Annotated in this window: 53 protein-coding genes and 2 pseudogenes (2 of these 55 only partly in view); 26 read left to right on the top strand and 29 right to left on the bottom strand. The window is 58.9% G+C overall.

The window, feature by feature from the left end; translation table 11 throughout:
- Nucleotides 1-888: the 3' portion of a LysR family transcriptional regulator gene (locus tag J0I79_RS04190; RefSeq protein ID WP_137935224.1), read on the top strand. The gene continues 57 nt to the left of window position 1, outside the view; 888 of the gene's 945 nt are visible here — the last part of the coding sequence; the start codon falls outside the window, past its left edge; the stop codon is at nt 886-888.
- 30 nt (nt 889-918) lie between these two features.
- Here the strand turns inward: J0I79_RS04190 and J0I79_RS04185 are convergent.
- A pseudogene (locus tag J0I79_RS04185) lies at nt 919-1,269 on the bottom strand (aldehyde dehydrogenase family protein); the annotation flags it as partial.
- A gap of 93 nt (nt 1,270-1,362) precedes the next feature.
- Here J0I79_RS04185 and J0I79_RS04180 point away from each other — a divergent pair.
- The 3 genes from J0I79_RS04180 to J0I79_RS04170 all read left to right on the top strand — a co-directional run bounded on the left by J0I79_RS04180 (nt 1,363) and on the right by J0I79_RS04170 (nt 3,577).
- The gene (locus J0I79_RS04180; RefSeq protein ID WP_137935546.1) at nt 1,363-1,761 is read left to right on the top strand and encodes a transposase; all 399 of its coding nucleotides are present in this window, start codon (nt 1,363-1,365) and stop codon (nt 1,759-1,761) included.
- Nucleotides 1,758-2,105 (top strand): IS66 family insertion sequence element accessory protein TnpB, encoded by a 348-nt coding sequence (gene tnpB / locus J0I79_RS04175; protein ID WP_137935547.1) that lies wholly within the window; start codon nt 1,758-1,760, stop codon nt 2,103-2,105. The genes J0I79_RS04180 and tnpB overlap by 4 nt, the downstream gene beginning before the upstream one ends.
- 65 nt (nt 2,106-2,170) lie before the next feature.
- Nucleotides 2,171-3,577 (top strand): IS66 family transposase, encoded by a 1,407-nt coding sequence (locus tag J0I79_RS04170; protein WP_292855363.1) that lies wholly within the window; start codon nt 2,171-2,173, stop codon nt 3,575-3,577.
- Here the strand turns inward: J0I79_RS04170 and J0I79_RS04165 are convergent.
- Nucleotides 3,520-4,707 carry an IS110 family transposase gene (locus J0I79_RS04165; protein ID WP_292855365.1) on the bottom strand — a complete coding sequence of 396 codons (1,188 nt, stop codon included), beginning with the start codon at nt 4,705-4,707 and terminating at the stop codon, nt 3,520-3,522. The genes J0I79_RS04170 and J0I79_RS04165 overlap by 58 nt on opposite strands.
- 241 nt (nt 4,708-4,948) lie before the next feature.
- Between J0I79_RS04165 and J0I79_RS04160 the strand changes: the two are divergent.
- The 3 genes and pseudogenes from J0I79_RS04160 to J0I79_RS04150 form a co-directional block, all read left to right on the top strand.
- Nucleotides 4,949-5,248 (top strand): annotated as a pseudogene (locus J0I79_RS04160) (transposase domain-containing protein); the annotation flags it as partial.
- A gap of 81 nt (nt 5,249-5,329) precedes the next feature.
- The gene (locus tag J0I79_RS04155) at nt 5,330-5,782 is read left to right on the top strand and encodes a hypothetical protein (protein ID WP_137935549.1); all 453 of its coding nucleotides are present in this window, start codon (nt 5,330-5,332) and stop codon (nt 5,780-5,782) included.
- A 24-nt stretch (nt 5,783-5,806) separates the two neighbouring features.
- Nucleotides 5,807-6,040 carry a hypothetical protein gene (locus tag J0I79_RS04150; protein ID WP_137935550.1) on the top strand — a complete coding sequence of 78 codons (234 nt, stop codon included), beginning with the start codon at nt 5,807-5,809 and terminating at the stop codon, nt 6,038-6,040.
- 16 nt (nt 6,041-6,056) lie between these two features.
- Here the strand turns inward: J0I79_RS04150 and J0I79_RS04145 are convergent, their stop codons facing one another.
- From J0I79_RS04145 to J0I79_RS04110, 8 genes are all read right to left on the bottom strand, one after another.
- Complete coding sequence (locus J0I79_RS04145; protein ID WP_137935361.1) at nt 6,057-7,160, bottom strand: aldehyde dehydrogenase family protein; 1,104 nt, start codon at nt 7,158-7,160, stop codon at nt 6,057-6,059.
- A gap of 15 nt (nt 7,161-7,175) precedes the next feature.
- Entirely contained in the window at nt 7,176-7,868 is a 693-nt protein-coding gene (locus J0I79_RS04140) for an amino acid ABC transporter permease (protein ID WP_137935360.1), read from the bottom strand.
- A complete protein-coding gene (locus J0I79_RS04135) occupies nt 7,865-8,539 on the bottom strand; it encodes an amino acid ABC transporter permease (RefSeq protein ID WP_137935359.1) in 675 nt (224 codons plus the stop codon). The genes J0I79_RS04140 and J0I79_RS04135 overlap by 4 nt, the downstream gene beginning before the upstream one ends.
- Before the next feature lie 55 nt (nt 8,540-8,594).
- Complete coding sequence (locus tag J0I79_RS04130) at nt 8,595-9,497, bottom strand: transporter substrate-binding domain-containing protein (protein ID WP_137935358.1); 903 nt, start codon at nt 9,495-9,497, stop codon at nt 8,595-8,597.
- Between the two features lie 365 nt (nt 9,498-9,862).
- Complete coding sequence (locus J0I79_RS04125) at nt 9,863-11,215, bottom strand: FAD-dependent oxidoreductase (protein WP_171026548.1); 1,353 nt, start codon at nt 11,213-11,215, stop codon at nt 9,863-9,865.
- Nucleotides 11,208-11,474 carry a 2Fe-2S iron-sulfur cluster-binding protein gene (locus J0I79_RS04120; protein WP_137935356.1) on the bottom strand — a complete coding sequence of 89 codons (267 nt, stop codon included), beginning with the start codon at nt 11,472-11,474 and terminating at the stop codon, nt 11,208-11,210. The genes J0I79_RS04125 and J0I79_RS04120 overlap by 8 nt, the downstream gene beginning before the upstream one ends.
- Nucleotides 11,471-12,643, bottom strand: a complete 1,173-nt coding sequence (locus tag J0I79_RS04115) for an FAD-binding oxidoreductase (protein ID WP_171026547.1) — start codon at nt 12,641-12,643, stop codon at nt 11,471-11,473. Before J0I79_RS04115 ends, J0I79_RS04120 begins: the two co-directional genes overlap by 4 nt.
- A gap of 298 nt (nt 12,644-12,941) precedes the next feature.
- A complete protein-coding gene (locus J0I79_RS04110; RefSeq protein WP_067941717.1) occupies nt 12,942-13,559 on the bottom strand; it encodes a TetR/AcrR family transcriptional regulator in 618 nt (205 codons plus the stop codon).
- A gap of 332 nt (nt 13,560-13,891) precedes the next feature.
- Here J0I79_RS04110 and J0I79_RS04105 point away from each other — a divergent pair, with 332 nt between their 5' ends.
- The 4 genes from J0I79_RS04105 (at nt 13,892) to J0I79_RS04090 (ending at nt 18,287) form a co-directional block, all read left to right on the top strand.
- Nucleotides 13,892-14,641 carry an electron transfer flavoprotein subunit beta/FixA family protein gene (locus J0I79_RS04105; protein WP_067941716.1) on the top strand — a complete coding sequence of 250 codons (750 nt, stop codon included), beginning with the start codon at nt 13,892-13,894 and terminating at the stop codon, nt 14,639-14,641.
- A gap of 27 nt (nt 14,642-14,668) precedes the next feature.
- On the top strand, nt 14,669-15,604 hold the full coding sequence (locus tag J0I79_RS04100) for an electron transfer flavoprotein subunit alpha/FixB family protein (RefSeq protein ID WP_067941714.1): 936 nt from the start codon (nt 14,669-14,671) through the stop codon (nt 15,602-15,604).
- Between the two features lie 49 nt (nt 15,605-15,653).
- Entirely contained in the window at nt 15,654-16,529 is an 876-nt protein-coding gene (locus J0I79_RS04095; protein ID WP_067941712.1) for an aminotransferase class IV, read from the top strand.
- An 87-nt stretch (nt 16,530-16,616) separates the two neighbouring features.
- Nucleotides 16,617-18,287, top strand: a complete 1,671-nt coding sequence (locus J0I79_RS04090; protein ID WP_067941710.1) for an FMN-binding glutamate synthase family protein — start codon at nt 16,617-16,619, stop codon at nt 18,285-18,287.
- Between the two features lie 146 nt (nt 18,288-18,433).
- Here the strand turns inward: J0I79_RS04090 and pcaF are convergent, their stop codons facing one another.
- The 7 genes from pcaF to J0I79_RS04055 all read right to left on the bottom strand — a co-directional run bounded on the left by pcaF (nt 18,434) and on the right by J0I79_RS04055 (nt 27,130).
- Nucleotides 18,434-19,636, bottom strand: a complete 1,203-nt coding sequence (pcaF, locus tag J0I79_RS04085; protein ID WP_033967481.1) for a 3-oxoadipyl-CoA thiolase — start codon at nt 19,634-19,636, stop codon at nt 18,434-18,436.
- Nucleotides 19,637-19,664: 28 nt separating this feature from the next.
- Nucleotides 19,665-21,689 carry a 3-hydroxyacyl-CoA dehydrogenase NAD-binding domain-containing protein gene (locus tag J0I79_RS04080; protein WP_093744152.1) on the bottom strand — a complete coding sequence of 675 codons (2,025 nt, stop codon included), beginning with the start codon at nt 21,687-21,689 and terminating at the stop codon, nt 19,665-19,667.
- Nucleotides 21,690-21,787: 98 nt separating this feature from the next.
- Complete coding sequence (locus J0I79_RS04075; protein ID WP_033967480.1) at nt 21,788-22,939, bottom strand: acyl-CoA dehydrogenase family protein; 1,152 nt, start codon at nt 22,937-22,939, stop codon at nt 21,788-21,790.
- Between the two features lie 218 nt (nt 22,940-23,157).
- Nucleotides 23,158-24,528, bottom strand: a complete 1,371-nt coding sequence (locus tag J0I79_RS04070; protein ID WP_033967567.1) for an aspartate aminotransferase family protein — start codon at nt 24,526-24,528, stop codon at nt 23,158-23,160.
- Nucleotides 24,529-24,596: 68 nt separating this feature from the next.
- Nucleotides 24,597-25,394: a cystine ABC transporter substrate-binding protein gene (gene tcyJ, locus J0I79_RS04065; protein ID WP_137935353.1), complete on the bottom strand. Its 798-nt coding sequence runs from the start codon at nt 25,392-25,394 to the stop codon at nt 24,597-24,599.
- Between the two features lie 87 nt (nt 25,395-25,481).
- Nucleotides 25,482-26,327: a transporter substrate-binding domain-containing protein gene (locus tag J0I79_RS04060; protein WP_137935352.1), complete on the bottom strand. Its 846-nt coding sequence runs from the start codon at nt 26,325-26,327 to the stop codon at nt 25,482-25,484.
- 152 nt (nt 26,328-26,479) lie between these two features.
- Nucleotides 26,480-27,130: a TetR/AcrR family transcriptional regulator gene (locus J0I79_RS04055; protein WP_151652876.1), complete on the bottom strand. Its 651-nt coding sequence runs from the start codon at nt 27,128-27,130 to the stop codon at nt 26,480-26,482.
- A gap of 386 nt (nt 27,131-27,516) precedes the next feature.
- On the opposite strand from J0I79_RS04055, the gene J0I79_RS04050 reads away from it, so the two are divergent.
- The 15 genes from J0I79_RS04050 (at nt 27,517) to J0I79_RS03980 (ending at nt 45,150) form a co-directional block, all read left to right on the top strand.
- The gene (locus J0I79_RS04050; RefSeq protein WP_137935350.1) at nt 27,517-28,224 is read left to right on the top strand and encodes an ABC transporter permease subunit; all 708 of its coding nucleotides are present in this window, start codon (nt 27,517-27,519) and stop codon (nt 28,222-28,224) included.
- A gap of 6 nt (nt 28,225-28,230) precedes the next feature.
- Nucleotides 28,231-28,950, top strand: a complete 720-nt coding sequence (locus J0I79_RS04045) for an ABC transporter permease (protein ID WP_093744157.1) — start codon at nt 28,231-28,233, stop codon at nt 28,948-28,950.
- On the top strand, nt 28,947-29,741 hold the full coding sequence (locus J0I79_RS04040; RefSeq protein ID WP_093744154.1) for an ATP-binding cassette domain-containing protein: 795 nt from the start codon (nt 28,947-28,949) through the stop codon (nt 29,739-29,741). Before J0I79_RS04045 ends, J0I79_RS04040 begins: the two co-directional genes overlap by 4 nt.
- Before the next feature lie 263 nt (nt 29,742-30,004).
- The gene (locus tag J0I79_RS04035; protein ID WP_067938298.1) at nt 30,005-31,222 is read left to right on the top strand and encodes a CaiB/BaiF CoA-transferase family protein; all 1,218 of its coding nucleotides are present in this window, start codon (nt 30,005-30,007) and stop codon (nt 31,220-31,222) included.
- A 5-nt stretch (nt 31,223-31,227) separates the two neighbouring features.
- The gene (locus J0I79_RS04030; RefSeq protein WP_081988879.1) at nt 31,228-31,983 is read left to right on the top strand and encodes a TetR/AcrR family transcriptional regulator; all 756 of its coding nucleotides are present in this window, start codon (nt 31,228-31,230) and stop codon (nt 31,981-31,983) included.
- Between the two features lie 2 nt (nt 31,984-31,985).
- A complete protein-coding gene (locus J0I79_RS04025) occupies nt 31,986-33,221 on the top strand; it encodes an aminotransferase class I/II-fold pyridoxal phosphate-dependent enzyme (RefSeq protein WP_292855362.1) in 1,236 nt (411 codons plus the stop codon).
- Nucleotides 33,222-33,238: 17 nt separating this feature from the next.
- Complete coding sequence (locus J0I79_RS04020) at nt 33,239-34,807, top strand: acetolactate synthase large subunit (RefSeq protein WP_292855361.1); 1,569 nt, start codon at nt 33,239-33,241, stop codon at nt 34,805-34,807.
- A 62-nt stretch (nt 34,808-34,869) separates the two neighbouring features.
- Nucleotides 34,870-36,318 carry an aldehyde dehydrogenase family protein gene (locus tag J0I79_RS04015; RefSeq protein WP_137934791.1) on the top strand — a complete coding sequence of 483 codons (1,449 nt, stop codon included), beginning with the start codon at nt 34,870-34,872 and terminating at the stop codon, nt 36,316-36,318.
- Between the two features lie 73 nt (nt 36,319-36,391).
- Nucleotides 36,392-37,642 (top strand): sarcosine oxidase subunit beta family protein, encoded by a 1,251-nt coding sequence (locus J0I79_RS04010; protein ID WP_137934800.1) that lies wholly within the window; start codon nt 36,392-36,394, stop codon nt 37,640-37,642.
- Between the two features lie 24 nt (nt 37,643-37,666).
- Nucleotides 37,667-37,939: a sarcosine oxidase subunit delta gene (locus tag J0I79_RS04005; RefSeq protein WP_137934790.1), complete on the top strand. Its 273-nt coding sequence runs from the start codon at nt 37,667-37,669 to the stop codon at nt 37,937-37,939.
- A complete protein-coding gene (locus tag J0I79_RS04000; protein ID WP_151652874.1) occupies nt 37,936-40,896 on the top strand; it encodes a sarcosine oxidase subunit alpha family protein in 2,961 nt (986 codons plus the stop codon). The genes J0I79_RS04005 and J0I79_RS04000 overlap by 4 nt, the downstream gene beginning before the upstream one ends.
- A complete protein-coding gene (locus J0I79_RS03995; RefSeq protein WP_137934788.1) occupies nt 40,889-41,422 on the top strand; it encodes a sarcosine oxidase subunit gamma family protein in 534 nt (177 codons plus the stop codon). Before J0I79_RS04000 ends, J0I79_RS03995 begins: the two co-directional genes overlap by 8 nt.
- 29 nt (nt 41,423-41,451) lie before the next feature.
- Nucleotides 41,452-42,612, top strand: a complete 1,161-nt coding sequence (metC, locus tag J0I79_RS03990) for a cystathionine beta-lyase (RefSeq protein ID WP_137934787.1) — start codon at nt 41,452-41,454, stop codon at nt 42,610-42,612.
- Entirely contained in the window at nt 42,609-44,273 is a 1,665-nt protein-coding gene (locus J0I79_RS03985) for an electron transfer flavoprotein-ubiquinone oxidoreductase (RefSeq protein WP_137934786.1), read from the top strand. Before metC ends, J0I79_RS03985 begins: the two co-directional genes overlap by 4 nt.
- A 112-nt stretch (nt 44,274-44,385) precedes the next feature.
- A complete protein-coding gene (locus tag J0I79_RS03980; protein WP_137934785.1) occupies nt 44,386-45,150 on the top strand; it encodes an SDR family oxidoreductase in 765 nt (254 codons plus the stop codon).
- Between the two features lie 85 nt (nt 45,151-45,235).
- On the opposite strand, the gene J0I79_RS03975 is transcribed toward J0I79_RS03980, so the two are convergent.
- From J0I79_RS03975 to J0I79_RS03920, 12 genes are all read right to left on the bottom strand, one after another.
- Nucleotides 45,236-47,359 carry a type IV secretory system conjugative DNA transfer family protein gene (locus tag J0I79_RS03975; protein ID WP_137934784.1) on the bottom strand — a complete coding sequence of 708 codons (2,124 nt, stop codon included), beginning with the start codon at nt 47,357-47,359 and terminating at the stop codon, nt 45,236-45,238.
- Complete coding sequence (virB11, locus tag J0I79_RS03970) at nt 47,356-48,354, bottom strand: P-type DNA transfer ATPase VirB11 (protein ID WP_137934783.1); 999 nt, start codon at nt 48,352-48,354, stop codon at nt 47,356-47,358. Before virB11 ends, J0I79_RS03975 begins: the two co-directional genes overlap by 4 nt.
- Nucleotides 48,351-49,769, bottom strand: a complete 1,419-nt coding sequence (gene virB10 / locus J0I79_RS03965) for a type IV secretion system protein VirB10 (RefSeq protein ID WP_137934782.1) — start codon at nt 49,767-49,769, stop codon at nt 48,351-48,353. The genes virB11 and virB10 overlap by 4 nt, the downstream gene beginning before the upstream one ends.
- Entirely contained in the window at nt 49,766-50,548 is a 783-nt protein-coding gene (locus J0I79_RS03960; protein WP_171026493.1) for a TrbG/VirB9 family P-type conjugative transfer protein, read from the bottom strand. The genes virB10 and J0I79_RS03960 overlap by 4 nt, the downstream gene beginning before the upstream one ends.
- The gene (locus J0I79_RS03955; RefSeq protein ID WP_137934780.1) at nt 50,548-51,282 is read right to left on the bottom strand and encodes a VirB8/TrbF family protein; all 735 of its coding nucleotides are present in this window, start codon (nt 51,280-51,282) and stop codon (nt 50,548-50,550) included. Before J0I79_RS03955 ends, J0I79_RS03960 begins: the two co-directional genes overlap by 1 nt.
- A gap of 154 nt (nt 51,283-51,436) precedes the next feature.
- Nucleotides 51,437-51,808, bottom strand: coding sequence for a hypothetical protein (locus J0I79_RS03950; RefSeq protein ID WP_137934779.1), 372 nt, complete (start codon nt 51,806-51,808; stop codon nt 51,437-51,439).
- 16 nt (nt 51,809-51,824) lie between these two features.
- A complete protein-coding gene (locus J0I79_RS03945) occupies nt 51,825-52,058 on the bottom strand; it encodes a hypothetical protein (protein WP_137934778.1) in 234 nt (77 codons plus the stop codon).
- 54 nt (nt 52,059-52,112) lie between these two features.
- The gene (locus tag J0I79_RS03940) at nt 52,113-53,132 is read right to left on the bottom strand and encodes a type IV secretion system protein (protein WP_137934777.1); all 1,020 of its coding nucleotides are present in this window, start codon (nt 53,130-53,132) and stop codon (nt 52,113-52,115) included.
- 4 nt (nt 53,133-53,136) lie between these two features.
- Nucleotides 53,137-53,310: a hypothetical protein gene (locus J0I79_RS03935; protein WP_163602861.1), complete on the bottom strand. Its 174-nt coding sequence runs from the start codon at nt 53,308-53,310 to the stop codon at nt 53,137-53,139.
- 6 nt (nt 53,311-53,316) lie between these two features.
- On the bottom strand, nt 53,317-54,033 hold the full coding sequence (locus J0I79_RS03930; RefSeq protein WP_137934776.1) for a type IV secretion system protein: 717 nt from the start codon (nt 54,031-54,033) through the stop codon (nt 53,317-53,319).
- A gap of 11 nt (nt 54,034-54,044) precedes the next feature.
- Nucleotides 54,045-55,208, bottom strand: a complete 1,164-nt coding sequence (locus J0I79_RS03925; RefSeq protein ID WP_171026492.1) for a transglycosylase SLT domain-containing protein — start codon at nt 55,206-55,208, stop codon at nt 54,045-54,047.
- On the bottom strand, nt 55,201-57,177 hold the 3' portion of the coding sequence (locus J0I79_RS03920; protein ID WP_137934774.1) for a VirB4 family type IV secretion/conjugal transfer ATPase. Its footprint extends 435 nt past the window's final position; the window shows 1,977 of its 2,412 coding nt (coding positions 436-2,412); the start codon falls outside the window, past its right edge; its stop codon occupies nt 55,201-55,203. Before J0I79_RS03920 ends, J0I79_RS03925 begins: the two co-directional genes overlap by 8 nt.

Raw genomic sequence — 57,177 nt, 5'->3', positions numbered from 1 at the left:
TCTTACTCTGCCGCCGCTCGAAAATTAAATATTTCCTATCAGTCTGTAGCTAATCATATTCGTCGTTTCGAACAGATACTCGGCGAGAGATTGGTCGTGTCGGAGCAAGGCGCAAAGACAACGGTTCTGACCGCACGCGGTCGCACGCTTTACAATCTGCTTGTACCAGAGCTGGACGCGATGTTGAGCCGTCTTAACGAGCTCATCGATAAGGAGCGTCCCGTCATTCGTTTCGGCATGCCGCAGGCGATCTTCTACTATCTTTTCCAACCCATCATTGGCGAATTCAGTTCCACATATCCGGAAGTTCAGATCGTTTGCTATGAACGCGACGTAGCATTGGTGGAACTGGTGAAGACCGGACAGGTTGATGCCTTTATAACGGAGCGGCCGTTCATTGGTGATGAAGTGGTGCAGCACGCGCTCGGCAGTTACAAACTCGCCTTGATCTACCCGATGGACTGGCAATCGCCAGACGAGTTTGCGTCAGTTGCGGACTGGGCTGATGGGAAGCCCTACGTTACGTTTGAGCCCGGTCATATGTTGCGGAACATGGCATTGGACCTCATGCGCAGAGACGGGAAATCGCCGAGAGTTGCGATTTCGACATCGTCGAGCTCCAACGTTAAACGCTGCGTGGAGACAGGGCTCGGCTTTACAATACTGCCTACCTGGACGCTTGAAAGCGCGCGCTCGCACCTTGCGGTTAGAGTTTTAGAAGAGGTGCAGGATATCCCGGTCTATTTTGGGGAATCGAAATATCTCTCCCAAAACCCCTACATCTTGTTGCTCAAAAATCTCTGTCAGCAGAAATTCCCACAGCTCTTTGAGATCAATCACGACTACGGTGACATGCCAATATCCTCGGAAACTGCCGGAAAGCCATAGAACCGTCGTCTATTCCGGCACAGACGTTCCTCAAGCGTCGAGGCCGACCTGCGTAGCGAACTTCACGGACAGATAAGCATCAAGGCCTTCCGTGCCTCCCTCGGAGCCAAAGCCGCTATCCTTAACGCCTCCAAACGGATGCTCCGGCAGACCCAATCCATGATGATTGATCGATATCATGCCCGCCTCGATTCGGTTCGTAAGCGCGGCCGCTGTTTTCGCCGAAGAAGTGTAAGCGTAGGACGCAAGACCATAGGGAAGGCGGTTCGCTTCCATCAAGGCGTCATCGAAGTCGTCGAACGAGTTTATAAGGGCCACCGGGCCAAAGGGCTCGACGTTGCGAGCCTTGGCGTTGATCGGTGCGTTGACAAGGATCGACGGTAAGCGTCCGGTGAATCTGCCTTTGAGATTTCCCGCGAACACCTGAAGTTACGTCACTAATTCCGTCATTAGAGACGTCATCAGGGATGAACTATGGGCCGCATGGAGATTTTGACGGGCGTCGAGCGTCGACGCGACTGGTCCGACGACGAGAAGCTTTCGATACTGCAGGAGGCTGCCGAGCCGAATGCCAGCATTGCCGACGTCGCGCGGCGGCACGATGTCAAACCCCAGCAGATTTATGCCTGGCGGCGCAAGTTCGCGGCCGAACAGTCGGAGCCGGTGGTCTCCTTTCTGCCGGTCGCATTGATTGCCACGGAGACGAGCAACGAAGCGGAGCGACCCGCCTCCGTCGACAAGCCTGCGGCAAAGCGGTCGGCACGCCCCATGCGGATCGAGATCGGTTGCAAGGGCGGCCGCGTCTTGAAGGTCGAGGCCAACATTGCGGCTGACGTCCTGAAAGCACTGATCCGCTCGGTTGAAGACGCATGATCGCGCCCGGCGCAAATGTACGCGTCTATCTCGCCTGCGGTGTGACGGACATGCGCAAGGGGATCGATGGCCTGATGGCGCTGGTGCAGTCGTCACTTCGCCAGAGGCCCGCGTCGGGTTCGGTCTTCGCGTTCCGAGGCCGTCGTGGTGATCGTATCAAGCTACTGTTCTGGGATGGTCAGGGTTTCTGCCTCTATTACAAGGTCCTGGAGAAGGGCCGCTTTCCCTGGCCGTCCGCGACCGATGGCACGGCCCGGCTGACGGCGGCGCAGTTGTCGATGCTGTGGGAAGGTATAGACTGGCGGCGTCCTTCCTGGACCTCTGCGCCGACACGGGTCGCGTAAGACAGATGCGAATCTTTACAGATAGATAAGTGGCAATCTGACGCCAAATCAGCTACAGTTTTGGCATGGAAACGAGCCCTTCGATCCTGCCGGATGACGTCGATGCGTTGCGAGCCATTATCGCTGCGCAGGCCGATCAACTGGCAGAACAGGCTCGAAAGCTTCAATCCCGCGACACCCTGATCGACAAACTGAAGGCGCAGCTTGCGGTTCTCAAGCGGGCACGGTTCGGCTCGTCCTCCGAAAAGATGGACCGCGCCATCGAACAGCTCGAACTGGCGTTGGAAGATATCGAGGCGGCCGAGGCGGAAGCCATGGCCCCAGCATTGTCGTCGACTGCCGGTCCGGCAAAGGCCAAGCCGAGCCGCCAGCCATTGCCCGATCATCTGCCACGCCATGACGTGACGCACCAGGCAACTTGCGCATGCCCGGTCTGTGGCGGCTCCGACTTCATCCGTGCAGGCGAAAGCGTCAGCGAAGTTCTCGACTATGTCCCGGCCTCATTCCGTGTCGTGCGCCATGTCCAGCCCCGCTTCACCTGCAAGGGCTGCGATACGCAGATTAAGGCCGACATGCCGTCGTTGCCCATTGAACGCGGCAAGCCGGGACCGGGGCTGGTTGCCCATGTGCTGATCGCCAAATATTGCGATCACCTGCCTCTTTATCGCCAATCCGAGATTTATGCGCGGGAAGGCGTCGATCTGTCCCGCTCGACCATGGCCGACTGGATCGGCAAGGCTAGCACATTGCTGGAGCCGTTGCTGGCGAAGCTTCGAGACCATGTGTTCGCTGGCCATCGACTTCACGGTGACGACACGCCCGTTCCAGTTCTGGAGCCAGGCAAGGGCAAGACTAGGACCGGGCGGTTGTGGACCTATGTTCGCGACGGTCGTCCCTATGGTGACACGATCCCACCTGCAGTCTGCTACTTCTTCAGCCCGGATCGTAGAGGACTGCATCCCCGGCAGCATCTCGCTACCTTCTCCGGCGTGCTGCATGCCGACGGTTATGCTGGCTTCCGTGATCTCTACGAGCCACACAAGCCAGGCGGCCCACCGACCATCCTGGAAGCCGCCTGCTGGGCGCATGCAAGACGCAAGTTCTTCGATCTGACGACTTCAGGAAAAGCGCCGATTGCGGAGGAAGCGCTCCGTCGGATTGGCGAACTCTACGAGATCGAGAAGACTATTCGTGGGGAGCCGCCAAACGTGCGGAAAGCTGTGCGGCAGGAAAGAGCCAAGTCTAAGGTCGAAGCCCTGCGATTATGGCTGGACGACAACCTCAAGCGCCTGCCGCAAAAATCCGGGACGGCGGAAGCGAGCCGATATGCGCTTTCCCGTTGGAAATCGCTCTGCCGTTTCCTCGATGACGGCAGTATCGAGATCGACACGGATGTTGTTGAACAGCCCCTTTCTCAGCTTTTTTGTGGTTTAGGTGGCCTATCTCTCCAGGCTTCGACCATGGCCGCGTAAGCTGCCTCCGCCTGTGCAACGAGCTCCATCTCTCGATGGCGGATTTCCTTGATCCAGTAATCGCGGGCGGGACCAGCGGGCCCATGTGCTTTGGGAGCGCCGGCACGAAGTTCAAGCTTGCGCATCTTCATGGCGACAAAGGCGGGCCGAGCCCATCTGTAGGGAGCCTCCTTGGTCAGCAACTGCCAGATCAGATTTGCGATCTTGCGCGCCGTGGCGACCGCCGCGACGTTGAGGCCTTTGCGGTCCTTGATCCGGAGAAAGAAGGCACGCAGCGGCCCAGGGACCGAGGCGGCCGACCAGGCAGCTTCAATCAGCATCGTTCTGGCAGTCGCATTTCCCTGTTTCGAGATGCGGCCATGGATTGCGCCGCGATCGCCGGACTGGCGCACCCGCGGGGTCAAGCCGAAGTAGCTCGCAAGCCGGTCGGGCGTCGGGAACCGGGAGATGTCGCCAATGGCGGCTATTACCGCCGTGGCAACCACAGAATTTATCCCGGCGATCGTCATCAGCTTGCGCGTGCGAGTGTCGTCAAGCGCAATTCGTGCCATGGCACCATCCAGCTTTTCAAGCTTGCCCTTCAGCCAGTCCAGTTCATCAAGATGGCGGGCGAGGAGGTCGCGCTCTGCCTTGGGCAACGGGGCCGTCAAAAGCCAGTCTCTGCCATCTTTTCCGAACAGATGTCCCGAGTATTTCGGCACGAGATTGGCGTGGAGAACGGCCTGGACCCGGCTCTTCACCCGTCGCACTGATCGCACGAGCGCCGCGCGCTCCGACACGAGACGACGCAGGTTCAGGGTATCGTCATCCGCAGCCCAGACCTCTGGCAAAAAGCCGGCGGCATGAAGCTGTGCCAGAATCCGCGCGTCGACTTTGTCGGTCTTGACGCGCGCGTGGGCGATGGCCTTCACCTGAAGCGGGTTCGCAATCACGACCTTGGCCACGAACGGCGTCAACAACCTTACAATGGCCGAGGTGTTCCCAGTCGCTTCCAGTATGACTTCGTCATCCTTTCGAAGCTTCTGCCCAAAGGCCACCACAGCGTCGTAATCCAGTTCCACCCGGAATTCTTCGGTGACCTTGCCCCGGTCAAGAACCGCGACCTGCGCAAAACTTCGATGCACATCCATTCCGATCGACCGCATTCCAAATCCTCCATGTTGTTGATGGGGGAGTGCGCGGGCTGTGCGACATCTACGGATACGCGCTCGCAGCGCAGACGGGATAGTCGCAGGGGCGGCCAGATAACAACGCGAGCTCGCAGCTCAAAGTCAATTCGGCCTGCCCGCTTCTTCGCACTCCGACGCCCCTGTCCCGACACGACAATTCTAACATGACAGGATAGAATCTGCCGAGCGTTCGTGGGACGCCGATGGCAACATGCCCGATAATAATGCTGCCGAACGGGCAATCCGGCCGATTGCGCTCGGCCGCAAAAACTGGCTGTTCGCTGGCTCGGACAAAGGCGGCGAACGTGCTGCCGCGATCCTGTCGCTGATTGAGACTGCAAAGCTCAACGGCCTCGACCCGGAAGCCTACCTGCGTGCTGTTCTATCCCGGATTGCGGACCATCCGATCAACCGAATCGATGAACTCTTGCCTTGGAATACAGAGATTGCCGTGACGTCGGACTTTCCGACGCAAGGCAAGGTGCACATCGCTTTTGCCTGACGCCGCAAATTATTCTTATGTCCAAGCTCAACATTCCGAATCTTGGCTGTAAAATTGAATTGAGAGAGCAGGAGATATGAGATGCAAGCCGAGACCTTCTACTTTGATGACGCGAGCAGCGTTGACTTCGACAAAACCACCGCTATCGAGGTCATCGCAGATATTGCTTATGTGAACTCGGATTTTTTTGCCCGGGACCTGGCTGTACAAGATGACCCCAGAGGACCGACCGGCGAAGGGGCTGCGCTACTTGTGCCGCACGCCGGACTTCGCACCATCAGGCTTGCCAAAGGTGGAGAAAAATTGTCCCGGGCCGACATCGGTGCTTGGGATGACCTAGTGAACAATCATCTACTTCCTTTCCTCGACCGACAGATAGCCGATCTCGAAGCAGAGAAGAGCGCCACGCCCGAGTTCGAACAGCCCTACGCGCTGCTTGCGGCGAGCATTCGGTCAAAGCGTGAAGCGACCGCGCGGCAGCACAAGGCATTCATGAGTGGCTTCGACATCGCTTCGAAATCCAGACAACGCTGACAGGAGCCTTTGACGGAGATCGATATGAAGCTGACGAATGCGCAACGAAGGCTCCTTGACCGTGTTAAGGCCGACGGCGGAGCTATCCGTCAAGTTGACATGACGGCCTACGAGAACCGCTCAGCCCATGCCCTCCGAGAGCGGGGCCTTCTCGAACTGGATGGGGCGATCACGTCCAACATCTACGGCGGATCGACATACAATCATTTTACGTGGGTGTTGCCAGAGGACTCTGCCGAGAACATCGCATCCAAGTGAAAGTAGAAATGGTCCCTCACCGGACGCTTACGATCGACGGCTCGAAAAAGAAGCCTCTGTTGCCGATTCGCTTGCCTCCGAGCCGCAGCTCGGCACCTTGATTGGTGGCGTCCTCAATCAAATCTTCCATGCTCGCGATGCGGCGGCTATTGGCGAGCGGCCCCATGAGGGTGTCCGGGTGCATCCCGTCCCCAACACGGATACCTGCGGAATGCTGCGTAAAGCGGTCCGCAAACCTCTCGAAAATCTGTTTCTGCACAAGGATGCGGGTCGGCGATCCACAGACCTGGCCTGCGTTGCGGTACTTCTTGCTGGAAAGGATTTCTGCGGCCGCTTCCCAGTTCGCGTCCGCAAATACAATTGCGGGTGCATGGCCCCCAAGTTCCATGGTGAGGCGCTTGAGGTGACGCCCTGCAAGCGCCGCCAAATGCCTGCCGACGATGGTGGAGCCGGTGAAGGACAGCTTACGGACCCGTTGGTCGGCGATGATCCTTTCCGAAATTTGAGCAGGTTCTCCGAAGACAAGATTGAGTACGCCAGCAGGCAGGCCGGCATCGGCGAAGGCTTGCACCATCGCGGCGGGCGCCCCCGGCGTTTCCTCGGCAGCTTTCAGTACCACCGCACAACCTGCGGCAATCGCGGCAGCTACCTTCATTGCCGCGGTCTGGATTGGGAAATTCCAAGGGCTGAACGCGGCGACCACACCCACGGGCTCCTTCAGCACGAGCTGTCGCGTGTCCTCGGTCCTGCCGGGGATGATCCTGCCGTAGGCGCGGCGACCCTCTTCAGCATTCCAGTCGATCACGTCCGCGGTGACAGCTACCTCCGATAGGGCCTCGGCGATAGGTTTGCCCTGTTCTACCGTGATTTGCCGCGCGATTTCCGCTTGCCGCTCACGCAGAAGGTTGGCGGCTTCGCGCATAATGCCATAGCGGTGATATGCACTCTTCTCGCGCCACCGTTGGAACGCGACCGTTGCGGCACCAATAGCGGCATCGACATCGTCCGGTTCTGCTTTTGCGACAGACCCGATTGTCTCGCCGGTTGCCGGGTTTTCGACCGGAATGGCAGCTCCATTGCGGCCGGCGCGCCAAACGCCATTGATGAACAGTTCGGTCATGATGCTATTCTCCTGCTAGGATTTTTGGCTCTTGGACGGCATCCTATAGTCGGAGAATTTCTTCTCGAGATGGAGCGTCAGGTAAGCGAGAGGGATTAGAATTGTGGAAAACAGGAGGGCAAGGGTTGTATAGGCTTCAATCGGCCGAAACTCCTGATCCGAAATTGTCTTTGTGTGCAATACGAGTTCCCCATAGGCGATGATGGAGGCGATAGAGGTCAGTTTTATGATCTCCATGGCCTGATTGGCGAAAGGTGGGATCATCTTGCGCACGGCTTGAGGTAGTATGACCAGACGCAGCGTTTGAAGGCGCGTTAGTGCTAGCGCTCTTGCAGCCTCGATCTGCCCTTTTGGGATCGAGACAATGCCGCTCTTGAATATCCCCGAAATATAGCATGCGCTGTACAGCGAAAACGCGACGATGGCGGCAATGAACGGGCTAAGCTGCACCCCAAGCAGGACGGGGAGGGCGTAGTAGATCCAAAGGAGTTGCACCATCGATGGAGTATTGCGGAACAAGCCGACGAACATCTGAGCCGGTATTCGAAGCAGCACTCGATGTGACGAGAGCGCCAGTCCGAGCAGAAGGCCAAGGAGCGTCCCAAACACAAGACAGATTGCTGCCAAGTATAGCGTGCCGGCTAGGCCTTGACCAAGATATCCGATGTTGTTCCAGATCGTCGAAAAATCCCACTGAAAGTTGCTCATGCGCGGACCTCGTTTCGACCAAGCCGGCGCTCAAGATAGCTTGCAAGCTGATTCAGCAGGAAAATAACCACGAAGTAGAGCGCCGCGACGATCGTATAGGTCTCAAGGGGACGGTAGGTTGTCGATGCCACCATTGAACCTTGAAAGGCTAGTTCAGCATAGGCGATAGCAGCGGCGAGAGATGTTCCCTTTATGATTTCGCTGAGCACATTCACCAGAACGGGAATGATTGGTCTAATTGCCTGGGGTGCAATGATGAGCCAAAAAAGCGGGATGAGATGTAGACCGAGCGCCCTGCCGGCCTCCCATTGGCCACGGGCGACGGATGTGATTCCTGCCCGGAACACTTCGGCGAGGTAAGCGGAGTTTTGCAGACCCAACGCGAGGGCGGCCGCCTCGAAGGACCCCACCCGTAGCCCTGTTATCATTGGGAACGCAAAATAGAACCATATGATCAGGACCAGCAGGGCAGACGTTCTGAAGAAGTCCACGAAGGCGCGCGCAAACCAATATATCATCCTAATGTTCGAAAGAAGCGCTAGAGCAAGGATGAAACCCAGCGGAACTGCTATCGCGATAGTCACCGCGGTTAGATTAAGGGTCGCAACAAGACCCTTCCAGAGAAGTTCATTACTCCTCAGAACTACACTAAAATCCCAGTCGTAAGCCATATGGGAGACCTGTTCAGAAACGGAGGAGTGCCGTTTGGCCCTCCTCCGCGTATTGTCAGAGCAGTCGTTCGCGCATCAGGGGAACCGATTTAGAGGGGTCGAGGCCGCGCCAGCGGGCATAATCCTCGTAGGCGTTCTGGATTTCGCTAGCGAAGTAGAGATATCCGACTGACGTGCTGAGATAGTCGCGCAAGCGCGGAGTCGGCTCGTAAGGAAGCCCCGCACCGGAGGGGATTGCGAAGAGCGGCTTGGGGATTACCACATTGCCAATCTTCAACTTTTCACGCAGGAGATCCATTTCCGGCCCGGCGCCCGTGATGCCCTTCACGCGCCCGCCTTGGAAAGCAGCGTAAGTCTGCGAGGCTTCCTGGAAGCGCACGATTTCCGCTTTGGGGAGGAGTTTCGAAATAAACTGGTCCATCGATGTGCCCAACATCACCGCGACCGAAAATTCGGGGTTGTTGAGGTCCGACCAGTTCGCGGCGTTCACGCCGTCGGCGACCAGAACGTTGAAAGGGTTCCAGGCCATCTGAGTGGTAATGAAATCAATAGCGAGCGCGCGGGTCGGTGTGCCATCGAGCGCGAGCATTACGTCGAATTGGCCGGCCTGGAGGCCCGCGACGGCGTTCCCCCAGGTCGTTTCGACGAGTTCGAGCTTCACGCCCATCGCGTCCGCCAGCATCTTGGCGAGGGCCGGGCAAACGCCTCTCCAAACCACGCCGTTGGATTCGACCCCGCCAGGCGCGTCACTGCCGCTCACGTCCTTGAAATACCACGGCTCGCTGTTCGCGGCACCAAAGCGGATCACGCCGTTTTTGCGGATCCGGGCAAACGCGTCCTCACCTGAGACGGGAGCCTCTTGCGCCGATGCTCCAGTAGCGGCAGCAGCTCCGGCGATTGCAGCCGCAGCACCGATAGCGGGAAGGCCCGACAGAAAGTTTCTTCTCGATTCATCCATTTCGTTGTTCCCCTTGTTTGACTTTGCCCAAAATTCCTGTCGCAAACCTTTGCCGAAGAAGCCGAGGTTGCGATCGTTCGGTATCGTGACGAATTTTCGATCCGAGACGATACAAATTGACCTCGTCTTCCTAACGGCAATTTTGGAGCTATCGCGGATTGGTTGCGACTTCTAAAATCAACACACCCGGCATGTGTGCTTCTGATGCAAGTGGAGATGGATAATTCCGATGAACACGATGGCCAGCACGAAGGTCAAAGTGAATTCGTGAAGCCCGGAGGACGTGAGCAGAATTGAAGGGAACAACGCAGCAGATTTTTCCGCGGAAGTCCTTTAGATCTGGCGCGGCCAGCCCTTCTGGTCGGTCATCGCTTTGACGAAACTGCATTCGCAGGCTGGAGCAAGATAGGTTCCTGCTCGAATTCCGTCTGAAAAGGTGTAACGGAGCATAGAGAGGCGATCGATACTGGTCGCAAAGGCCATCGCTGTTCCTGATGGTTCCTTCCGGAGAGTTCCTCCGCCGATATTCCGGTGATCCGATTAACGCTTGCGCGGCAGAAGCGGCCCTGGCACGGCCCTGTTCCGAAACGACCTACCAGTCGTGTTTCAAACGCGGACCGCCCATTGCCGAGCTTGAGAAGGTCAGAGCGCTTCATTCCCTCACAGCGGCAGATAATCGGATCGCCTACCAGTTCTGAGTGGTCGAGCGACGTCAGCTTCCTCAATGCAGCCTGTAGCTTTCGCGCTTTTTCGAGTTCATGCGAAGGAGAGGGAGTTGGCGCCCCTTTCAAAAGAGCAACAAGTTTCCTAGCTGCAAATGCGCCATCCTCAATTGCTGCGTCGGCACCGAGAATTTCGCGGCAATCCCCTGCATGAAGGATAGGGTAGACAGAAGACTCCGAAGTTCTCGGCAAGCCGATCTGATTCGAGCGGAGTCCGTTGCTGATGACCAGGTTATCTACCTCGTACCGCGCTATCCTACCGGTGTCGGAAGTGACTTCCACCAGAAGAACCGAGCCGGACGCTTCTGCCCTTACGATACCAGTCCCGGTTTTATAGGGAATCCGCTTACGCAGGATAATGGATCCGTATCTCATCGTCTCCGCAAATGTAGACCGGCTTGCCAGCAGGCGAAACGCCGCGCCTGGCGCTCGCCAAGGTGTTCCGCGTTCCACAAGCGCGACTGGCGGAGCGCCGGCCGACGCCAGTTGCGCAGCAACAGCAAATATCAACGGCCCCGATCCGACCACTAGGGTCCGCCCAGGTACAAAACGCCCAGTTTCCTTCAACATGAGCTGCGCGCCACCAGCGGTCATGACGCCGGGTAGCTGCCAACCTTCGAAAGGTTCTATGTGCTCGATCGCACCAACCGCAACGAGAAGTCCGGCTGCCTTGGCCGAAAGGGTGCGTCCCAATGCACGATCTTCAATCAAGGCATGACCGGTATCGTCGGCACCGAGAAAGACGCTATTGTAAAGAATTCGGATCTTTCCCTGAACGGCGGACAGTCTTTCGTTAAGAGCACGCCAGTTGCGAGTATGATGCCTTCCATGAAGGGAATGAACGATGTCACGATTGGCGGGCTGTCGGTGAATTGCACCGCCGAGTCGGTCGCGCTGTTCGACCAAAACAACTCGATGATCGCTTTCGGCAAGACTGACAGCTGCTGCGACACCGGCGGGCCCACCGCCAATTACCAGAACGGGCGCGTCACACATCGTTGTCTCCCGCATCAGTGAGAAATGGCCTTAAGCACATCGCTTCATCCGCCCGAGTGATGCAGCTCTCGAAAGGAGCACCACCACGATCCGTGACGAGGCAGCTTTGGCAGGCACCGATACCGCAAAAGTAGCGGGCGCTGGTCGATGGCGAATACGAACCGAAATCTCGGACACCTGAAAGCGCAAGCGCCGAAGCGACGGTTTGACCTTCGACAAACGGTATCAACCGGCCATTCCATAAGAACGCGTGTGTCATGAAGCGGCTCGTTCAGCAAGAAAGCGCTGGGGCGCGAGAAGTGAATATTCAGGTTCCGTTACCTTGTCCGTGATGATGTCAGCCACGATTTTCCCTGTATATGGTCCTAAGCAGATTCCATCTCCTTCGAATCCAGTGGCCAGAACGAGGTTCTCGATAGTCGGATGTTGGCCAACGATTGGCAGCCCGTCACGCGTGGCGGTACGAACGCCCGAAAAGGTCCTAATCACTCGGCGCGCCAGAAGCGGTGGATACAACGCAGCTGCCTCGCGAACGATTTGGGAAATCGACTCGATATCGGTGCCTGTGTCGGATCTATTGTCCTCTCGCGTTCCTCCAAGCAGAAACTGCCCCGTTTTGAGCGGATCAATAACAAGGCCTACACGAGAGGGTGCAGTTTTTGAGCCTCGCCGTTTGGCGGCAATATAGCTTGCTGCCATTAGATGTCCGTCAAAAGCGGCATGGCCAATCCCGCCCCGATCCGTAATCACGATCTGGCCTTTTCTCGCGAATAGCACATCTTCCAAGCCAAGCAACCGGCTCGAGCCCAAGCCTGCGGCGACCACAATAGCGTCGGCGGAAACGAGTCCTTGCGATGTGTAAACGCCCGTTACGCGGGCACCGGCCGTAGCTACCGCATCGCACCGACAATTGCGGATAATCTCGACACCAGAGCGGCTCAGAAGCCGCTCGGTAACCTCATAACCGAGCGCATGCCCATCGTTCCAGACAACAACGCCGCCAATAGCGGCATCACTCAGACCGGGAACGAAACGTTTCAGACGCTCTGAATCCGCAATCTCTGTCTCTTCGCCGGATGCTCTAAGGTCGTGTGCGTGAACCTCAAGCAGTTCCATTTCTTCTTCAGTACGAGAAATTAAGAACGTGGGTCGCGGATGATAGATTCCAGCCAGTACGCCTTCAGATGCGAGTTGAGAATAAAAAGCTCGAGCCTTCTGCGCGAGCGTCATCATCATCCCCGGCTGTTTGCTTGCAACCGATACGGCACCATCCGAAGAACCCGTCGCGCCGGCGGAGGGGCCAGCGGTATCGATTAGAGACACGGCGATCCGTTGCTTCGCGAGAAAATAGGCTGCCGAGGCGCCTACAATTCCGGCTCCCACCACAACAACTTTTGGTGCATTGGCATTCACATACATCGGCTTCATTCTCGACAGAACCAGCCGGAGCATTTTTCAAAGTGCGCCTCAAGTCGATCCTAATGACCACACGAGGCTTGTTTGTTTTTTTTTATGTCCATTACCAAATGGCATAAAGGAATAGATGTGACGCAATTTGTACGGAAAAGGTTGCATAAGGCGAGCAAGCCCATGACTCCAGCGCGCCATCGCAAATGACTGGAGAATGCCATTCGCGATGCTAGGTGGTTCAGTCGAAGAAGAGCTAGTGGTGACCTGTAAAAACTGCCTCAAACCCCACTGCGATATCTTCCTGCCGCTCTTACTCTCATCGGCTGTAGAGACCATTTGTAAGGAGATCAAAATATTCCGCTGCGACGGTTTCCGCGCGTTTTTGTCCGCCTGGTTTGAACCAACGGACCATCCAGTTGAGCATAGAGAGAACCGAGTGAGACGATATTGTCACATCCGCCTCGCGGAAGGCGCCGGTTGCCATTCCTTCCCGAAGAATTCCCCGGAGTATGCTCTCATACTCGATACGAAGCTGATTGGCTTCGGACTTGAGCCCCGGATTTGCCATACCGCCGTATCCGATCAGCATGCACACGAAACCCCAGTAGTTTTTTTCAAAGTACCCAGCGTGCGAAACCATGAATGATTTCAGCTTACCGTCAGCCGTGGTGGACGCCGCAACAGCTCTACTGACATGTTCGAGCAGTCCCTCCAATGTGCGTACAATGATGGCGTCATAAACAGATTGCTTGGTGTCGAAATAATGGTAGACGGCAGCCTTGGAGACGCCGAGCCGCTCGGCAACGACATTCATAGAGCCATTGTCGAAACCGCCCTCTCCGAACAAGACGGCGGCCTCGTCAAGAATGCGATCGCGAGCATTTTCGAGAACGGGCGGTCGTCCCATGCGGGGCTTTGTTTTGGTCTGCTTCATTGGGCCTCTGATGTAGGTGTTTGCTCGCGTAGAGTGGGATTTCTCTTGTGCTACCACATTACCAATGCGCGACAAACACCAATACGCCGATCAAACTTCTTGTTGCCAACTTAACGACGGGTCGGAAGGGAAAAAAGAGTCCCTCCAGAAGTTCGGTGACCTAACTTGCTCTGATAACGGCCTCGACGAGAGCAAGCGCGTCCTAAGATTTCTATTTACTTACCGACGGAACGGAATATAAGTATTCGCATCTGTCACGGAGTAGAGCGTAGGCCGTTATCACGCCCGCGTTGGGTGCGGTGCTGCGTCCTTATATGGAAGGCAAGGCTGCTATGAAAATCTTGGTCCCAGTCAAGCGGGTCGTTGATTACAACGTGAAGATTCGCGTGAAGGCGGACGGCTCGGGTGTCGAGCTTGCCAATGTGAAGATGTCGATGAACCCGTTCGACGAGATTTCGGTCGAGGAGGCTCTGCGCCTGAAGGAAGCGGGCAAGGCCGAGGAAGTGGTCGTCGTGTCGATCGGACCTGCCAAGGCCGAAGAGACGCTGAGGACGGCGCTGGCCATGGGGGCCGATCGCGCCATCCTGGTCGAGACCGACGATCAAGTCGAGCCGCTGGCCGTCGCCAAGATCCTCAAGGGTGTGGCCGACGCCGAGCAGCCGGGCCTCATCATCGTCGGCAAGCAGGCGATCGACGACGATTCCAACCAAACCGGCCAGATGCTGGCGGCCTTGCTCGGCACGGCGCAGGCCACCTTCGCCTCGAAGATCGAGATCGGTGACGGTTCGGCCAAGGTCACGCGCGAAGTCGATGGCGGCCTGCAGACGATCGAGGTCAAGCTTCCGGCCGTCGTCACGTCGGACCTGCGCCTGAACGAGCCGCGCTATGCCTCGCTGCCCAACATCATGAAGGCCAAGAAGAAGCCGCTCGACAAGACGTCGCCCGCAAACTTCGGCGTGTCGACGGAGCCGCGGCTGAAGGTGCTGAAGACCGAGGAGCCGTCGGGCCGCAAGGCGGGCGTCAAGGTCAAGACGGTCGCCGAGCTGGTCGAGAAGCTCAAGACCGAAGCCGGCGTGCTTTGATCGGCGAGATTTGAGGAGATTACGATAATGGCCATTCTTCTTCTGGCAGACCACGACAACGCCCACCTTTCCGACCAGACCGCCAAGGCGCTGACGGCGGCCTCCAAGATCGGTTCCGACGTGCATGTGCTTGTCGCAGGCGCGGGCGCCAAGGCGGCGGCTGAGCAGGCGGCCAAGCTTGCCGGCGTTTCCAAGGTGCTGGTTGCCGAGGATGCAAGCCTTGCCAACAATCTGGCCGAGCCGCTGGCGGCGCTGATCGTGTCGCTCGCCGGGTCCTACGACACCATCCTCGGCGCGGCCACCTCGGTCGGCAAGAACGTGCTGCCGCGCGTGGCGGCGCTGCTCGACGTGGCGCAGGTGTCGGAGATCGTCGAGGTGGTGAGCCCCGACACGTTCAAGCGTCCGATCTATGCGGGCAACGCCATCCAGACGGTGCAGGCCACCGATGCGAAGAAAGTGATCACTGTCCGCTCTTCATCCTTTTCTCCTGCCTCCCAAGGCGCACCTGCTGCCGTCGAGGAACTCTCGACGGCAGCCTTTTCTTCTGATCTATCGGCTTTCGTTTCTGCCGACTTGTCGACCTCGGACCGTCCGGAGCTAACCTCGGCCAAGATCATCATCTCGGGCGGCCGTGCGCTGGGCTCGTCGGAGAAGTTCCAGGAAGTGATCCTGCCCGTCGCCGACAAGCTCGGCGCGGCCGTCGGCGCGTCACGCGCGGCCGTCGATGCCGGCTACGCACCGAACGACTGGCAGGTCGGCCAGACGGGCAAGGTCGTCGCTCCGCAGCTCTACATCGCTTGCGGTATTTCCGGCGCGATCCAGCACCTTGCCGGCATGAAGGACTCGAAGGTGATCGTCGCGATCAACAAGGACGAGGAGGCGCCGATCTTCCAAGTAGCGGACTACGGCCTTGTCGGGGATCTCTTTGAGGTCCTACCGGAGCTGCAAAAGGCAATTGGCTAACCGCGACTGCCCCACAATTTTTTCCAACGAAATGACAGGAACGCGCACAATGGGCAGGACAGTGTTCGTCAACGGCCAATGGCTGGACGAGACGGCAGCAACGATCTCGATCTTCGATCGCGGATTTCTTTTTGCGGATGCGATATATGAGGTAACTGCCGTTGCTGACGGCAAGTTGATCGATTTCAAGGGCCACACCGATCGACTGAAACGCTCGCTCGAAACGCTCGGAATTCCGATGCCGGTCGCGGAAGGTGAACTCTTGGCTTTGCACCAGGAGATCGCGCGCCGGAATGGCATTACGCATGGCTTAGTCTATTTGCAGATTTCCCGTGGCGCGGAAGACCGCAATTTTATCTACACCGATGGCCTCCGTCCGACGATCGTGATGTTCACGCAGCCGCGCACCATCCTGGCTAACCCTGGCTGGGAACGTGGCATCACAATGAAGACAGCACCTGATGGGCGATGGGCTCACCGGCAGATCAAAACGGTACAGCTTCTCTACTCGTCAATGGCCAAGATGGAGGCGTTGCGCGAAGGCTATGATGATGTGCTTTTCGTGGAGGATGGCCTCATAACGGAGTCAGGTTCAGCGAATTTCCACATCATCACCAAGGATGGCATTCTGATTACGCGGGACCTCTCAAACGCCCTACTGCATGGCATTACTCGCGCGTCGGTTCTGGATCTCGGGGCACGAGCGGGGCTTGAAACACGTCAGGCTGCGGTCACGCTCGAAGAAGCCAAGAATGCGGAAGAAGCGTTCATCACCGACTCCATCAGCTTCGTTATGCCTGTTGTTTCGATCGATGGTCATCCGGTTGGACTTGGCAAACCCGGTCCGGCGACTGCAAAGCTACGCAAGCTCTACATCGAAGATCGCCTCGCCACCGGCATAAACATCGCGGAAAGAGCGGCATAGCCGCTCCTCATTTTTCACCGACCTGTACTTCATCGCAATCTTCCGACCGCGTGCCCCGCTCGTCGACGAAGAATAGGGAATGGAATTATGATCCTGTACCAGCGGTACGCCATCTTCCTCGTAATTCTCTTGGGTTCACTCCTCTCGGTCATGGGCCTCGCGCTTTCGAGCCCTTGGTGGGCAGTCCCTGCCGTGGTTCTTGTTCCGCTCGCGCTGATTGGCGTTTACGACATCAAGCAAAGAAGGCATGCTATTCTTCGGAACTATCCGGTGATCGGCCATATCCGCTTTCTCATGGAAAGCATCCGTCCGGAAATCCGACAGTATATGATCGAGGCTGATCACGAGGAGGTTCCGTTCAGCCGGCAGGCGCGAGGGCTGGTCTATCAACGCGCAAAAGGTGTCGAGGACAAAAGGCCGTTTGGGACGATCGAAAATGTTTATGGCGCCGGCTATTCGTGGCTTACCCACTCTGCCACGCCAACACATATCACCGACTTCGATTTCCGGGTGAGTATCGGTGGGAGCAGTTGTCGCCAGCCCTATGATGCCAGCCTCTATAATATTTCCGCAATGAGCTTCGGTGCCCTTTCCGGCAACGCGATTTCAGCTCTGAACCGGGGAGCCAAGAAGGGCGGCTTCGCCCATGACACCGGGGAAGGGGGGATCAGCCGCTACCACCGCGAAGGTGGTGGCGACCTAATTTATCAGGTCGCCTCCGGCTATTTCGGGTGTCGGGGAGACGATGGAAGCTTCTCAGAGGAGAAGTTTGCTGCAATCACTGCCGACCCTCAGATAAAGATGATCGAGGTCAAGCTAAGCCAAGGCGCGAAGCCTGGTCACGGCGGTATGCTTCCGGCGTCGAAAATCTCGCCTGAAATTGCCGAGGCGCGGGGCATTCCCATGGGTGTAGACTGCATCTCACCGCCAGCACACAGCACGTTCTCCACGCCTGTCGGTCTGATGGAATTTGTCGCCAGATTGCGCGAACTATCTGGCGGTAAGCCGGTAGGCTTCAAGCTCTGTATCGGTCATCGCCGTGAGTTTCTCGGCATGGTGAAGGCTATGGTGAAAACCGGAATCAAACCGGATTTCATCGTGATTGACGGTGCGGAAGGAGGAACAGGAGCCGCTCCGGTGGAATTCGCCAATCGGGTCGGCATGCCGATGCTTGAGGGCCTGACCTTCGTTCATAACGCGCTTCGTGGCGCGGGCATTCGCAACGATATCAGGCTCGGCGCAGCGGGGAAGATCATTTCCGCGTTCGATATCGCCCGCGCACTTGCTCTTGGTGCAGACTGGTGTAATTCCGGCCGGGGCTTTATGTTTGCCGTAGGCTGTATCCAGGCTCAGGCATGCCATACGAACAAGTGCCCGGTTGGGATCGCCACGCAAGATCAGGCCCGTCAGCGTGCTATTGATGTAGGTGATAAGAGCGACCGTGTCGCGCGTTTCCATCGCAATACGATGCGCGCCTTGAGCGAGATTGCCGGCGCCGCAGGCCTGACCGATCCTCGCGACTTCATGCCGTACCACTTCATGTTCCGCCAGTCGGACAACGAATTCCTTGATGGCAATGAGGCGTATCCATATTTGCCCGAAGGGTTTCTGCTGTCGGAGGAGGAAATTCCGGAGTTGGCGGATTGGTACGATCGCTGGGACCGGGCGAGCGCGGAGACCTTCGCGCCGCCGGAGATCCCCTTTGGGCCTTTTGCCTCGCGTCGAAAGCGTAAGCCTGACCTGCGGGCCATGGCGTAAAGCAATCTGAAAGTGATGGTTAAGGAAAAAGCCGCAGCCCGACCAGGTTGCGGCTTTTCTGTTCTGCACGCCAACGTTCATTCAGGTGACGAACAACAAGCTGGAATTCGGGAATGGGCGACGAGACGCCGCCCAGCCTTCAATGCTTATACTGACGCGAGGGCGATCGCGATGCCCTGACCAACGCCGATGCACATGGTCGCGAGGGCGAATTTGCCGCCGGTGTTCGCCAGCTCCAGCGCCGCCGTGCCCGTGATCCGTGCGCCCGACATACCCAATGGATGTCCTAAGGCGATGGCACCCCCATTTGGATTCACGCGAGGATCGTCGTCGACGATGCCAAGGTCACGCAACGTCGCAAGCCCTTGAGATGCGAACGCTTCGTTGAGCTCAATGACATCGAACTGCTCCTGGCGCATTCCAAGGCGGGACATCAGCTTTTTGGTCGCCGGCGCAGGGCCAAATCCCATGATCCTCGGTGCTACACCTGCGGTCGCGCCACCCAGAACGCGTGCGATCGGAGTCAGTCCGAATTTCTTGACGGCGGCTTCGGAAGCCAGAAGGATTGCCGCCGCTCCGTCATTCACGCCTGACGCATTGCCTGCGGTCACAGTGCCGTCGGCGCGGACAATCGGTCGGAGCTTGCCGAGAGCATCGATGGTTGTCGCGCGGGGATGTTCGTCCGTGTCGACGATTAGTGCGTCGCCCTTCTTTTGCGGGATCGTGACCGGGGTGATCTCTTTAGCGAAGCGGCCATTTGTCTGGGCCTGTGCTGCTTTCGCTTGCGAACGCACCGCGAAAGCATCCTGGTCCTCGCGGCTGATCTTGAAGTCATCCGCCACGTTCTCGGCGGTTTCCGGCATCGAGTCGACGCCGTACTGCTTTTTCATGAGTGGGTTGATGAAGCGCCAGCCAATCGTTGTGTCGTGAATCTCCATCGAACGAGAGAAAGCCGTCTCGGCTTTTGGAACGATAAAGGGAGCACGGCTCATGCTTTCGACGCCGCCGGCGATCACCAGGTCAGCTTCACCGGAAGCGATAGCGCGCGCACCGGTGATTGTGGCATCCATGCCGGAGCCGCACAGGCGATTGATGGTTGTTCCGGGAACGCTCACAGGCATGCCCGCGAGCAAGGACGACATGCGTGCAACGTTCCGGTTATCCTCGCCTGCCTGGTTGGCGCACCCGAACACCACTTCATCGATGGCTTCGAAGTCGAGGTTGGGATTTTGCGCCATGATTGCCTTCAAGGGGATAGCGCCGAGATCGTCAGCCCGCACGGATGAGAGCGAGCCACCGAAGCGGCCGATCGGCGTGCGGATATAGGCGCAGATATAGGCTGGGGACATCGGATTCCTCCAAAAAGTATGGGTTGGTTCAATCGAGCAATGCGAGGTTCCCGCGGCGGCCGCCGCCGACTACGGTCGCAAGAGTACGTTCAAGGCGGTAACGTGGTTGACGCTTCGCCCAGAAGAGTGGTCCACCAAGATGTTTCGGAAAGCCATATCCGTTGATCATCACCAGATCGATATCTGAGGCACGCGAAGCGATGCCGTCTTCCAGAACGAGCAGGGCCTCGTTGACGATCGCGCAAAGCGTGCGCTCCTGGATTTCGTCCCGGTCCAGCGACCTCGGCGCAGCGCCATAATGTGCCCGCGCCTTCGCGATGAGATTTCTCACGTCTGGGTCCGATGCGCGTTGGCCATCGTCATACCGATACCAGCCGGCACCTGTCTTGCGGCCGAGCCGGCCGGCTTCAACAAGCCATTCGAGGACCGGAACGTCACCATCCTTGTCCCCGCGGGCCTCCTGCTTCCTCTTCCGGTTAGCCCAAGCTATATCGAGCCCTGACAGGTCCGACACGCTGAACGGCCCCATGGCAAAACCGAGCGCCTCAAGGGCGGTATCAATTTCGTCCGGGCTTGCGCCATCGATCAGCATCGCTTCGCTCTGTGCGCGGTAAGCATTGTAGATGCGGTTGCCGATGAAGCCTTCTCCGACTCCGGAAACGACGGCGACTTTCCGAAGCCGTCTTGCGATCGCAAAAGCGGCCTGCAGGACTTCCGGTGATGTTTCTTCGCCCCGAACAATCTCCAGAAGCTTCATGATGTGCGCCGGCGCAAAGAAATGCAGTCCAACGACGGATTGAGGACGCGTGGTCGCGGCGGCTATGACATTCACATCGAGATAGGAAGTGTTGGTCGCAAGGATCGCATTGGTCTTGGCGAAACTGTCGAAACGAGCCATGAGCTCAGTCTTCACGGCCAGATCCTCGAAGGCAGCTTCGATGAGCAGATCGCACTCTGAAAGATCTTCGAGATCATGGACCAATGTCAGCTCGGCGGGGTTCGAAGCTTTCGCGAGAAAACCTTCGATGCGGGTCCGTGCGCTTGCTAGGGCCTCTTGTTTGAGGTCCGTGAGCTTCACCGGATAACCTGCGGCGAGAAAAGCGGCGGCGATCCCCGCGCCCATGGTTCCGGCTCCGACGATACCGACTGTCTCGATCGACAAGGGCGAAGCGTCCGCGAGGCCCTCGACACGCGCGGCCTGCCTTTCCGCAAAGAAAAGATGCCGCAGGGCCGCCGACTCATCGGAATCGCGGAGGCGCCGAAATGCGGTGCGGGCTGACGCGAGCGCGTCATCGAAGGGAACCGTGACTGCCTGCCAGATTGCTTCGGTCTGGTCGAAGACGAAGGGTCGCCCGCGACCGCGTTTCAAGACCTGCTGGACGGCAAGGTCAAACGCCTTGTGATCGAAGGGCTTTGGTTCTCTGTCCCTTAATCTGATCTTCGTGGTCCCGAAGGCACGAGCATAGGCAATCGCATCGTCTGGAATTTTCCCAACAATAGCGTCGATGAGGCCGAGGTTCTTGGCTTCTGGAGCTTTGACTTGACGGCAAGACGCGATCATGTCGAGTGCGGTGACGGCATCAGTCACCCGAGGCAGTCGGACGGTGCCCCCGGCACCTGGAATTATTCCGAAGGTTCCTTCCGGCAGTCCGACGGCAGCCTTTTCCGTCGCGATCCGCGCGTCGCAACCGAGGGCGATTTCGTAGCCACCGCCGAGTGCCGCCCCTTCGATTGCCGCGATGACTGGCTTCGAGCACTGCTCGATGGTTTCAATGACATCCGGCAATGTGGGATCGGTCAGGGGTTTGCCGAACTCCTTTAGGTCGGCTCCGGCGATGAACGTACCGTTTTTTCCAAGAAGGACGATCGACTGAACGTCGTGTTTCGCAGCGAGATGGTTGATGGCGTCGATCATAGCTTCGCGGAGATCGCGCGAGAGCGCATTGACAGGCGGATTGTCGATCGAAACCAGGCCGACACCATCAACGATTTCGGTGGTGGTAAGACCTGAGCCAAATTTCTGAACGAGGGGCGAGGGGGTCTCTGTAGTCATAGCGGGCTCCGTAAGGATTGTTCGAGCCGTCGGTCCAGCCTCCCTCCGACGCCGTGCTTGCAAGCCCGCCGAAGAACGAAGGCTGAGTGAGGGGACGCTTACGAGGCGGCCTTGATCATGTTCTTGGCGATCACAATCTGCTGGATCTGCGTGGTGCCCTCGTAGATGCGGAACAGCCGAGCATCGCGATAGAACCGTTCGATGCCGTATTCGGCCATATAGCCGGCTCCGCCATGAATCTGCACGGCGCGGTCGGCGACTCGACCGACCATCTCGCTTGCGAACATCTTGCAGCACGCGGCATCGGTCGTCACGTCCTGGCCTGCATCACGGCGCCGTGCAGTTTCCAGCACCATGCAACGTGCGGCGTAGGCTTCCGTGCGACTATCGGCGAGCATCGCCTGGATGAGCTGGAATTCGGCGATCGGTTGTCCGAACTGCTTGCGGTCCATTGCATAGCGCAAACTGTCCTCGATCAAGCGTTCGGCCATTGCAACACAGATCGACGAGATGTGCAGGCGACCGCGATCCAACGTCTTCATGGCTGTACGGAAGCCCTGGTTCTCAACGCCGCCGAGAAGCGCGTCGAACGGGACCAGGCAATCCTCCAAAATCACATCCGACGTATGAGAGCCCTTCTGACCCATCTTGCGGTCGATGGGGCCGAGCGAAAGGCCGGGCGTTCCTGCTTCGACCAGAAACGCCGAGACACCTTGGGCGCCGGGCTTCGAGGCGTCAGTGCGTGCGAAAACGGTGAAAAGACCGGCGTGAGGGGCGTTTGTGATGAAGCGTTTCGTGCCATTTATCACATAGCCGTTCTCAGTGTGCTTTGCAGTGGTTCGTACCGACGCAGCATCCGAGCCAGCTTCCGGCTCGGTCAGCGCGAATGAGCTGATGAGTTCGCCGGTGGCAAGGCGAGGCAAATACCGCTGCTTCTGCTCTTCCGTGCCGTCGAGAATGAGGCCGAGCGAGCCGATACCGTTATTGGTCCCGATAAGCGAGCGGAAGGCGGGAGAGGTCTTGCCCAGCTCCAGTGCGATCCGGACTTCTTCCTCCATATTGAGACCAAGGCCACCGTACTCTTCGGGAATCGTCAGGCCGAATAGACCTAAATTCGCGATCTCCTGGCGGATTTCGACCGGGATAGCATCGTTATCGGCGACCTGTTCCTCGAGAGGACGAAGACGCTCTCTAACGAAACGCCCGACCGTATTCACCAGTTCATTCATCGTGTCTGAATCGAGAGCCATGTAGTCTCACCTGTTTGCTTGCGCCACCAATGGCATTTAAAGCATTTATATACTGTTTGGACGGTAAGTAAATAAGCCAGGAGACCCGATTCGAAAAATACCGAATGAATTCGAGCCGTTGGATCATCAGTCCCGTCAGCATCGCTGCGAATGCGGACCGGGGCATGAAACTCCGGTCCGCTACGCTGTCGTGGTCTGCCATCCGTATTTCGCGTACGCTATGCGGCGAGTTCCGCTGTAACTCGATTGAGAACCTTGCCGATCTTCTCGATTAAGAAGTCTGCGTCCCCCACGGTGATCGTGAGAGGCGGGCAAATCGTGAGCGCGTCGACGGCTGCGCGCAAAAGCACGCCCTCCTCGGCGAGATACGCATTTGCCTTGGCGCCCAGTTCTCCGTTCTTGAGGCCGGCTGCATTTGGGAAATTCTGCTTGAACAGTTCCACGGCGGCGACCAATCCAACGCCACGAACCTCTCCCACCAACGGATGATCCGAGAAACGTTGCAGGCCGTCACGCAGGTATTGACCGACGCGTGATGCGTTGCCGACGAGGTCGCGATCTTCGATGACGGCGATGTTTTCGAGTGCCACGGCCGCCGCAACCGGATGCGCACCGCCGGTAAAGCCGTGGCCGAAGGTGCCTATGCGATGGCTCTCATCAGCAATCGGTTGGTACACCTTGTCATTCACGAGCAGAGCGGAAATCGGAAGGTATGACGAGGAGAGCGCCTTCGAGAGAACCATAATGTCCGGTTTGATATCGTACGTCTGGGAACCGAACATGTTACCGGTTCGGCCGAAGCCGCACACGACCTCGTCAGCGACCAACAGTATATCGTATTTCCGCAGAACGGCCTGAATCTTCTCCCAGTAGGTCCGCGGAGGAACGACAACACCTCCGGCGCCGAGGACCGGCTCGCCGAAGAAGGCAGCGATTGTCTCCGGACCTTCATCGAGGATCAGCTTCTCCAGTTCGTTCGCCCTTCTGGATGCAAAATCCTCTTCGCTTTCACCAGGTTCCGCATCGCGCCAGAAATGGGGGCTGCCCGTACGTAGGACGTTGGCAATGGGCATGTCGAAGGATTCGTGATTGTAGGAGAAAGCGGTCAGGCTGCCCGAGGCCAGCGTGACACCATGATAGGCGCGTTCTCGGGCAATAAGCTTTTTCCGCTGGGACTGGCCGAGCGCATTCGACCTGTACCAGATCATCTTGATTGCGGTATCATTGGCTTCGGAACCGGAATTCGTGAAGAACACCTTGCTCATCGGGACCGGGGCGATCTCTACTAGCTTTTCCGCAAGATCGATCGCCGGCATATGCGTCCGGCTAGTAAAATTGTGGCCAAAGCTCAGGCGTTCCATCTGCCGTGCAGCGGCTTGCACGAGACGCCGCTCGCCGAAGCCGACGGCGACGCTCCAAAGGCCGGCCATGCCTTCAAGGTAGCGCTTCCCGTTGCTGTCGTAGACGTAAGCCCCCTCAGCCCGGTCAATGATAAGCGGCGTCGTCGCTTCATGCTTCCGGGCGTCAGTATAGGCGTGGAAGTGGTACGCAATATCCCGCGCTTCATTGGAGTTGGGTATCATCGTCATCTTCATTCACTTTCTTTGTGGAGAGCTGCATTCGCAGCTCTCCTGCTTGATGGTAGGAACGCACAGTCTCACTTCGAGACATCGACACCGAGCCATTTGATCGACATGGCCGTCAAAGTGCCGTCGGCTTTCATTTCTTCGATGGCTTTGTCGATGGCAGCTTTCAGTGCCGGTTCTTTTCGCATTGCGACCGCCTGCTCTTGGGGGGCGAACGGTTCGCCCGCCGTGACGAAGCCCGAATCGGCTTTTTTGATCAGACTCGCCGCGACCATCGTGTCGTTGAGGGCCACGTCGATCCGGCCCGCCTTCAAATCGCGATACATGGTGGCGTCGAGGTCGTAGGTCTTGACGTCCGCGTCAGGGACGTTGGCACGAACCCATTGCTCGAAGTTCGTGCCGAGCACCGCGCCAACGGCGCGCCCTGAAAGCTTTTCAGGTGCCGTCAGCTCGGCTGCGAGTTCTTTCCGAGTGACCATCTGGATCTTGGTGATCGTGTATGGAACCGAGAAATCGTAGTTCTTCTGACGTTCCGGAGTGATGGTGATCTGATTGATCACGACGTCGAGCCTACCAGACGCGAGAGCCGCGAGAATGCCGTCAAACTGTGTCGGCACATATCTAGGCGTCAGTCCGAGCCTCTTGCAGAGATCGTTAGCAAAATCGACCTCGAACCCGACGAGATTGCCGGATTCATCCTGAAAATTAAAGGGGGGATAGGTCGACTCGAGACCAATCGCAAGTTCACCCTTTCCGGCGATTGTCGACGGCAAGACGTCGGCTGCGGCCGTGGCTTCCAGAGCGGTCAGGGATGTCAGGCAAAGCGCAGTTACTGCGAAAAATGCCCGTCGGTTTAAGTTGAAATACATGAAGAATCATCTCCATTGAGTTTGAATTATTAAGCGACTAGTCGGTATGTAAAGACGACATGCGGTCTGAAGGAATATTCTGCAAGTTTACGTCGGCGAAAGATCCGCGCCGAACCATTTGATGGTGAGCGCCTTGATCGTTCCGTCCTTCTTCGCGTCCTCAATAGCCTTGTTGAACATTGCTTTGAGATCCGCATCGCTCTTGCGAAGGCCAACGCCGGCGCCAGCACCTAGCAGGCCGCCCGCAAGCTTCGGCCCGACGACAACCATATCGCCGCCATCCGCGCCCTTGAGAACACCCATCAGGTAGGGCAGTGTATCGAAAGCGATATCAATGCGGCCGGCTTGGAGGTCGAGTACGTATTGTTCGGCTGTCTTGTATTGCCGAATCTCCGCGACGTCGGCGAAGTTCTTCTCGACGAAGAGGGTGTTGGCGGAAGCGGTCAGCACGCCGAGCGTCGAGCCAGGGAGTTCGGAGCGGACCGCGTCGATCTGCTTGGTCGCGGAATCGGCGTCCTTTTCCAGATCAAGGATGGATTCGCCAAGCGGAAGATTTGCGAATTTGCTCGACTTCGTCGTCAGGAAAGCGCGCGGGCTCGCCGCATAAGAGACAGAGAAATCGATCTCCTTCAGCCGCTCCTCCGTGATGTTCATTCCCGCGATGATGGCGTCGAACTTCCCGGCCTGCAGGCTGGGAATGATCGTATCCCAAGGCTGCGATGTGAGTTCGCATTCGACCTCCATGCGTTTGCAGAGGTCATTCGCGAGGTCGACTTCGTATCCCAGGAATTTGCCGTTGGCATCGGTATATGCCCAGGGAGCATAACTGACGTCCATGCCGATCACGATCTTCTTCCACTCCCCGGCATGCGCCGGCATCGTGGGGAGTACAAAGGCCCCTACGATAAGTAGATTGGACAAGAATTTTTTCATCGATAGTCCTCCTCAGTGTGAATGTTGTTGCGTTGCCTTCACGTACATCCATGCAGGGCGTCAGAAAAAACGCACAGATGCACCGCTCCTGGTGAGACCTTTACGGACCCCATCCAAGGTCTTGATATCCATGATTTGCGGATGCGTAGGGGCTAAGCTCTTATCGCAATGCCAAACAGGACAGTCTTCAGGTCTTCTTCAAGCATGGCGGTGAGATCATCGACCGTTGCTTCCTCACTGGTTATGTAAAGGACAAATACGTGCCGTATGACGCTATGGATAATGCGGGCTGCGCTATCCAGATCAACATCATCATGGATCGAGCCTGTCCCACGAAGCTTGTTCAAAGCGACACGCACATGTTTTGCAGTAATCGAGAGGAGCTCACGGAACTGGCTGCGCTGCTCAGGGCCCATGTGTATCGATGCCCCCAGGATCTCCCTCCACACGCCTTTTCTTGAAATATCATATCCATCCAAAAGGACCGATTTGGCGATCAGCACCATCGCCTGGACAGGATCGTTTGGCAGCCGCTCCACAACGCGCGCCAAATTCGGCTCAAGGATATGCCTGTCCTCCTCAAGCAAGCCTAGCAGCAGATCGTGCTTCGATTTGAAAAAGGAGTAGATGGTGGGGACGGAGACGGTAGCGCGCGCGGCGACGGCTTCGAGACTAACCTCATTGAAGCTGTGTGCCGCGAACAAATCACTCGCCGCAGCGAGAATGTTCTCCCGCCTTATTAGGCGTTGGCGCTCCCGCAAGCCCATTCCTGCATGCCTCCCCCCAGACTTTTGATTGATCATGGCCTCACACCGTTTTGAGTTTCAACGCGCTGAAAACTTTTAACGGATGTAAATATTTATGCAATTCCGTGATGACCGCCGGCGGCTGGCGACGCCGACATACGGTCGTCCGACGGACTGTCTGATTGACCTGGCACACTTTCTCGACGCGTCCAAACTTCAATCGAACAAAAACTTTGTATCTAAAAAAAAGATTCCTTGCAATAAAAATATTTTGTGCGAACTGTGATGCCGCTGGAGGAGCGTGGCTGAGGGAGCGCGGCCGTGCAGGTGTCTCGTAGTTCGACAATTGGGCTATCCCCAATTCGATCAGGCCGCCACTGTGCCCTTCACATCCGTAATTTCTGAAAATGCGCATTGTATTGGACAAGCTGTGGGTTGGCTGCATGAATTACACTGATCTTGTTGGTTTTGGTGAAGGAGGATGGGGTCGTGTCCTCATCGCTGGCGCGGGCGTCACGTCCGCTATCGCCGTTTTGGGGTTCCTCATCGGGTCTATTCTTGGCAGCCTCGTTGCCTGGGCAAAAATGTCACCAATCCGTTTGGCTCGTGGCGTCGCCGACGCTTACACGACCACACTGCGAGGCGTGCCTGATCTTCTGGTCATCTATCTACTCTACTTCGGCGGAAACTCACTTTTGTCGACCTTCGCCGGCTTCTTCGGGGCGAACGGTTTTGTTGGAATGCCTACGTTCGCTACTGGGGTTCTCGCGATCGGGATCATTTCTGCCGCTTATCAAGCTGAAGTGCTTAGAGGCGCTTTCAACACTGTCGCCAAGGGCAGTATCGAGGCGGCTCATGCGGTTGGCATGGGCCGTTGGCTACTGTTCAGGCGCGTCGTTGCACCACAGGTACTGCACTACGCATTGCCGGGCCTCGGCAACACATGGCAATTGGCCCTGAAAGAGACGGCCCTCATCTCGGTCGTCGGGCTTGTGGAACTGCTTCGGCAAGCTCAAATGGCTTCGGGTTCAACGCGCCGACCGTTTGAGTTCTTTATCACGGCTGGACTGCTCTATCTGACAATCACCGTGGTCTCGTCGCTTCTCTTCCGCTTCGCCGAGTATCGCTCTGCGTGCAGGATGGGGGGCTAAACAGTGATCGATTTCGGTTTTCTCTGGCAGGCTTTCGTCAGGCTCATTGCCGGTTTGCCTATTACGCTCGAATTGGCCGCAACGGCGATACTTGTCGGGACAGTCCTGGCAACAGCCCTGGCGATTGTTGCGCACCTGCGGGTCCCCGTCGCTTCCCAATGCGTTGCCTTTTTCGTCTTTTGCATACGCGGCTCGCCGCTCCTCCTGCAGATGTTCATCATCTACTACGGCCTCGGACAGTTCCGTCACGAACTCCAGAGTTGGGGTGTCTGGCCGTTTTTCCGTGAACCTTACTGGTGCGCCATCACTGCTCTAGTGCTTAGCGTCGGCGCCTATGGAAGTGAGATCATCCGCGGAGGGCTAAAGTCCGTTTCGGCCGGATTGATTGAGGCGGCAAGGGCTTGCGGCATGTCCGGTTTTCTACTGTACAGGCGCATCATCCTTCCGATCGCATTCCGGCAGGCTTTGCCAGCCTACGGCAATGAAGTCATTCTCGCGGTAAAAGCAACTTCCCTCGCTTCCACCATCACCATCATGGAAGTAACTGGTATAGCTGCGGAGCTAATCTCCCAGACATTTCGCGCTTTCGAAGTGTTTATCGTCGCTGGTGCAATTTATCTGACGCTCAACTTCATAATAACCCGCCTGATCGCTCTACTTGAATACCGTCTGTCACCGCATCAGCGCGATCTCCCCGTCAAAACAAACATTGAGGCGCGGCCATGACGTCAATCGAGACGAATAACGTTCCCGTAATTTCCATTCGCGACCTCCATAAAAACTTTGGCGATCTTGAGGTGCTAAAGGGCATCACGTTCGAAGCACATGAAGGAGAGGTGGTCTCGATCCTTGGATCGTCGGGCTCTGGCAAGTCCACAATGCTCCGGTGCATCAACATGCTCGAAACCCCGAGCGCGGGAACAATCGCCATCCGGGGCGAGGAAATCGCCATGCGAACGACCAAGAATGGAACCCGTCCCGCGGATCGAAAACAGCTCGACCGGATTCGGTCAGACGTCGCGATGGTGTTCCAAGGCTTCAATCTATGGCCACACATGTCGATCCTCGAAAACGTCATTGAAGCGCCGGTCCATGTTCAGAAGCGTTCAAAAACGGAATGTGTGGACGAAGCAATGTCACTGTTGGCGAAGGTGGGGCTTTCCGACAAAGCCAACAGTTACCCCAGACACCTATCGGGCGGGCAGCAGCAACGCGCAGCGATTGCAAGGGCGCTTGCTCAGCGGCCAGCAGCCATCCTGTTCGATGAGCCGACATCGGCGCTAGACCCGGAGCTTGTCGGGGAGGTCCTGAAGGTCATTCGAGATCTGGCTAAAGAGGGACGAACAATGCTCATTGTCACCCACGAGATCAATTTCGCACGGGAGGTTTCGAACCGCATCATTTTTCTGGAAAAGGGTACGCTCATCGCGGACGCGCCGCCCGCAAAACTCTTCTCTGAAGCTGCACCGGACCGCTTCAAAAAGTTTATCTCCAAAACCTTACACACTTCCTCCTAGGCCGTCCGCGGCTCCGGTTGTGCGGTGCGCCACAACGCTATCGTGTAGCCTCCAAGACACTAAATTCTGAGCGGCATGGCGATTGACATGCCGCTATCAGTTATATACTGTTCGGACGGTAAGTAATTAGGTCGCTTCCGCCCGAGCAGTCTGGTGCATTAAGCGGCTCGATTCACCGTGAGGAGAAGAGCTGCCCCGCCTTATCCGCGTAGGCCTTTCTCCGATATTTTGTTGAAACGGATAGAGGAAGGATCGCGTTTCCGATGAGCGTCGCACTGAACGGAATCAAGGTTCTCGACCTGTCTCGCGTTTTGGCCGGCCCCTGGGCAACAATGACGTTGGGTGATCTCGGTGCTGACGTGCTGAAGATTGAGCAACCTGGAACCGGGGACGACACCCGGACGTGGATGCCGCCGGCTGTGGAGGGTGTTTCAACCTACTATCTGGGCGCAAATCGCAACAAGAAGAGCGTTGCGATCGACATCGGCAAGCCGGAAGGAAGAGATCTGATCATTGAACTCGCAAAAAAGAGCGATGTCCTGATCGAGAACTTCCGCCCGGCCTCGCTCAAGAAATTCAAGCTCACCTATGACGATCTGAAGGACATCAACCCTCGGCTCATCTATTGTTCCATATCGGGTTATGGCCGCGGTCACGAGCTGGAGGAGCGTCCGGGTTACGACTTCATTATCCAGGCTGAATCTGGATTCATGTCGATTACGGGCGAAAAGGATGGCGAGCCGATGCGGCTCGGTGTCGCCTTCATCGATCTCATATCGGGCATGAATGCCGTGCAAGCAATTCTCGCTGCCCTGTTTATGCGCGAACGCACCGGAAAGGGCCAGTGGCTCGACATCAGCCTGACCGACAGCGCGATGTTCATGTTGGCCAACGTCGCGTCGGGTCATCTCAATACCGGAAGAGAAGCGTTGCGCTATGGCAACGCTCATCCGAGCATCGTACCATATCAACTGTTCGATTGCGTCGATGGCCGAATTGCACTCGCAGTCGGAAACGACGAACAGTTCCGGCGGTTCTGCAAGATCATCGGTCTGCCGGATCTCGCGATGGATGAGCGGTTCGTCACCAATAAAGGACGAACCGAGGCGCGTGATGAGTTACTGCCGATCATCGAGGACAAGTTGCGCGATCGTAAACTGCATGAGCTTCTCGCCGAACTTCGCGCCGTCGGAGTCCCGGCTGGCGAGCTTCGCACTGTCGGCCAGGCGTTCGCTAGCGATGTTGCAATCCTTCGGGACACTGTCGTTTCGGTTCCTTCCGAAAGGATCGGCACCTTCCGCTCCGTGCGCAGCCCGTTGCGCATGTCGGAAAGTCCGTTTGCTCCGCCGACACTTCCACCCGAGGTCGGCGAGCATACCCGCCAAGTCCTTCAGGCCGAGCTGGATCTGAGCGCAGATCGGGTCGATCAGCTTTTGGAGATGGGCGTAGTTGCCGGTATCCCGGCGACGACCCGAAAGTAGCTCTGATGCAGAAGGAGCGCGTTCGCCGCCAGGGCCGTCCACCCACGATGGAGAATGCACGCGGCAAGATTCTGGACGAAGCCGCCGAACTGTTCGCGCGGGAGGGCTTCGATGGGACTTCGTTAGGAAGTGTCGCGGAAGCGGTCGGCGTCACCAAGGCCGCGATCTACCATTACTTCCCGAACAAGAAGGAAATATACGAGGCTATCATCGTCCGGACGCTCAAGGGCCTTCTTGAAGCTGTAAATATCGCTGTTGATGGTGACGACGAGGCCCCGGAGGCTCTTTGCCGCTTTATGACGGCACACGCCGACTACTTCGAAGCGCATTACCATGGCTTCGTCACGATGTTGGTGGGCTACGGCGGCATGGAGAATGGTGGGCTGCTCGAAGAAGCGCAGGAACTGCGCGACGCCTACGAAGAGCTTCTTCGACGGATCGTGCTCGCAGGCATCGAATCCGGCCGCTATCGAAATACGGATTCCCGGTCGATAAGCCGCGCGATCCTCTCGATGCTGAACTGGATGGTTCGCTGGTTCAAGCCAGGGCATGGCCGTCCCGCCTCCTCCTTCGCGATGGAGTATTGCGAGCTCATTCTGAACGGTCTGGCCGCCGACGGCCGAGCCCTGAACACCGACACGCGTCCTCAGCCCTCCGATAGGCGCCGAGGCCATGAGAGCGCATCAAAAGTCAAGCGTTCCGTCATCTCAGTCGATGGCGAATGTACGCAGAAGTATCCCATGAATTGGAAGAGGAACTAACAATGGCAGATATCCATACTTCGGCCGCCGCGGTGTTCAAGCCGTCGAACGCCTTGTCGAAGGTCGGACCTTCGGCGATCTCTCGCATGATGGCCGCGACGGCAGAACTCAGCCGCCAGGGCCGCGACATCGTGGGTCTTCATGTCGGCGAGCCGGATTTCGATACACCTGAGAATATTCAGGAAGCGGCGATCAAGGCGATGCGCGCCGGGGATACTCACTATACCGCGCTCGATGGCTCGCCCGCGATCAAGGCTGCCGTGCGCGAAAAGTTCAAACGCGAAAACGGGCTCGATTTCACGCCGGAAGAGATCGTCGTCACGACCGGCGCGAAGATGCTCCTGTTCAGCGCATTCTTCGCGACGATCCAGGCTGGCGACGAGGTAATTCTTCCGGCGCCCTACTGGGTAAGCTACAGCGACATCGTCGAGATGATGGGCGCGACGCCGATCATTTTGCAAACACGGTCCGAAGATGGGTTCCGCCTGCGGGCAGAAGATCTGGAACGGGCCATCACGCCGCGTACCCGCTGGTTGTTGATCAACTCGCCGTCCAACCCGACCGGCTCGATCTATCGCAAGGAAGACTACGAACCTATCCTCGATGTGCTCGCACGCCATCCGCAGGTCTGGTTCATGGTCGATGATATGTACGAGCATCTCATCTATCAGGATGAGCCCTTCGTCACCCCGGCTCAGCTACGGCCAGATCTGCGCGACCGGATCCTGACCGTGAACGGTGTGTCCAAGGCCTATGCGATGACGGGCTGGCGCATCGGCTATGGCGGCGGTCCGGCGCCGCTGATGAAGGCGATTCGTGCGGTTCTCAGCCAATCCACCTCTTGCACCTGCTCCATCGCGCAGGCCGCAGCAGCGGAAGCGCTGACCGGGCCACAGGAAAGCGTCAAGCAGTATCTCAGCGAATACCGCAAACGCCGTGATCTCGTGATGGCGGAACTCGCCACCATTCCGAATCTTGCATGCGAGGCACCGGCCGGTACGTTCTACGCTTTCGTCGACTGGCGTCAGCTTGTGGGCGGCAAGACTTCGTCGGGTCAGGTGATTGGCGATGACGAAGCGCTATGCAACTACCTTCTCAATGACTGGGGCGGCATGACGGCGGCGCCCAGAACCGCGGAGATCGTCGCGGATCTTGTCGCCGGCCGAGAGCCGAGCGTCCCGATCGCGCCGTTCTCCCCGCAACGATTTCCCTATTACCACTACAACCCTTTGTCGTAACTAACAGGTGCAGAAATATGTCCTCACAAGCAGCCACCAATCAGATGAACGGCGCTGAAAGCCTGGTTCATACCCTCTTGAATTCCGGCGTCGACACATGCTTCGCCAATCCTGGCACCAGCGAAATGCACTTCGTCGGAGCGCTCGATCGCATCCCCGGCATGCATTGCGTTCTCGGCCTTCAGGAGAACATCGTTACTGGTATGGCCGACGGCTACTACCGGATTGCGCGCAAGCCGGCTTCAACACTGCTCCATTGCGGTCCCGGTCTGGCGAACGGTATGGGCAATCTCCACAATGCTCGGCGCGCCCGCGCTGGCATCGTGAACATCGTCGGTGATCAGGCGACATATCATCGCCCGTTCGATGCGCCGCTGACGGCCGATACCGAAGGAATGGCGCGGACTGTCTCGCATTGGGTTCGTACAAGCACCGACGTTGCAGAGGTAGGTCGTGATGCGGCGGTTGCAGTTCAGAATGCCCGCGCCGTTTCCGGTCAGATTTCGACTCTCATTCTCCCCGCCGATGCTTCGTGGAACCCGGGTGGCGTGGTGGCTGATGCGCTTCCTGTTCCAGCCGCTCCGCCGATCGACCCCCATGCGGTCGAAAACGTTGCACGCGTCCTTCGCTCGAACCGTAATGTCTTGATCCTTCTTGCGGATCAGGCGACGCTGGCTCCCTCTCAGATTCTTGCATGGCGGGTCGCCGAGGCGACGGGGGCCCATCTGCTCGCGACCTATACCAATGGTCACATGCAGCGCGGCCGTGGCCGCCTAGCGCTTGAGCGCGTGCCGTACGGGACTGACGCCGCAATACAGGCGCTGGGACAGTATCAGCATATCGTTCTGGTGAACGCAAAAGCGCCGGTTGGCTTCTTCGCTTATCCGGGCAAGCCCTCGACGCAGTATCCGTCGAATGCCCAGATCCACGTACTCTCCCGTTTCGACCAAGATTCAGTAGCGGCGCTGCAGGCGCTTGTCGATGAACTCGGTGCTCCCGAGGTGGCGATCCCGGATGTGGGTCCGCGCCCCGAACCCGCGCGTGGAGCCACGACACAGGAAAACCTGGCCGTCACCCTCGCGGCCCTGATGCCCGAAAACTCGATCGTTTCCAACGAGAGCATCTCCTATGGCCGCGACTTCTATAAGCTCACGCACAATGCCCCAGCTCACGACTGGCTGAACCTTGGCGGCGGCGCGATCGGCGACGGCCTTCCGGTCTCCACCGGCGCAGCGGTCGCCGGTGGCGGTGATCGAAGGGTTATCAGCCTGCAGGCAGACGGCTCCGCGATGTATTCCCTGCAGTCGCTCTGGACGCAGGCCCGAGAAAAGCTCCCTTGCACGACGATCCTGCTCAATAACCGGAAGTACAATATCCTGATCGGCGAATACAAGAACGTCGGCGCCGTTCCCGGCCCGACAGCGATGGGCATGCTTGACCTCTCGAACCCCGATCTTGACTGGATCAAGTTGGCAAATGGCATGGGCGTCGAGGCCGCACGCGCGACCACAATGGAAGAGTGCGCCGACCTGATGCAGCAGAGCTTCAGGCAGAAGGCACCGTTCCTCATCGACCTCATTATCTAATGCCATCGATGCCCGCTCTTCCGGCGGGCAACGTCCTTCCTTTCGAAAAATTGGAGACAGCAATGCTGGAAAAGAAATTGTTTTACATCGATAGCGAATGGGTGGCACCGCTGGAAGCCCGCGAACTCGCCGTTATCGACCCGTCGACAGAAGAGGCCTGCGCAGTTATCAGCATCGGTAGCCCCGCCGACGCCGACCGGGCGGTCGCGGTCGCCAAGCGTGCGTTCGAGAGCTGGTCGAAGACTGCCCCCGCCGAACGTCTCAAGCTGGTCGAGCGCTTGCTCGAAATCTACAAGCGCCGCGCACCGGAAATGGCCCAGGCAATCAGCCTGGAGATGGGCGCGCCTATCGACATGGCGCTGGAAAAGCAAGTCGGCGCCGGCACCTGGCACATCTCGAACTTCATCACCGCATTCAAGGACTTCGAGTTCATCCGGCCGCTCGGTCCGCATGCTCCCAACGACCGCATCCTCATGGACCCGATCGGCGTCGTCGGCCTCATCACTCCCTGGAACTGGCCGATGAATCAGGTGACTCTCAAAGTCATCCCCGCTTTGCTGGCGGGCTGCACCATGGTCCACAAGCCCTCCGAGATCGCGCCGCTTTCCTCGATGCTGTTCGCGGAATATATCGACCAGGCTGGTTTCCCCAAGGGCGTCTTCAATCTCGTCAATGGCGATGGTGCTGGCGTAGGCACGCGTCTGTCCTCGCATCCCGATGTGGAAATGATCAGCTTCACGGGTTCCACGCGGGCCGGCGTCGCGATCTCCAAGACCGCGGCAGAAACTCTGAAACGGGTGGTCCTCGAACTTGGTGGAAAAGGCGCCAACTTGGTGTTTGCCGACGCGGACGCGGAAGCGGTGAAACGCGGTGTCCTCCATTGCTTCAACAATACCGGGCAGAGCTGCAATGCGCCAACGCGTATGCTGGTAGAGCGGTCGATCTACGATCGCGTCGTTGACGAGGCGAAGGCGGTTGCGGAAAGCCTCGTGGTCGATTCCAGCCACAAGCCTGGCAACCATATCGGACCGCTTGCATCGGAGGCGCAGTTCCAGAAGGTCCAGGAAATGATCCAGAAGGGAATCGAAGAAGGGGCGCGTCTCATCGCTGGTGGTCTCGGTCGTCCGGAAGGGCATGAACAGGGCTACTTCGTCCGTCCGACGATCTTTGCCGACGCCAACAATGACATGGCAATCGCACGGGAAGAAATCTTCGGACCGGTCCTGACGATCATCCCTTTCGACACCGAAGAAGAGGCTGTCCGGATCGCTAATGATACGCCTTATGGCTTGTCGAATTACGTCCAATCCACCGACGGCGAAAGGCGTAACCGCGTCGCCTCGCAACTCCGCGCCGGGATGATCGAAATGAATGGCAATCCTCGCGGCGCCGGTTCGCCGTTCGGTGGCGTGAAGGCATCCGGCCGGGCTCGCGAGGGCGGACTCTGGGGGATCGAAGAATTCCTCGAAGCCAAGGCGATCTCGGGCTGGGCGGGCTCGAACCCGGCTTGATCGAATGTCCGGCAGCGCATCGCAGCATCATGCGATGCGCTGCATTTCCCCGCAGCATATTCGGTATCTTTCGATGCGCTACTCTGCCCTCTCGATTTTTGCGAACGGCCTCTTCGGTAACAGATGGTGGAAGCCAGCCTGGCGCAGCCCCGAACCGAAGCCGCATTATGACGTCATCATTGTCGGAGGTGGCGGTCACGGACTTGCGACGGCCTACTATCTCGCAAAGGAATTCGGGCTCTCGAACATAGCTGTATTGGAAAAGAGCTACATTGGGTCCGGCAATGTCGGACGCAACACAACCATCATCCGCTCGAACTATTTGCTTCCTGGAAATAATCCTTTCTACGAATTCTCGTTGAAACTCTGGGAAGGGCTGGAGCGGGAGCTCAATTTCAACGCGATGGTTTCCCAACGCGGCGTGCTCAATCTCTTTCATACGGACGGCCAGCGCGACGCCTTCATTCGGAAGGGAAACGCCATGCACCTCCATGGCGTCGATGCAATGTTGCTCGATCTCGATGCAGTGAAGTCGATGGCACCGTACCTCGGCTTCAACAACACGCGTTTTCCTATTTTGGGCGGGTTCCTCCAGAGCCGTGGCGGTACGGTTCGCCACGATGCCGTCGCCTGGGGCTACGCGCGCGGGGCCGACAGCCGCGGCGTCGACATCATTCAGAATTGCGAGGTCAACGGAATACGCCGCGAGGATGGAAAAGTTGTTGGCGTCGAGACCAGCCGCGGCTTCATGGGCTGCGGCAAGCTGGCATTGGCCACGGCCGGCAATTCGTCGAGGCTTGCGGAGATGGTGGGCCTCAAACTTCCGATTGAAAGCCATGTGTTGCAGGCCTTCGTGTCAGAGGGACTGAAACCCTTCATCGACTGCGTCGTATCGTTTGGAATGGGGCATTTCTACATATCGCAATCTGACAAGGGGGGCTTGGTCTTCGGCGGCGACATCGATGGTTACAATTCCTATGCCCAGCGCGGTAATCTGGCGACCGTCGAGCATGTCGCGGAGGCGGCGAAGACGATGATCCCTTCGCTTTCGCGCGTTCGTATTCTTCGGTCCTGGGGGGGTATCATGGACATGTCCATGGACGGTTCGCCCATCATCGATCGAGCGCCAATCGAAAATCTCTATCTCAACGCGGGCTGGTGCTACGGCGGATTCAAGGCGACGCCGGCATCCGGCTATTGCTTCGCCCACTTGCTCGCTCGCGGGACATCGCATGCGACCGCATCGGCATTCCGGCTCGACCGTTTCGAGCGCGGTTATCTGATCGATGAAACCGGAAGCGGCGCACAACCGAACCTGCACTAACCCCTGCCGATCTGGATTGAACGAATGGCAAGTCTTATTCCCTGCCCACATTGCGGCGGCCGCCCGAAGGAAGAGTTCACGGTAAAGGGGGCCGCCCTCCCACGCCCAGAAACGCTGGCCAACCCGGAAACGTGGTTCGAGTATGTCTATTTGCGCACGAATCCCCGCGGCCGTCATGACGAGTTTTGGCACCATACGGCCGGATGCCGCCGCTGGCTGATCGTCACCCGCGACACTGCAACCCATGAAATTGAGGCGAGCCGGGATGCTACGCTCGAAGGAGAACACCCTCGATGAGCACCCATCGTCTACCGGCCGGCGGTCTCATCGACCGTGCCGCACCACTAGCATTCACCTTCGACGGAAAGTCGATGCGAGGCTTTGCTGGTGACACGTTGGCATCTGCGCTTCTGGCCAACGGTCGTCAACTTGTCGGTCGCAGCTTTAAATATCATCGTCCGCGCGGCATCCTTACAGCCGGTGCCTCCGAACCGAACGCACTGGTTACGGTAGGCCGCGGCGGGCGCTCTGAGCCCAATACGCGGGCCACGACGCAGATGCTGTACGCCGGTCTGGAAGCCTCCAGCCAGAACCGCTGGCCCTCCCTTGAATTCGACCTTGGCGCGGTGAACGGTCTGCTCTCTCCCTTCCTGGGCGCCGGTTTCTACTACAAAACCTTCATGCGGCCGTCGTGGTTCTGGGAAATGGTCTACGAACCGCTGATCCGGACAGCGGCGGGTCTCGGAAAAGCGTCGGGCGAAGCGGATCCTGATCGCTTTGAAAAGACTTGGGCGCATTGCGATCTTTTGGTGATCGGCGGTGGACCCACCGGCATAGCGGCCGCTTTAACGGCCGCGCGATCAGGTGCGCGCGTTGTGCTCGTCGACGAGCAGGCAATGATTGGCGGCTCGCTTCTTTCGGAAACCGCAACGATTGGCGACGTGTCAGCCCCGGAATTCGTGCGGCAAGCCGTGGGCGAGCTGAACTCCTTCCCCAATGCGCGGGTGCTGGCCAGTACGACCGTATTCGGTTGGTTCGATGGTAACGTTTTCGGCGCGGTGGAGCGTGTCCAAAGGGGGGATAGCGTTGCCGATGCCGGCCGGCTCGCGGAAAGGCTCTGGCGCATCGTTGCCAAGAAGGCGCTCTTGGCCAGCGGCTCGGAGGAACGCCCGCTCGTCTTCGGTGGCAATGACATTCCGGGCGTCATGATGGCGACGGCAATGCGAACCTATTTGAATCGCTTTGCTATCGCACCGGGCACTCGAACTGCGATCTTCACGACGAATGATAGCGGCTATGCTCTTGCGCGCGATCTCGAAGCGAGGGGGCAACCGGTTGTTGCCGTTATCGACAGCCGAAATGACGCGAACCCGCCATATTTCGGTGAATTCCGGGTCATCCGCGGTGCGGTGGTTTCGGACGCCCGCGGCGGCAAGATGTTATCTTCAGTCGATATCTGGCACGGCAATCGGAGAGAAAACCTGAAGGTCGATGCCTTGGCAATGGCTGGAGGTTTTAGCCCAATCATACACCTTGCCTGCCACCGCGGCGGCAAGCCCGATTGGTCTGATCAGTATGCGGCATTCCTCGCACCGGAATTGAGCGGGCTCGTCGTTGCGGGCTCTTGCAATGCTATTTCCGGGATCGCCGCATGTCTGGACGATGGTGCTGCAAAGGCAGCGAGTCTCGTTGGCGATCTCGGTTTTCGCGTAGAGCAGCAGGATTTTGGAACCATCGAGGATGATATTGTTGCCCCGCCGGCGCGCGCCTTGTGGTCGATTCCGCGTATCCGCGGTAAAGCCTTCGTGGATTTTCAGAATGACGTTCACCACAGAGATCTCGGTCTTGCGGTCCAGGAAGGCTATGGCCATGTCGAGCACGCGAAGCGATACACGACGAATGGGATGGCAACAGATCAGGGCAAGCTGTCGAATGTGAACGCGATCGGTCTCCTTGCCGACGCGCGCGGCGTGTCCCCTAGAGAGGTCGGCACAACGACATTTCGCCCGTTCTATACGCCTGTCTCCTTCGGATCGCTAGCGGGTTCCTACCATGGGGAGCATTTCCAGCCGGTCCGGAAGTCGCCGCTCCACGATTGGGCGGCAAAGCACGGCGCCGTGTTTGTAGAATCCGGTCTATGGTATCGCTCCGCCTGGTTCCCGCGTGACTACGAAACGACCTGGCGGGAGAGCGTCGATCGAGAGGCAACCAATGTTCGGGCGAATGCCGGCCTTTGCGATGTTTCCATGCTTGGCAAAATAGAGGTCCTCGGAACAGATGCGGCGGAGTTCCTCGACAGGGTGTACTCGAATGGCTTGCGCAAGCTGCCCATCGGGAAAGCGCGCTACGGCCTCATGCTGCGCGAAGACGGTATGATCTACGATGACGGAACCGTCAGCCGGTTCTCTGAAGACCATTTCTTCATCACCACCACGACAGCCTATGCAGCAGGCGTTCTGAACCATCTCGAATTCTGCGCCCAGGTGTTATGGCCGAATCTCGACGTTCATCTTTCGTCGTCTACCGACCATTGGGCGCAAATGGCGGTTGCTGGACCCCAGTCACGAAATATCCTGCAGCAGATCGTTGATGAAGACCTGTCGAATGCGGCGTTTCCTTTCCTCGGCGCTAGGGAGATATCACTTTTCCAAGGTCAACTTCATGGGCGGCTGTTCCGCATCTCCTTCTCAGGGGAACTTGCCTATGAACTTGCGGTGCCCGCAGGTTACGGCGAGAGCGTCGCCGATGCGCTGATGATCGCCGGCCAGAACCACGGCCTTCAACCCTATGGGGTCGAGGCGCTCAGCGTGCTCAGGATTGAAAAAGGCCATGTAACCCATAGCGAGATTAACGGTACGGTCGTTCCGGCTGATCTCGGCTTTGCCAAGATGGTCTCACCTTCCAAAGCGGATTTCATCGGCAAGCACATGCTGGCGCGCGAGGGCCTCCGTGACCCGGAGCGGCCGCAACTTGTCGGGATCGTTCCCCTTGATCACCAAGCCGCAATCCGGAGTGGCGCGCACATCCTCGAAAAGAATGCTTCGTGGACGCTGGAGAACGATCAGGGCTATGTGACCTCGACGGCGTTCTCACCGCATGTCGGCTCCAAGATCGGGTTGGCCTTGGTCAAGCGTGGGGCGGCTCGACATGGGGAAGAGGTGATCGCCTACGACAGCCTTCAGCAAGAATTCACTCCCTGCCGGCTTTGCAGCCCGGTCTTCTACGATTCAGAAGGTGAAAGACTCCATGGCTGAGGCTGGTATCAAACATCGGGCCGTCCTTGCTGGTCTAAGACCGATCAACGTGAAGCAAGTCGATCTTCGTGCTTTGCCGGAGGGGTCGATCATTCAAATTCTAGCCCGAAGGGGAGCCGGTGATCTCGCACCGCTCCTGGCAGATCTCACGGCCGACAAAGAGTGCGAGGTTCGACCGGCCGCTCCGGGCGAGTGGCTTCTCGTCGGGAATACTGCTTGGGCGCGGGAGGAACTGGACAGTCTTGAAGCAAGTATTCATGCGGTAGGTTATGCCGTTGACCAGAGTCATGGGCGCGTTCGCCTATCGCTTGCCGGATCGGCCGTCGAGGACGTCCTCGCAAAGGGAAGCGCGGTCGACTTCGACGCCGCCGCATTTCCCATCGGGAACTCCACGGTGGCGTTGATCGGCCATGTTTCCGTCCACCTTACCCGCGTGAAGGACAGCGGATTCGAACTTATCGTCGGGCGCAGCCTTGCAGAGGGTCTTTGGCAGGACCTGGCTCGCATGTCCTCCGAACTCGCCTGATAACCCCATATCCCAGGGAGAGAATTTCAATGTCGCACTCGAGCAAGAAAATCGGAACCAATACGCAGCTTGGCCACGCCGGCTATGATCCGCTGTCATTTCATGGTTTCGTCAACCCGCCGATCGTGCGCGCCTCCACAGTTCTTTTTCCGGATGCCGAGACGCTTGCAAGCGAGAACCAGAAATACACCTACGCAACACATGGCACGCCGACGACTGATGCTCTTTGTGCGGCGCTGACGGAACTCGAAGGTGCTGCCGGAACAGTTTTGGTGCCGTCCGGACTGGCCGCGATCTCTGTCCCGCTTCTGACCTTTCTCTCGGCAGGGGATCATGTGCTTATCACGGATTCCGTCTATGGCCCGACCCGTCGGTTTGCGAACGAGGTGCTGCCGCGAATGGGGGTCGCGGTCGAATACTACGACCCGTTGATCGCCGGAGATATCGTCTCTCTGTTTCGCCCGGAAACGAAGGTTGTGTTCTTGGAGACGCCCGGCTCGAACACCTTTGAGATGCAGGATGTGCCGGCGATCGTCGCGGTGTGCAAAGAACGCGCTATCGTCACGATGATCGACAACACCTGGGCGACGCCCCTCTTTTTCAAGCCCATCGGTATCGGCGCGGATATCGTAATCCATGCGGCAACCAAGTATTTTGGAGGACATTCAGACGTTCTGATGGGTACGGTCTCCGCCAACGAGGCATGCTGGCCGAAACTCAATCGCGGGCACATGGTTCTCGGCATGTGCGTAGGGTCTGATGACGCATATCAAATCCTCCGCGGATTGCGGGGAATGGGCCGAAGGCTCGACACGCACCAGCAATCAACGCTTGCCATTGCCAAATGGCTCGAAGGCCACCCCAAAGTCGAGCAGGTCTACCACCCTGCTCTTGAAGGCAATCCTGGTCACGCAATTTGGCGACGCGACTTTTCCGGCTCTTCCAGTCTTTTCTCGTTCGCCCTGCCGCGTGCCGCAGATCCAAAGAGTTTCCTGAATGCATTGGAGATCTTTGGCCTTGGCTATTCCTATGGTGGCTATGAGAGCCTTGCAGTTCAGGTGGGCCTCTCCGACCGAATTGTTCGACGGCCTGATTTCGAGATGTCGATCATCCGCCTCCAGGTGGGACTTGAGGATGTGAACGATCTGATCGACGACCTCGATCGTGGATTCGCGGCGGCCTTCGCATGACCGAAACGGCGGAACTCCCCGAACGCGAGAGTATGGAATTCGACGTGGTGATCGTAGGTGCCGGTCCTGCGGGGCTTTCTGCGGCGATCCGGCTGAAGCAGGCCAATCCGGATCTGACGGTCGTCGTGCTGGAAAAGGGTTCGGAAGTCGGCGCGCATATCCTGTCCGGCGCGGTTGTGGATCCGATCGGCATCGACCGCCTGCTGCCCGGCTGGCGTGAGGATGACAGCCATCCGTTCAAGACCGAGGTGAAGGACGACCATTTCCTGCTGCTCGGCCCGGCCGGCTCGGTGCGGCTGCCGAACTTCGCCATGCCGCCCTTGATGAACAACCACGGCAACTACATCGTCTCGCTCGGCAATGTCTGTCGGTGGCTCGCCACCAAGGCGGAAGAGCTCGGCGTCGAGATCTATCCCGGCTTTGCCGCGACCGAGGTGCTCTACAATGACGAGGGCGCCGTCATCGGCGTGGCCACCGGCGACATGGGCATCGAGCGCAACGGCGAGCCCGGCCCGAACTTTACCCGCGGCATGGCGCTGCTGGGAAAATACACGCTGATCTCCGAGGGCGTGCGCGGCTCGCTCGCCAAGCAGCTCATCGCGAAGTTCGACCTTCAGAAGGATCGCGAACCCCAGAAATTCGGCATCGGCCTCAAGGAACTCTGGCAGGTCAAACCCGAGAACCACAAGCCCGGCCTCGTGCAGCACTCCTTCGGCTGGCCGCTCGGCATGAAGACCGGCGGCGGCTCGTTCCTCTATCACCTCGAAGACAACATGGTTGCCGTCGGCTTCGTGGTGCACTTGAACTACAAGAACCCCTATCTCTTCCCCTTCGAGGAATTCCAGCGCTTCAAGACGCATCCGGCGATCCGCGGCACCTTCGAAGGCGGTAAGCGCTTGTCCTACGGCGCACGCGCCATCACCGAGGGCGGCTACCAGTCGGTACCGAAACTGTCGTTTCCGGGCGGTGCGCTGATCGGCTGCTCGGCGGGCTTCGTCAACGTGCCGCGCATTAAGGGCAGCCACAATGCGGTGCTCTCGGGCATGCTCGCCGCCGAAAAGCTCGCGGATGCAATCGCGAGTGGCCGCGCCAATGACGAGCCGATCGAGATCGAGCAGGGCTGGCGCGACAGCGCCATCGGCTCGGACCTCAGGAAGGTGCGCAACGTCAAGCCGCTGTGGTCGAAGTTCGGCACTGCGGTCGGCGTGGCGCTCGGCGGCCTCGACATGTGGACGAACACGCTCCTCGGCTTCTCCTTCTTCGGCACGCTGAAGCACGGCAAGACCGATGCGCAGTCGCTGGAGCCGGCGGCCAAGCACAAGAAGATCGACTATCCGAAGCCGGATGGCGTTCTGACCTTCGACCGTCTGTCCTCGGTGTTCCTGTCGAACACCAACCACGAGGAAGACCAGCCGGTCCACCTTCAGGTGAAGAACCCGGAGCTGCAGAAGACCTCCGAACTCGACGTCTATGCCGGTCCGTCGACCCGCTACTGTCCGGCGGGCGTCTACGAATGGGTGGAGAAGGACGGCAGGCAAGTTTACGTCATCAACGCGCAGAACTGCGTGCACTGCAAGACCTGCGACATCAAGGACCCCAACCAGAACATCAACTGGGTGCCGCCGCAGGGCGGCGAGGGGCCGGTCTATCCGAATATGTGAGCCAAACCCTGGCCGAAAAGGTGAATCCCACCAAGAACATGGTGGTCGCATCTCACTCCATGGAGATTTGCGTGCGATCACCGATTTGCGAAGGCGAATATCAACGAAGGATATGAACATGGACCAGTCTTTGCTTGGGCAGACGATCTTGGTTACTGGTGCCTCAGGTGGGATCGGAGCGGCGGTCGTAGAGCGACTTGCGTTGGAAGGGGCGAGGCCGATCATTCACTACAGGAAGAATGAGGATAAAGCGCAAGAATTGCTGGCCAAGATCGGTGGCAACGGTCTCATCGTACAAGCTGACCTTTACGAAGACGAGGGAGTATCCGCGCTTTGGCGGAAATCGGTTGATTTTGCGGGCCGAATCCACGGCCTCGTCAACAATGCTGGCAATCGCTCGGAAATTTCGATTGAAAACTCGCACGGCGAGTGGAAGGCACTATGGCAGAAGGAGTTTCAGGTAAATCTCTTCGCCGCCGCCGATCTTTGCAAGGAGGCGGTTCTTCATTTCAAAACCGAGGGCGGTGGGCGCATCGTGAATATTGCTAGCCGCGCTGGTCAGCGCGGTGGGGCACGGGATTCGATGCCTTATGCTGCGGCGAAGGCGGCTATGATCAATCTCACGAAATCAATCGCTCGCAGCTTCGGTCGGGAAGGTGCATCTGCAGTCTGTATAGCCCCCGGTTTGGTACGCACCGACATGGCAGAGAAGTTCATCGCTACGCATAGCATGGCAGAGGCGATAGATGACATCCCGATCGGCGACATGGCCGAACCCAGAGAAATTGCGGAACTCGTCGCCTTCGTGCTGCGCTACGGCCAAGACTCGCTGAACGGTGCGACGCTTGACGTCAATGGCGGTAGCTATCTCCGCTGAGATGTCGGAATAGTGTAACGCGGCCCATCGCGGTGGCCATCGACCAGCCTTTTAATGTCCGTGTTAAAGTGTTCCGGATGTTGGGCTATTCGTCGGAAAATACCGATGCGACTTCCCTTTGGACTTTTTTGGCCGCCCGTTTCTTGACGGGCGTGCCGCCAAGCAAAGTAAGTATCCTCTCGAGGGACTTGTCCGCGTTCGCTTGTCGCTCTGCACTCCTCTTCATGGCAAATCTAAAGTCCGGCTCGTCGCCGCCGGCTTCATGAACGGCATGCTGAGAATCAGCTACCACCCGCTGCGCATCATTTCGGTTGTCGGGAATACGTGCAGTGGACGGTGTTCTCGATGGCTCGTTGCCGGCTTCGAAACTCTTGGCGACAAACGTTGCTCCAGCGAGCGAAGGCGCTGGGAAGTGCAGCTCAGAGGACAGAGCGACCTCGAAATCCGTATGTTTGGCGCCGATTGCGACTGTGACACCCTGCTCCTTTTTCGGCGTTCGCACACGCCACCACGCCCGCTTCATCAACCCGCCGTCGGCATAGTAGAAATTGCGCACGCCGAAGATCGGCTGCTGGTTCCGCAGCTTGATGACGCATCGCGTCTCGTGCATTGCACCAAGCTCGTCGGGCCGCATGAGCGGGCGCATCGTGGTCTTGTGCGACATGGTAGCGCCCTTGCGATCGAACAGGGTCACGCCCGTCGATACCGCTTTATCGACGGTCACCTCTTTTCGCTCGCCGAGAAGCTGCGAGACGTATCGCTGATCTTCTGGATCCTGGGCGCCAAGGAAGATCTGCGCGCGTGCCGAATTCACCAGCGTCTGCCGGCCCTCGCGGGTGTAAACGTTGTCGAGCGAGCGCAGGGACTGGACGAAGAACCAGCACGGAATTCCATAACCGCCGAGGACGGTGGCGACGGTCAGGGCATTTTCCAGCTTGCCGAGATTCTGGAACTCGTCGAGCAGCACGAGCACGCGGCGTTCGCCCCGCTTCATCATGTTGCGCGACATGTAGTCCATGAACTGGACCATCAGCACGTTGAAGATTGGCCCGATCGAGGCGATCTGCTGGATACGGAAATCCAGGTAGAGGCTCATATTTTCGCGGCGCATCGCCCGGATGTCGAAGGTGGACCGCGCCGTCGCGCGCAAAATGCGATTGTTCTTGAAGGGCCGCACGGCGGCGGCGAGGGAACCATAGACGCCGTCGAACTGCTTGCTGGCCATGACGGCGAAGCGGGCGAGGGTGGTATAGGTGAAGGAGCTGATCCACTCGGCACGAAGCTCGGGATTGGCAACCTCCTCCAACCATTCGCGCAGCGGCTGGTCGCCACCCTCGACGACATTGAGGACCGTTCCAAGGTTCTTGTCCTTGTCGATGATATCAGGGTTTTCGAGCACCCAAGATGTGACGCCAGCGAACAGCGCTCGAGCATCGGAAATCCAATAGGCATCGCCTTTGGGCGTCGGCAGCAGCGCGGTCGCAATCGAGTTGATGTCGATATCGCGCTGATCTGGATCAATGGCCACGAAATCCAGCGGGTTATAGCATTCGGTATCGCCATTCTCATCTGCCGGTGAGAAGCGCAGTACGCGCGAGAATTTCGAGCGATAGCCCGCCGTCGCCTCATAGGTTTCGCCGCGCATGTCGAGCACGACGATGCTGTCAGGCCAAAGCAGGCAGTTGGGCACAATCAGCGAAGCACCCTTACCGGACCTCGGCGGGCCGATGACGAAGCCGCCGACGTCATCGCCATCGATCCAGAGCTTCTTGCCGCCGAACAGCATGGGCTTCAAGAACCGCCGCCGGCCGGACCCGCGCTGCGTGAACCCGCCCGGAACCTTGATCAGACTGCCGCCGATCCGTCCGACGAACACGCCGCCCGTGCGGGTAAGCCCGAGGGTCCGCGCTTCCAGCGGGCTCAGAAACCGCGCATCCGTCGATTTCTTTTTGCCGGTCATCGCCGTGATGAGCATTGCGAAACCAGCAACCGCGCCAGCGCCAGCCGCAATCGCAGGCCGATGCCAGTCGCCGGCGGCGAGATCGAGACGCGCCGCTCGATAAGATGCGAGCATATCGTCCTGCAGCGCCTGGAACATCCCGGTCGAGTTATCGAAGGCGTAATAGAGGCCGGCATAGGCAAGCGAGGCGACGAAGGCCGCCATCGCGGCGGCGATGACCAATCCGAACAGCAAGATTGCCGGGTTCACAGTACGTCTCCCTTGGTGAAGACGATTTCCGACACGACCCGCCGACCGTCCGGGAAACGATGAAGCTGAACAACCACCGGGATCACCTCCTTCAGGTAGTCGATGATCTCGTGCTTCTGCAGCCGGACGCCACTCTGCATGACCATCAATGCCAGACGGTCATAGGCGTCACGGGCGGAATTGGCATGGACCGTGGTGAGCGAGCCGGGATGTCCGGTATTGATCGCCTGAAGGAAGGAGAACGCCTCCTCGCCGCGAAGTTCGCCCAGCATCACCCGATCCGGCCGCATGCGCAGCGACGCTTCCAGCAATTGCTGTGGCGTCACCTTCGCCCGGCCTTGATCACCCTTGGAGGCGAGAAGGGCGACGGTGTTCGCAGTCGGCGGTCTCAGCTCGCGGGTGTCCTCGATCGTTACGATGCGCTCCTCGTCCGGAACCTCCTTCAGCAGAGCATTAAGGAAGGTGGACTTGCCGGTCGAGGTGCCCCCGGAGACGGCGATCGAGACCCGCGAACGCACGGCGGTCCGCAGAAACTGCATGACGTCGACATCGCCCTGCAGCATGGCGGCAAGGGTCTCTTCGGCCGGAGAAAGCCGGAGTTGGCGACCGACGCGCGTATCGTCGAAGGCGCCGCGGCTCTTGTAGACGTCCAGGCCGATGTCATGGATGACCTGCTTGCGGATGGAGATCGCGCCTCCGGCAGGTGCCGCCGGCGGCAGCACGCACTGAAAGCGCTCGCCGGTCGGAAGTGAGGCCGACAGGATGGGATGTTCCTCGTTGACAACCTGGTTGGTGGAGCCCGCCACCCGCTCGCTCAGGGTTCTGATCCAGTCGGCGGTAAACTGTGCGTCGACAACGCGTTCCATGCCGGCGACGCCAAGTCGCTCGATGAACACCTCGCCAGGGCGATTGACCGAGATTTCGGAGACGCGATCATCCGAGAGGAACGGCTTCAGCCGCTCCAGGGCTTTGTCGAGAAACGGGAACTGCTTCATTTGTAGACCGGCGCGATCGGATAGTAGGGCGTCGGGTCGACATTGCGCCGGATCTGGCCACCGCGCTTGAGCCGCATCATCTCCTGCCGGACCGGGTCGGCATAGAAGGCGGAGAAGTCGAGATCGCGCCTGAGGAAGACGATGATCGACTCGCCCTGCGCGACATAGATCGTCGGCGGAATCTTCGAGCTTTCCTTGAAGGCTTCGTTGGCGATGTCCTGGAGGACGGCCGACGATTTCTCGGCGGCGATCGAACGGGCTTCAGCAGCCGTGCGGCTCGGCTCCGTGGTGACCGTCGTCACCGCGCCGGTGAGCGGATCGACCGTCGAGATTGAACGAGCGCTTTCCGTGGCGGTATCGCCCAGCGCCGAGACATATTCCGCAGCTCCGCCGATTACCGACAGCATGATGGCCGAACCGAACCGCTCCCAGAAATGCGTGTCGATCTCGCCGGTGAGCCCGGCGCGGCCGAGGCGATCGGCGCCAGGGGAGGCGATCTCGACGGAGACGCCATCCGAGCGGATGACGCGGGACCAGACGATGAAGATGCGCTTCTGGCCGCGGGCCAGGCCGGACTTGTATTCCCCGACCAGCCGCGAGCCCTTCGGAATGAGGATGCGGCCGCCGTCGAGAGAGCGGACATCCTCGCGCACGATAGCGCGCACCATACCGGGCAGGTCGGTATTGATCGCCGTCTCGAGGAAGCCACGGATCATAGTGCCTTGTGCGACCAGCGCATCCGTCCGGTCGAAGCGGGTCGCCTTCACGATGCCCGCGGTCTGCTTTTCCGACTGGGCGAGAAACGCCTTGTTGGCGTCGCTTTCCGCGCCGGGGACGGCGACGAGCTGGCCGTCGTCGGCGATGGTCACGGCCGGGTCGCCGGACAGCGTCTCCCGGTTCGAGCCATCGAGGACGATTTGCTCGGAGCGCAGCCGTTCCCACCGCGCCTTTTCCTCATCCGCCAGCCGCTTGGCCTCGAGTTCGGCGAGACGAGCGTTTTCTTCCGCGCGCCGGCGAGCCTCTTCCATTCGTAGCCGCTCTTCCTCGGCCTTGCGACGTGCTTCCTCGATCTGCCGCAGCTTTTCGAGATCGTCGCCCTGGTTGACGGTGACGTCGACATCAGCGGAATCCACTGGCTTCTTCTCCGCGACGGGGATCTGCACGAGGTTGGGATCGGCGGCCTGCTTCACCGGCTCGTCAGGGAAATCGCGAATGCTGGAGTTCGAAGTCTCGAAGCTCTCGCCGCTGCCTTCGGAGAGGCTGGGGTTCTGTGGTCCGGTCGGCCAGTTGACGTATGCCAGGACGCCCACGCCGACGACGAGCAGGACAGGAAGGGCCAGCTTGCCGAGGCGACCATTGCGGTCGCTTGCCACGCTGCTTTGTCCATCGAGATGGTCGAAGTCGATTTTGCTCACCGCTGGCGCTCCTCTTTGTGGCCGAGGCGCTTCGGCCCGTAGGCGTCCTCGATGAGATCGAAGGATTGGCGATTGGCCTGCCGATTATAGAGGCACAGCCACTTGTCGCCGGCGCGCAGGGTGAACTGAGCCGCGATCTTGTCGACGACGACATATTTGCCTTGCGTGCGCAGGTTGACGAGCGACTCCTGGCGCTTGCCCTCGACCACGAAGATCGCGGGAATATCGCCGGGAAATTCCAGATACATATGCGTGCCGTCATCGAAGGCGACGCGCGGCTTCAGGCTGGTGTCGCCCTTGAAGACATAATCGTAGTTCAGGCGGTTCGGATCGAGATCCTTCAGCAATGGATCCTTGGCGCTCTCCTGCGCGGCGGCCAACAGCCGGGCATTGACGTCCTCATCAGGATATTTGAACCGCACCTGAAACGCGGCGCGCAGGTCGGCCGCGGCGGAACCTTTGAGGAGCAGGGCATAGACGCGCTGGTTCGTGACGATGTTGACGTTCGTTTCGGCGTTTTCGCGCAGAGGCTTCACGAACAGGATGCCGGAGCCCTTTTTCGGCACGATCGACCAGCTGGCGGTATCGCCGGCCGAAATCGTTTCGATCACTTCTGAGCTGCCAAGCTGGATCATGGTGGAGACACCGAGGCCGGCCGGGACGGTGACGACGGCATTGTTGTTGAAGGTGATGTAGCGGATGCGGGGATCGGCCGCCGGCGAGGTGGTCGCAGTGGCGAGCAGCGTGAGCGTCGCGAGGGCGAGGACAGGTTTCCGCATCATCGCACCGCCTTGTCCGCCGGCAGAACTTCCGGCAAGGATTCCTGGTCGCGCCTATATTCAGTTGCTTGGAAGCCGAGTGGATTGTCAAAACGATATTCGTTCTTCAGCGGCGCGGTCGTGTAGCGGAAGCGAACCACCGAGACCCAATGCTCACGGCGCAGGGTGTTGTCGCGTCGCGTTTCCGTCGAAAAGCGCACGGTTGCCGTGGAGGCATTGAGGAACGAGACCGACTTGATGGTGACGGCAATACGCGTGTCGCGGCCGAGCAGCTTGTCCTTCGATTGCGGGTTCGACGGCTCGAATTCGTGGCGAAGGTCGGTCGCGGCCTGTCCCGTCGAATAGAGCTGGGCGAGATCGAAATTATCCTTCAGCGCCCGCGGATCATAGGTCTCGCGCGCCCGGATATAGCGGACGATGTTGGCGGTCTTGATGGCGTCGTTCTCGGAAAGCTTGCTCTCGTTCAGGGAACGGGCGACCTCGACGAAGCCGGTGGTCTTGTCGGCGATCACCACCACGGCCTCGAACTGCTTCAGGGGAACAAGGAGATTGAGGGCCGACAGGCTGAGCAGCGTGGAAATGCCGGCGACGGTCGCCACGGTCCAGGCGATTTTCCGGGAGCGGCGTTCCTTGCGATAAAGCTCGGCCTCCCAGGATGCGCCGGCTTTCCAATAGGCGGTGAGATCGATCGGCGGGGTTTCTGGCGTTTTTGCGGCGGCATCTTCGTTGGTCATTTAGGTATCCGGTGATCGCCGACGGCGAAAAAAGAAACTATAGTTTATTCACTTAGCCGAGCGATCTCCTCTGCCGGGTGGACCAGCGTCAGGATCAATCCGCAAAGCCTGGGATTAGGGAGCGCTCAGCTCCTCGGTGCAGCGGCTCTAGGTCCTAGCTGCACAAGCGCATCAGCGTTTTCTTGGACGCCGTATTGGAGAAGAAGAAGGAGCGATCGTCCTTCACCTCGATCGTGACGGTATCGCGGTCGCCATCCGCTTCGTCGGCGCCGGCCTCGATCCACAAGACATCGAGCGTATAGGTGCTGCCGTCCTGTTTGACGGACAGCACCTTGCCGGCGGTCTTGTTGGCGCCGATCGCCTTGTCCTCGACATAGATAAACGCGGCGGCCGCGGCTTCGCAGCCGCCTTCAGCGGGTGCATAGGCCCCGGTCAGCACTGGCAGGATCGAGCTTGGCGATTGTGCCTGCGCCGCGCCGGGGAGCAGCAGGCCGAGCGCGAGCATCGTCGATACGATTTTCTTCATTCTCAAGCCTCCTTGTTCAGAAACCGAACAATGCGCCGAGGCTTTGAGCATAGCCGGCGAGCGTGTTGTAGAGATCGATGCAATATTCCGCGAACGGCTTGAAGAAGATAACCGCAAGGATGAACAGCAGATAGCCGAAGCCGCCGCCCTTTTTGGATTCAGCGCGAGCGTGTTCCGCAGCTTCTTCGTTGATCTGAGCCTGCTGATGTAAGGCCGCCTGGTAGCGACGGGGATCATTCCAAGGGTGCATTCAAGCCTCCTTCATATAAACTATATTTAACGAGCAGCGACCTGTCTGGCTAGCCTAAAATTGCCCGTTCCTTTCGGTTTCCCGCTGTATCGCACGCGCCCGTGCTGCCTGAACGTCGGCGGATGTTCGGCGACGCCCGAGGCCAGTTCGGAGAATCTGCGCTCGGTTGGTGAATTGGTATCCGGTGCGCCGCAACGATTCCCTTCCCCCCTGGAAGGGGACATCGCCTTGGCCTGGCGCTGTGCCCCCGGTAATCGCGGCAGCAAAGGCCGGAATAAACCGGAACACCACAATCCCGAGCAGGCAGACGATTACGAAGGGCGCGACATAGGAGAGCTTGCTTTCCGTCGCCGTGTTGTTGGCCGTGTTGATGGCGAGCTCAATCAGCTGGTAGAGGAAGGCGAGGAACGCCATCATCAGGGTCTGCGTCACCATCAGGTTGACCATCAGCAGCAGCCAGCCGTCGGTGAAGCGGAAGGTCCAGCGATAGAGCGCCAGGATGATGAACACCGGCGCCAGTGCAAGAGTGATGAACAGCATCAGCTTGGCGGCGAGGATCGCGGCCGCTGCGACGGCGATGAAGATCATGGCGACGACAAAGACGATCGCACCGATCAGCGCGCCGACATATTCGAAGGTGCCGGTCGCCACCTGCTCATAGATCTTGCCTGCGGTCTCGAACACGGCGTCGAGGATTCTGACGACGCCGGTCGTGTCGCCTGTGCCGCCATCGAGTGTACCACCGGAACCCGCGATCGACTCGATGATGGTATCGGAAATCAGGTTGGGCACGGACTGGACCAGCTGGTAGAGCGTGGCGGAGAACGCCCCCCAGTTGGTCGCCATATAATAGATGGCGAAGGCGCGCCCGAGCCGCCAGGCCGCCTCGGGTACGGAGAAGCCATCGCGGCCGGCAAGGATCATGTATCCCCACCAGATGACATAGAGGGTGAGCATCGACCCGAACAGGACATTCACCTGGAGCGCGAGGCCGTCATAGGCGTTCTTGATGAACGTCTCGCCGATGCCGTCGAGCTTGGCAAAAATGTCCGAGATGATCGTGGTCGCTGCCATCGGCCTATTCCTTCAGCACGGGCGCGAACACGTCATTGACCGGCATTGCCCGGCCGCACAGGTCATCGGCTTCCGCATATCCGGAGATCGGCGGGCAGGGGGCCTTCTTCTCCCCCTTCGTCTGACAACCGGCGAGCAGGACGAGACCTGCCAGCATCGTGACAACGAGGAAACGCATGCGGCCTCACTTGAAGGGGTTGATGTCTTTGTATTGCAGCATCTTGGCGGTCTCCGATTGCTGGGTCAGCCGCATCTGCATCTCGGTGTTGAGCGCCGAGACCGCTCCATTCGAGACGCCGATCAGCTCGTTGATCGTGCGCGCCGTCTCCAGCTGCATGCGGGTGTTGGCGTCGACCGAGCCCTTGACGTCTTCGGCCGAGCCGATCTGACCGGTGGCCGACTGCAGCGATTGCTCGCGCTGCGTCACGCCTTTCGTCGCCTGCTGGGTCAACGCCGAGAGCAGCGCCACCGTGTTGACCGCGCCCGAGAAAGCATTGTTCATCGCGCCGGCATCCTCGCCTTCGACGATGGCCTTGACCTGTTTCACCAGCTGTAGGCCGTTGATCAGCGTGGCGGCGATATTCTGGGCGTCGGAGCCAAGACCGCCGAAGGACAGTGTGCCGCCGTTCATGATTGACGAGAAGGACGGCGCGGCCGAGACCGACATGTTGCCGCCGAGACCGGTCGAGGAAATGCCCATCGATCCGTCGCGGCTGCCGGAGAGCGCGCCGAGGATTTCCTTGGTCTTTTCCAGGATGTTGGTGTTGGTCTTCATGATCTCACCGGTGTTTTCGGCGTTCTTCTTGGCGATGGCGAGATTGGTGTTGTCGATCACCGGAATGTCCGCGAGCGCCGGCGTCGCGAAGGTGAGGGCGGCGGTGACGACGAGAAGCTTGTTCATGGAGAACCCCCTTAATCGGCCGCGTTGGCGGCGTTCTGGATGGATGAGAGATTGTCACTGACCGAGCGATCCGAGCCTCCCGACGAGAGGATTTCGCTGTCGGCGTCGGCGGCCGCGACCACCGCGCAGCGCGGCCAATCCTCGCGCGGCACCTTCATCGCCTCAAGGATGACCGGATCGCAGCTATAGGGATTGACCTTGCTGTCGGACTTCAGCGTCTTGGCGGTCTCGGATGTTTTCGAAAGCCGCATCTGCATGCGCGCCTGCAGGAGCTCGTTGAAGAGGTTGCGCGCGGTGATGAGGTTGTTCAGAAGCTCGGCATTGACGGCACGAGCCTGCGTGTTGTCGTCCCAGGCATCCTGATAGATCTCGGAGGCGCCGACCGACGCCGACAGCGCATCGATGCGCCGGCCCGCCTCCTGGACGCGCGCGGAACTTGCGTCGATGCCGGAAACGGCCCGGTCGATCGCGTCGGCCGCAGCGCTGCTCGAGCTGCGCGTCGCGCCCGAGCCATAGTCGACATAGGATTTATATGAAGGCGAGGCGATGTCCTCGATGTTCGAGCCGCCGGCATAGGCGTTGAACCAGGTATGGTTCCGGCCAACTTTGCCGGCCCAGTTCTTCTGCTCGGCCGCGGTCGATCCGTTGTACCAGGAGGCGAGGCAGGCATAGTTGGTGCTGCCGCATTTGTTGACGCCCATGCCGAGGTATTTGACGCCGCCCTCGATATTCTCCTCGTTGATGTCGCGGTCGAAGCCCATGCCCTTGCCGGTCCGCTTCGTCAGCTGCATGACGCCCTTGACGCCGGTGGGCGAGCCAGAGCACGTCGAAATCCCGGACTCGGCATGGGCGACCGACAATGCGAGGCCGACGGGGACATTGTGCTTTTCCGCATAGTGCTTGATCAGTTCGACGTTCTTTGCGTCCTCTTTCACGGCTTGCGCCGGCGAGCGGTAAAGCCGCCGTTTCTTCTCCTTCTGGGAGATGTTGCAGTTGGTGATCTCCTGCCCCTCGAGCTGCTCGGCTTGCGTTTCCGTGTCCTTCTTCGAGTGCTCCTCGTCCTCGGCACGCTTGTCCTCCACATCGTCGTCGTAGACCGGAATATCAGCCCGGACCGAGGGCGCCAGGGCTCCGGCGATTGTGGCGGACAGCAAAAGAATGATCGCTCTACGCATCGGTCGCCTCCGGAATGGTCCAGCCGCAGAAATGGGGAAGCCACGCCGCCGGCGCCTCGCCATACGTCTCGCGCAACGCCTGGCATTCGCGCACGGTCTCCGGCCGTCCGGAAAGCACCTTGACCAGATCGGGCATCGCCGAGAGGTCGAGCCGGGCGATGATCGAATCCTGCGCGTGTTTGATGAGAAAGGTGCGGCTGGCCTTGTCCGCTTGCTTCACGAAGCGGAATTCCTTTTCCGAGAGGCCGAACGCCTTGCGGTAGCTTTCCTCGTCGGCGGACGCGTTCGGGAAGAAGATGTTGGTCATCGTCTGCTCGATGATCGTGTTGCGCAGATCGGAGCGCACGACGTCGGCCGCCGATTGCGTGCCGAAGCCGACGATGCCGTTCATTTTGCGGATAGTTTTGAGCCAGTCCTTGATGAAACCGGAAAAAACCTCGTCATCGAGCAGCCGCCAACCCTCATCGAGAAAGATCATCGAAGGACGGCCGTCTAGGATTTCGCCAATGCGATGAAACATATAAAGGAGGGCGGCCGAGCGCGTTCGCTTGTCGGAGAGGATCTCCGTCATGTCGAAGCCGATAACCGAGCCGTCGAAGTCGAGCTTGTCCGTGGGGTTATTGAACAGCCAGCCCTTGTCGCCCGTGGTCCATTCCTTCAGCCGGTCGGCCAGGTCGCCGATCCCCGACCGCATCCGCCCGCGCATCGCCTCGGCAAGCATGTCGAGCCGGCGCTGTGGCCGCTCGAAATCGGTATAGATGCTGTCGACCGCATCGGAGATCACAGCCATTTCCTCGGCATTCAGAACCCGGTCCGAGGGCGTGACGAGGTACGAGACCAGCGTCTTGCCGAAGCTCCGGTTGGCCGGCGTGTCCTCAAGCTGCAGCGGTGCGAAGCCGGTCGGTTCACCGGGCGACAGCCGCTCGTAGCGTCCGCCCATCGCGCGCACGAAAATCTCGCCACCCCTGTCCTTGTCGATGAAGACGCAGCGCGGGCGCGGCTGGATGCGCATGCCTTGGGCAAGCAGGAAGGAGAGGGCGACGGTCTTGCCCGAGCCGGTCGGACCGATGACGGTGAAGTTGCCGACATCCGCCTCATGGAAATTGAAGAAATAGGCCGTCTGGCTGGTGGTCTCCAGCAGCGAGACGGGCATTCCCCAATGGACCTTATGCGTCTGCCCGGACGGGAAATTGTGCGCCGAGAACAGGCCGGCGAAATTCACCGACGAGATCAGGCCCTGCCGGGCGATATAGGCGAAATTCGTCGGCAGTTGCGCCCACCAGGCCGCTTCCTGATTGAGGTCTTCGCGTACGGCGACGACGCCCATGCGCGCCAATTCGGCGGTGACGTCGGCCACCGCCCGGTTCAGCCGCGGCAGGTCGCGCTCGAGCACCGCGACGGTCATATGGTGCTTGCCGAACACGACTTCGCCTGACGCCAGTCGGTCGCGGGCCGTCTCGATATCGTCTTCGACGGCCGTGCCGCCGTCGTCGGAGTTGGAAATCTGCCGGCTGATCGTGGCGATCGCCTCCGTGACCGTGGTGCGGTCTTCCGGCGCGAAGGAATGGGTGAGAATGAACTCGTAGGGAAGACGCAGCAGGCCGTCGAGCTGGCCGGGTGTCGTCATCGGCGGATATTCCTTGATCGACACCATGGCGGCGACCTTCGACGTCGCGCCATCGGCCGACCAAATCTCCGTCGCCTTGCGGCCGAACATGATCCGCCCAGTTCCGATATAGTCGGCAAGCGACATGCGGGGCAGGGGCATGCTGCGCTCATCGCCGGCGGCGAGGATCTTCGCGAAGAATTCGGCCGGTTCGGAAAAGAGGCCGCCATCGCGCGTCACGCAGGAGAGGATCTCCGGGCGGTAGGTGCGGAAATCGCCGACGATGCCAGAGACCATGTCCTTGAGGTCGCGCAGCGCCTCGCCCCTGGCTTCGACCTCGTTGTCGGCCATGCGGAAGATGTC

It is taken from the genome of Mesorhizobium sp., assembly GCF_017306585.1.
Classification (GTDB): Bacteria; Pseudomonadota; Alphaproteobacteria; order Rhizobiales; family Rhizobiaceae; genus Mesorhizobium.
Note: the sequence above shows the minus strand (reverse complement) of the source record. Positions and strands in the feature narration are given on the sequence as shown.

Coding starts and splice junctions, on each gene's coding strand:
- J0I79_RS04150 (WP_137935550.1), top strand. CDS start 5,807: ATGAAGCTGACGAATGCGCAACGAAGGCTCCTTGACCGTGTTAAGGCC.
- J0I79_RS03945 (WP_137934778.1), bottom strand. CDS start 52,058: ATGCACCCTTGGAATGATCCCCGTCGCTACCAGGCGGCCTTACATCAG.
- J0I79_RS03930 (WP_137934776.1), bottom strand. CDS start 54,033: ATGAACAAGCTTCTCGTCGTCACCGCCGCCCTCACCTTCGCGACGCCG.
- J0I79_RS04095 (WP_067941712.1), top strand. CDS start 15,654: ATGGGCAGGACAGTGTTCGTCAACGGCCAATGGCTGGACGAGACGGCA.
- J0I79_RS04115 (WP_171026547.1), bottom strand. CDS start 12,643: ATGAAGCCGATGTATGTGAATGCCAATGCACCAAAAGTTGTTGTGGTG.
- J0I79_RS03925 (WP_171026492.1), bottom strand. CDS start 55,208: ATGCGTAGAGCGATCATTCTTTTGCTGTCCGCCACAATCGCCGGAGCC.
- J0I79_RS04020 (WP_292855361.1), top strand. CDS start 33,239: ATGTCCTCACAAGCAGCCACCAATCAGATGAACGGCGCTGAAAGCCTG.
- J0I79_RS04140 (WP_137935360.1), bottom strand. CDS start 7,868: ATGAGCAACTTTCAGTGGGATTTTTCGACGATCTGGAACAACATCGGA.
- J0I79_RS04120 (WP_137935356.1), bottom strand. CDS start 11,474: ATGACACACGCGTTCTTATGGAATGGCCGGTTGATACCGTTTGTCGAA.
- tcyJ (WP_137935353.1), bottom strand. CDS start 25,394: ATGTATTTCAACTTAAACCGACGGGCATTTTTCGCAGTAACTGCGCTT.
- J0I79_RS04145 (WP_137935361.1), bottom strand. CDS start 7,160: ATGACCGAACTGTTCATCAATGGCGTTTGGCGCGCCGGCCGCAATGGA.
- J0I79_RS03940 (WP_137934777.1), bottom strand. CDS start 53,132: ATGGCAGCGACCACGATCATCTCGGACATTTTTGCCAAGCTCGACGGC.
- J0I79_RS03955 (WP_137934780.1), bottom strand. CDS start 51,282: ATGACCAACGAAGATGCCGCCGCAAAAACGCCAGAAACCCCGCCGATC.
- J0I79_RS04130 (WP_137935358.1), bottom strand. CDS start 9,497: ATGGATGAATCGAGAAGAAACTTTCTGTCGGGCCTTCCCGCTATCGGT.
- J0I79_RS04075 (WP_033967480.1), bottom strand. CDS start 22,939: ATGGCTCTCGATTCAGACACGATGAATGAACTGGTGAATACGGTCGGG.
- J0I79_RS03935 (WP_163602861.1), bottom strand. CDS start 53,310: ATGCGTTTCCTCGTTGTCACGATGCTGGCAGGTCTCGTCCTGCTCGCC.
- J0I79_RS04035 (WP_067938298.1), top strand. CDS start 30,005: ATGAGCGTCGCACTGAACGGAATCAAGGTTCTCGACCTGTCTCGCGTT.
- J0I79_RS04050 (WP_137935350.1), top strand. CDS start 27,517: ATGAATTACACTGATCTTGTTGGTTTTGGTGAAGGAGGATGGGGTCGT.
- J0I79_RS04100 (WP_067941714.1), top strand. CDS start 14,669: ATGGCCATTCTTCTTCTGGCAGACCACGACAACGCCCACCTTTCCGAC.
- J0I79_RS04000 (WP_151652874.1), top strand. CDS start 37,936: ATGAGCACCCATCGTCTACCGGCCGGCGGTCTCATCGACCGTGCCGCA.
- J0I79_RS04125 (WP_171026548.1), bottom strand. CDS start 11,215: ATGTGTGACGCGCCCGTTCTGGTAATTGGCGGTGGGCCCGCCGGTGTC.
- metC (WP_137934787.1), top strand. CDS start 41,452: ATGTCGCACTCGAGCAAGAAAATCGGAACCAATACGCAGCTTGGCCAC.
- J0I79_RS04135 (WP_137935359.1), bottom strand. CDS start 8,539: ATGGCTTACGACTGGGATTTTAGTGTAGTTCTGAGGAGTAATGAACTT.
- virB11 (WP_137934783.1), bottom strand. CDS start 48,354: ATGAAGCAGTTCCCGTTTCTCGACAAAGCCCTGGAGCGGCTGAAGCCG.
- J0I79_RS04170 (WP_292855363.1), top strand. CDS start 2,171: ATGGAAACGAGCCCTTCGATCCTGCCGGATGACGTCGATGCGTTGCGA.
- J0I79_RS04070 (WP_033967567.1), bottom strand. CDS start 24,528: ATGACGATGATACCCAACTCCAATGAAGCGCGGGATATTGCGTACCAC.
- J0I79_RS03980 (WP_137934785.1), top strand. CDS start 44,386: ATGAACATGGACCAGTCTTTGCTTGGGCAGACGATCTTGGTTACTGGT.
- J0I79_RS03985 (WP_137934786.1), top strand. CDS start 42,609: ATGACCGAAACGGCGGAACTCCCCGAACGCGAGAGTATGGAATTCGAC.
- J0I79_RS04155 (WP_137935549.1), top strand. CDS start 5,330: ATGCAAGCCGAGACCTTCTACTTTGATGACGCGAGCAGCGTTGACTTC.
- J0I79_RS04105 (WP_067941716.1), top strand. CDS start 13,892: ATGAAAATCTTGGTCCCAGTCAAGCGGGTCGTTGATTACAACGTGAAG.
- J0I79_RS04005 (WP_137934790.1), top strand. CDS start 37,667: ATGGCAAGTCTTATTCCCTGCCCACATTGCGGCGGCCGCCCGAAGGAA.
- J0I79_RS04110 (WP_067941717.1), bottom strand. CDS start 13,559: ATGAAGCAGACCAAAACAAAGCCCCGCATGGGACGACCGCCCGTTCTC.
- J0I79_RS04180 (WP_137935546.1), top strand. CDS start 1,363: ATGGGCCGCATGGAGATTTTGACGGGCGTCGAGCGTCGACGCGACTGG.
- J0I79_RS03950 (WP_137934779.1), bottom strand. CDS start 51,808: ATGAAGAAAATCGTATCGACGATGCTCGCGCTCGGCCTGCTGCTCCCC.
- J0I79_RS04055 (WP_151652876.1), bottom strand. CDS start 27,130: ATGATCAATCAAAAGTCTGGGGGGAGGCATGCAGGAATGGGCTTGCGG.
- J0I79_RS04040 (WP_093744154.1), top strand. CDS start 28,947: ATGACGTCAATCGAGACGAATAACGTTCCCGTAATTTCCATTCGCGAC.
- J0I79_RS04060 (WP_137935352.1), bottom strand. CDS start 26,327: ATGAAAAAATTCTTGTCCAATCTACTTATCGTAGGGGCCTTTGTACTC.
- J0I79_RS03995 (WP_137934788.1), top strand. CDS start 40,889: ATGGCTGAGGCTGGTATCAAACATCGGGCCGTCCTTGCTGGTCTAAGA.
- J0I79_RS04165 (WP_292855365.1), bottom strand. CDS start 4,707: ATGGATGTGCATCGAAGTTTTGCGCAGGTCGCGGTTCTTGACCGGGGC.
- J0I79_RS04015 (WP_137934791.1), top strand. CDS start 34,870: ATGCTGGAAAAGAAATTGTTTTACATCGATAGCGAATGGGTGGCACCG.
- J0I79_RS04090 (WP_067941710.1), top strand. CDS start 16,617: ATGATCCTGTACCAGCGGTACGCCATCTTCCTCGTAATTCTCTTGGGT.
- J0I79_RS03960 (WP_171026493.1), bottom strand. CDS start 50,548: ATGCGGAAACCTGTCCTCGCCCTCGCGACGCTCACGCTGCTCGCCACT.
- tnpB (WP_137935547.1), top strand. CDS start 1,758: ATGATCGCGCCCGGCGCAAATGTACGCGTCTATCTCGCCTGCGGTGTG.
- J0I79_RS04080 (WP_093744152.1), bottom strand. CDS start 21,689: ATGACTACAGAGACCCCCTCGCCCCTCGTTCAGAAATTTGGCTCAGGT.
- J0I79_RS04025 (WP_292855362.1), top strand. CDS start 31,986: ATGGCAGATATCCATACTTCGGCCGCCGCGGTGTTCAAGCCGTCGAAC.
- J0I79_RS04030 (WP_081988879.1), top strand. CDS start 31,228: ATGCAGAAGGAGCGCGTTCGCCGCCAGGGCCGTCCACCCACGATGGAG.
- pcaF (WP_033967481.1), bottom strand. CDS start 19,636: ATGTCCCCAGCCTATATCTGCGCCTATATCCGCACGCCGATCGGCCGC.
- J0I79_RS04010 (WP_137934800.1), top strand. CDS start 36,392: ATGCGCTACTCTGCCCTCTCGATTTTTGCGAACGGCCTCTTCGGTAAC.